General features: G+C 45.9%; 50 protein-coding genes (1 of these 50 only partly in view). 29 read left to right on the top strand and 21 right to left on the bottom strand.

The features are described from left to right. Positions 1 to 29 precede the first annotated feature (29 nt). Both mfd and B5D26_RS05290 read left to right on the top strand, forming a co-directional pair. Positions 30 to 3479, top strand: coding sequence for a transcription-repair coupling factor (gene mfd / locus B5D26_RS05295; protein WP_078744682.1), 3450 nt, complete (start codon positions 30 to 32; stop codon positions 3477 to 3479). A 29-nt stretch (positions 3480 to 3508) separates the two neighbouring features. Then, positions 3509 to 4402, top strand: a complete 894-nt coding sequence (locus B5D26_RS05290; RefSeq protein ID WP_078744681.1) for a CsiV family protein — start codon at positions 3509 to 3511, stop codon at positions 4400 to 4402. A 152-nt stretch (positions 4403 to 4554) separates the two neighbouring features. Here B5D26_RS05290 and B5D26_RS05285 read toward each other — a convergent pair whose 3' ends face one another. Further along, positions 4555 to 5931, bottom strand: a complete 1377-nt coding sequence (locus B5D26_RS05285; protein WP_078744680.1) for a xanthine/uracil/vitamin C permease — start codon at positions 5929 to 5931, stop codon at positions 4555 to 4557. Between the two features lie 424 nt (positions 5932 to 6355). Here B5D26_RS05285 and B5D26_RS05280 point away from each other — a divergent pair, with 424 nt between their 5' ends. The 4 genes from B5D26_RS05280 to B5D26_RS05265 all read left to right on the top strand — a co-directional run bounded on the left by B5D26_RS05280 (position 6356) and on the right by B5D26_RS05265 (position 11987). After that, positions 6356 to 6622 carry a YfcL family protein gene (locus B5D26_RS05280; RefSeq protein ID WP_078744679.1) on the top strand — a complete coding sequence of 89 codons (267 nt, stop codon included), beginning with the start codon at positions 6356 to 6358 and terminating at the stop codon, positions 6620 to 6622. A gap of 82 nt (positions 6623 to 6704) precedes the next feature. After that, on the top strand, positions 6705 to 8093 hold the full coding sequence (ppnN, locus tag B5D26_RS05275; RefSeq protein WP_078744678.1) for a nucleotide 5'-monophosphate nucleosidase PpnN: 1389 nt from the start codon (positions 6705 to 6707) through the stop codon (positions 8091 to 8093). A gap of 98 nt (positions 8094 to 8191) precedes the next feature. Beyond that, positions 8192 to 8476 (top strand): hypothetical protein, encoded by a 285-nt coding sequence (locus B5D26_RS05270; protein WP_078744677.1) that lies wholly within the window; start codon positions 8192 to 8194, stop codon positions 8474 to 8476. A 172-nt stretch (positions 8477 to 8648) separates the two neighbouring features. After that, the gene (locus tag B5D26_RS05265; protein WP_078744676.1) at positions 8649 to 11987 is read left to right on the top strand and encodes a response regulator; all 3339 of its coding nucleotides are present in this window, start codon (positions 8649 to 8651) and stop codon (positions 11985 to 11987) included. On the opposite strand, the gene cobD is transcribed toward B5D26_RS05265, so the two are convergent. Then, the gene (gene cobD / locus B5D26_RS05260) at positions 11984 to 13024 is read right to left on the bottom strand and encodes a threonine-phosphate decarboxylase CobD (protein WP_078744675.1); all 1041 of its coding nucleotides are present in this window, start codon (positions 13022 to 13024) and stop codon (positions 11984 to 11986) included. The two genes, B5D26_RS05265 and cobD, sit on opposite strands and share 4 nt — an antisense overlap. Further along, positions 13021 to 14034, bottom strand: a complete 1014-nt coding sequence (gene cbiB / locus B5D26_RS05255) for an adenosylcobinamide-phosphate synthase CbiB (RefSeq protein ID WP_078744674.1) — start codon at positions 14032 to 14034, stop codon at positions 13021 to 13023. Before cbiB ends, cobD begins: the two co-directional genes overlap by 4 nt. Before the next feature lie 451 nt (positions 14035 to 14485). On the opposite strand from cbiB, the gene B5D26_RS05250 reads away from it, so the two are divergent. Together B5D26_RS05250 and B5D26_RS05245 are read left to right on the top strand one after the other, a co-directional pair. After that, complete coding sequence (locus B5D26_RS05250; protein WP_268808390.1) at positions 14486 to 14773, top strand: YcgL domain-containing protein; 288 nt, start codon at positions 14486 to 14488, stop codon at positions 14771 to 14773. 1 nt (position 14774) lies between these two features. Next, positions 14775 to 15221: a YcgN family cysteine cluster protein gene (locus B5D26_RS05245; protein ID WP_078744673.1), complete on the top strand. Its 447-nt coding sequence runs from the start codon at positions 14775 to 14777 to the stop codon at positions 15219 to 15221. 8 nt (positions 15222 to 15229) lie between these two features. Here the strand turns inward: B5D26_RS05245 and chrA are convergent, their stop codons facing one another. From chrA to B5D26_RS05210, 7 genes are all read right to left on the bottom strand, one after another. Next, positions 15230 to 16414, bottom strand: a complete 1185-nt coding sequence (gene chrA / locus B5D26_RS05240) for a chromate efflux transporter (RefSeq protein WP_078744672.1) — start codon at positions 16412 to 16414, stop codon at positions 15230 to 15232. A gap of 88 nt (positions 16415 to 16502) precedes the next feature. Beyond that, positions 16503 to 17162: a hypothetical protein gene (locus B5D26_RS05235; RefSeq protein WP_078744671.1), complete on the bottom strand. Its 660-nt coding sequence runs from the start codon at positions 17160 to 17162 to the stop codon at positions 16503 to 16505. Positions 17163 to 17429: 267 nt separating this feature from the next. Continuing rightward, the gene (locus B5D26_RS05230) at positions 17430 to 18626 is read right to left on the bottom strand and encodes a hypothetical protein (protein ID WP_078744670.1); all 1197 of its coding nucleotides are present in this window, start codon (positions 18624 to 18626) and stop codon (positions 17430 to 17432) included. Between the two features lie 14 nt (positions 18627 to 18640). Beyond that, positions 18641 to 19435 (bottom strand): outer membrane lipoprotein-sorting protein, encoded by a 795-nt coding sequence (locus B5D26_RS05225; protein ID WP_078744669.1) that lies wholly within the window; start codon positions 19433 to 19435, stop codon positions 18641 to 18643. Beyond that, positions 19425 to 21755 carry an efflux RND transporter permease subunit gene (locus B5D26_RS05220; RefSeq protein WP_078744668.1) on the bottom strand — a complete coding sequence of 777 codons (2331 nt, stop codon included), beginning with the start codon at positions 21753 to 21755 and terminating at the stop codon, positions 19425 to 19427. The genes B5D26_RS05225 and B5D26_RS05220 overlap by 11 nt, the downstream gene beginning before the upstream one ends. 132 nt (positions 21756 to 21887) lie before the next feature. Next, complete coding sequence (locus B5D26_RS05215) at positions 21888 to 22640, bottom strand: TetR/AcrR family transcriptional regulator (RefSeq protein ID WP_078744667.1); 753 nt, start codon at positions 22638 to 22640, stop codon at positions 21888 to 21890. 115 nt (positions 22641 to 22755) lie between these two features. Next, on the bottom strand, positions 22756 to 23319 hold the full coding sequence (locus tag B5D26_RS05210; protein WP_078744666.1) for a PhnA domain-containing protein: 564 nt from the start codon (positions 23317 to 23319) through the stop codon (positions 22756 to 22758). 111 nt (positions 23320 to 23430) lie between these two features. Between B5D26_RS05210 and B5D26_RS05205 the strand changes: the two genes are divergently transcribed. Both B5D26_RS05205 and B5D26_RS05200 read left to right on the top strand, forming a co-directional pair. Continuing rightward, entirely contained in the window at positions 23431 to 24348 is a 918-nt protein-coding gene (locus B5D26_RS05205; RefSeq protein WP_234985193.1) for a DMT family transporter, read from the top strand. Positions 24349 to 24531: 183 nt separating this feature from the next. Next, positions 24532 to 26262 carry a sensor histidine kinase gene (locus tag B5D26_RS05200; protein ID WP_139776613.1) on the top strand — a complete coding sequence of 577 codons (1731 nt, stop codon included), beginning with the start codon at positions 24532 to 24534 and terminating at the stop codon, positions 26260 to 26262. Positions 26263 to 26333: 71 nt separating this feature from the next. On the opposite strand, the gene B5D26_RS05195 is transcribed toward B5D26_RS05200, so the two are convergent. Beyond that, positions 26334 to 26861 carry a DUF2062 domain-containing protein gene (locus B5D26_RS05195; protein WP_078744664.1) on the bottom strand — a complete coding sequence of 176 codons (528 nt, stop codon included), beginning with the start codon at positions 26859 to 26861 and terminating at the stop codon, positions 26334 to 26336. 98 nt (positions 26862 to 26959) lie between these two features. On the opposite strand from B5D26_RS05195, the gene B5D26_RS05190 reads away from it, so the two are divergent. From B5D26_RS05190 to kdsB, 7 genes are all read left to right on the top strand, one after another. Continuing rightward, on the top strand, positions 26960 to 29275 hold the full coding sequence (locus B5D26_RS05190) for a DNA internalization-related competence protein ComEC/Rec2 (RefSeq protein WP_078744663.1): 2316 nt from the start codon (positions 26960 to 26962) through the stop codon (positions 29273 to 29275). 151 nt (positions 29276 to 29426) lie between these two features. Beyond that, positions 29427 to 30005 (top strand): MotA/TolQ/ExbB proton channel family protein, encoded by a 579-nt coding sequence (locus B5D26_RS05185; protein ID WP_078744751.1) that lies wholly within the window; start codon positions 29427 to 29429, stop codon positions 30003 to 30005. A 15-nt stretch (positions 30006 to 30020) separates the two neighbouring features. Continuing rightward, on the top strand, positions 30021 to 30425 hold the full coding sequence (locus tag B5D26_RS05180) for an ExbD/TolR family protein (RefSeq protein WP_078744662.1): 405 nt from the start codon (positions 30021 to 30023) through the stop codon (positions 30423 to 30425). A gap of 26 nt (positions 30426 to 30451) precedes the next feature. Beyond that, positions 30452 to 32212, top strand: coding sequence for a lipid A export permease/ATP-binding protein MsbA (gene msbA / locus B5D26_RS05175; protein ID WP_078744750.1), 1761 nt, complete (start codon positions 30452 to 30454; stop codon positions 32210 to 32212). Continuing rightward, on the top strand, positions 32209 to 33216 hold the full coding sequence (gene lpxK, locus B5D26_RS05170; protein ID WP_078744661.1) for a tetraacyldisaccharide 4'-kinase: 1008 nt from the start codon (positions 32209 to 32211) through the stop codon (positions 33214 to 33216). Before msbA ends, lpxK begins: the two co-directional genes overlap by 4 nt. A gap of 46 nt (positions 33217 to 33262) precedes the next feature. Beyond that, the gene (locus tag B5D26_RS05165; RefSeq protein ID WP_078744749.1) at positions 33263 to 33448 is read left to right on the top strand and encodes a Trm112 family protein; all 186 of its coding nucleotides are present in this window, start codon (positions 33263 to 33265) and stop codon (positions 33446 to 33448) included. A gap of 47 nt (positions 33449 to 33495) precedes the next feature. Further along, on the top strand, positions 33496 to 34272 hold the full coding sequence (gene kdsB, locus B5D26_RS05160) for a 3-deoxy-manno-octulosonate cytidylyltransferase (RefSeq protein WP_078744660.1): 777 nt from the start codon (positions 33496 to 33498) through the stop codon (positions 34270 to 34272). Between the two features lie 2 nt (positions 34273 to 34274). On the opposite strand, the gene B5D26_RS05155 is transcribed toward kdsB, so the two are convergent. Further along, positions 34275 to 34691 carry a GNAT family N-acetyltransferase gene (locus tag B5D26_RS05155; RefSeq protein ID WP_078744659.1) on the bottom strand — a complete coding sequence of 139 codons (417 nt, stop codon included), beginning with the start codon at positions 34689 to 34691 and terminating at the stop codon, positions 34275 to 34277. A 234-nt stretch (positions 34692 to 34925) separates the two neighbouring features. Between B5D26_RS05155 and B5D26_RS05150 the strand changes: the two genes are divergently transcribed. Continuing rightward, positions 34926 to 35414: a tetratricopeptide repeat protein gene (locus tag B5D26_RS05150; RefSeq protein ID WP_200810619.1), complete on the top strand. Its 489-nt coding sequence runs from the start codon at positions 34926 to 34928 to the stop codon at positions 35412 to 35414. 416 nt (positions 35415 to 35830) lie between these two features. Further along, complete coding sequence (gene tenpIN / locus B5D26_RS05145; RefSeq protein WP_078744658.1) at positions 35831 to 36301, top strand: type III toxin-antitoxin system TenpIN family toxin; 471 nt, start codon at positions 35831 to 35833, stop codon at positions 36299 to 36301. A gap of 66 nt (positions 36302 to 36367) precedes the next feature. On the opposite strand, the gene B5D26_RS05140 is transcribed toward tenpIN, so the two are convergent. The 3 genes from B5D26_RS05140 to B5D26_RS05130 form a co-directional block, all read right to left on the bottom strand. Continuing rightward, entirely contained in the window at positions 36368 to 38566 is a 2199-nt protein-coding gene (locus B5D26_RS05140) for an OsmC domain/YcaO domain-containing protein (protein WP_078744657.1), read from the bottom strand. A 218-nt stretch (positions 38567 to 38784) separates the two neighbouring features. Beyond that, positions 38785 to 39333, bottom strand: a complete 549-nt coding sequence (locus tag B5D26_RS05135; RefSeq protein WP_078744656.1) for an adenine phosphoribosyltransferase — start codon at positions 39331 to 39333, stop codon at positions 38785 to 38787. Between the two features lie 12 nt (positions 39334 to 39345). Beyond that, on the bottom strand, positions 39346 to 40635 hold the full coding sequence (locus B5D26_RS05130) for an NCS2 family permease (RefSeq protein ID WP_078744655.1): 1290 nt from the start codon (positions 40633 to 40635) through the stop codon (positions 39346 to 39348). 359 nt (positions 40636 to 40994) lie between these two features. Between B5D26_RS05130 and B5D26_RS05125 the strand changes: the two genes are divergently transcribed. The 3 genes from B5D26_RS05125 to B5D26_RS05115 are packed head-to-tail and all read left to right on the top strand — an operon-like array spanning position 40995 to position 43140. Then, the gene (locus tag B5D26_RS05125) at positions 40995 to 41768 is read left to right on the top strand and encodes a response regulator (protein ID WP_078744654.1); all 774 of its coding nucleotides are present in this window, start codon (positions 40995 to 40997) and stop codon (positions 41766 to 41768) included. A 53-nt stretch (positions 41769 to 41821) separates the two neighbouring features. Then, entirely contained in the window at positions 41822 to 42553 is a 732-nt protein-coding gene (locus B5D26_RS05120; RefSeq protein ID WP_234985191.1) for a TIGR01621 family pseudouridine synthase, read from the top strand. An 11-nt stretch (positions 42554 to 42564) separates the two neighbouring features. After that, complete coding sequence (locus B5D26_RS05115; RefSeq protein WP_078744653.1) at positions 42565 to 43140, top strand: GNAT family N-acetyltransferase; 576 nt, start codon at positions 42565 to 42567, stop codon at positions 43138 to 43140. A 62-nt stretch (positions 43141 to 43202) separates the two neighbouring features. On the opposite strand, the gene B5D26_RS05110 is transcribed toward B5D26_RS05115, so the two are convergent. Beyond that, on the bottom strand, positions 43203 to 44894 hold the full coding sequence (locus B5D26_RS05110) for a methyl-accepting chemotaxis protein (protein ID WP_159445599.1): 1692 nt from the start codon (positions 44892 to 44894) through the stop codon (positions 43203 to 43205). Between the two features lie 390 nt (positions 44895 to 45284). On the opposite strand from B5D26_RS05110, the gene B5D26_RS05105 reads away from it, so the two are divergent. The 3 genes from B5D26_RS05105 to tcdA are packed head-to-tail and all read left to right on the top strand — an operon-like array spanning position 45285 to position 48502. Further along, positions 45285 to 46841, top strand: coding sequence for a SulP family inorganic anion transporter (locus B5D26_RS05105; RefSeq protein ID WP_078744651.1), 1557 nt, complete (start codon positions 45285 to 45287; stop codon positions 46839 to 46841). An 11-nt stretch (positions 46842 to 46852) separates the two neighbouring features. After that, on the top strand, positions 46853 to 47668 hold the full coding sequence (locus tag B5D26_RS05100; protein WP_139776612.1) for a tRNA pseudouridine(65) synthase TruC: 816 nt from the start codon (positions 46853 to 46855) through the stop codon (positions 47666 to 47668). 12 nt (positions 47669 to 47680) lie between these two features. Next, positions 47681 to 48502 carry a tRNA cyclic N6-threonylcarbamoyladenosine(37) synthase TcdA gene (gene tcdA / locus B5D26_RS05095; RefSeq protein ID WP_078744650.1) on the top strand — a complete coding sequence of 274 codons (822 nt, stop codon included), beginning with the start codon at positions 47681 to 47683 and terminating at the stop codon, positions 48500 to 48502. A 4-nt stretch (positions 48503 to 48506) separates the two neighbouring features. Here the strand turns inward: tcdA and B5D26_RS05090 are convergent, their stop codons facing one another. Continuing rightward, entirely contained in the window at positions 48507 to 50048 is a 1542-nt protein-coding gene (locus B5D26_RS05090; protein ID WP_078744649.1) for a DUF4139 domain-containing protein, read from the bottom strand. Between the two features lie 128 nt (positions 50049 to 50176). On the opposite strand from B5D26_RS05090, the gene B5D26_RS05085 reads away from it, so the two are divergent. Further along, positions 50177 to 51472, top strand: a complete 1296-nt coding sequence (locus B5D26_RS05085) for an AmpG family muropeptide MFS transporter (RefSeq protein WP_234985190.1) — start codon at positions 50177 to 50179, stop codon at positions 51470 to 51472. Between the two features lie 9 nt (positions 51473 to 51481). Beyond that, positions 51482 to 51976: a Fur family transcriptional regulator gene (locus B5D26_RS05080; protein WP_078744648.1), complete on the top strand. Its 495-nt coding sequence runs from the start codon at positions 51482 to 51484 to the stop codon at positions 51974 to 51976. 22 nt (positions 51977 to 51998) lie between these two features. On the opposite strand, the gene B5D26_RS05075 is transcribed toward B5D26_RS05080, so the two are convergent. Next, a complete protein-coding gene (locus B5D26_RS05075) occupies positions 51999 to 52481 on the bottom strand; it encodes a YajQ family cyclic di-GMP-binding protein (RefSeq protein WP_078744647.1) in 483 nt (160 codons plus the stop codon). Positions 52482 to 52557: 76 nt separating this feature from the next. On the opposite strand from B5D26_RS05075, the gene B5D26_RS05070 reads away from it, so the two are divergent. After that, positions 52558 to 53523, top strand: a complete 966-nt coding sequence (locus B5D26_RS05070; RefSeq protein ID WP_078744646.1) for a ketopantoate reductase family protein — start codon at positions 52558 to 52560, stop codon at positions 53521 to 53523. Positions 53524 to 53528: 5 nt separating this feature from the next. On the opposite strand, the gene B5D26_RS05065 is transcribed toward B5D26_RS05070, so the two are convergent. Both B5D26_RS05065 and ppc read right to left on the bottom strand, forming a co-directional pair. Then, positions 53529 to 54089, bottom strand: a complete 561-nt coding sequence (locus tag B5D26_RS05065; protein WP_078744645.1) for an HD domain-containing protein — start codon at positions 54087 to 54089, stop codon at positions 53529 to 53531. Between the two features lie 77 nt (positions 54090 to 54166). Beyond that, a complete protein-coding gene (gene ppc / locus B5D26_RS05060) occupies positions 54167 to 56806 on the bottom strand; it encodes a phosphoenolpyruvate carboxylase (RefSeq protein ID WP_078744644.1) in 2640 nt (879 codons plus the stop codon). A 324-nt stretch (positions 56807 to 57130) separates the two neighbouring features. On the opposite strand from ppc, the gene B5D26_RS05055 reads away from it, so the two are divergent. Continuing rightward, entirely contained in the window at positions 57131 to 57469 is a 339-nt protein-coding gene (locus tag B5D26_RS05055; protein ID WP_078744643.1) for a pilin assembly protein, read from the top strand. An 88-nt stretch (positions 57470 to 57557) separates the two neighbouring features. Here B5D26_RS05055 and mazG read toward each other — a convergent pair whose 3' ends face one another. Then, positions 57558 to 57671 carry the 3' portion of a nucleoside triphosphate pyrophosphohydrolase gene (mazG, locus tag B5D26_RS05050; RefSeq protein ID WP_078744642.1) on the bottom strand. It continues 729 nt past the right edge of the window, so 114 of the gene's 843 nt are visible here — the last part of the coding sequence; its start codon lies beyond the right edge, outside the window — the gene reads right to left on this strand; the stop codon is at positions 57558 to 57560.

Below are 57671 nucleotides of genomic sequence, written 5' to 3'. Positions count from 1 at the left end.
CTTTCCAAACAGGAATATGGAACAATATCATGTATTTGCAGCTTCAAAGCAGCAGCATCCCCAAAAAAGATGGCGATATTAAGCATTGGGGTAATCTTTCTGGCGACGCTTTAGCCCTTTCAATTGCAGCCTTAGCCCAACAACATAATGGGTTACTTTTTGTTGTTGCCGATAGCCAAAATGATGCCGAGCAACTAGTTGAGTTACTGACATTCTTCCTGCCCAAAACAATTCCGACTCTGCGCTTACCCGACTGGGAAACATTGCCATATGATGCGTTTTCCCCACATCAGGATATTATCTCTGAGCGCTTGAAAGTCTTATTCCAGTTACCACACCTAAACCAAGGTGTGCTGGTTGCTCCTGCGTCTACACTTATTCAACGCTTAGCACCTGCATCCTATGTTGCAGGCTCAACTTTTCTATTAAAAGCAGGGCAAGTATTTGACCCATTAAAAGTGCGCAACCAGCTTGAGCAAGCAGGCTATCACTGCGTTGATAATGTATATCATCATGGTGAGTTCGCTTTACGCGGCGCGCTCATGGATCTATTTCCGATGGGTGCAGACCAACCTATTCGCATAGATCTTTTCGACAACGAGATTGAAACATTACGCACCTTTGATCCTGAAACACAGCGCTCAGAAGATAAAATTAACGAAGTGCGTATTTTACCTGCACAGGAATACCCATTAGATAGCAATGGCATCAAACAGTTTAAGCAACAGTTTCAAGCGCAATTTGATATAGATTTCAAACAGTGCCCGATCTATCAAGATGTTAGCAAAGGCATTGCATCACCAGGCTTAGAGTATTACCTACCGCTATTTTTTACTGACACAGCGGATATTTTTACCTATCTTCCAGAGCAAACCCTTCTGGTCACCAGCGCAGGCCTAGAAGATGCAGCTAGAGCTTTTTGGCATGAAATCGAACGCCGTTACGAAGACCGTCGCTATGATATTCAGCGACCGATTTTGCCTCCGCAACAACTGTTTCTACCCATAGAAAAGCTTTTTTCACGTCTAAAAAGCTTTGCGCGCATTCAAACTTACGCAGCAAGCATTGAAGAAAAAGCAGGGCGCAGCAACCTTGCATTCCAGCCAGCGCCTGAGCTTAGTATTGAGGCCAAACAAGATGCGCCACTGCATAAATTACAACAGTATCTTAAACAGTTCAGTGGCAGGGTGCTGTTTTGTGCCGAATCGGCAGGCAGACGTGAAGCCCTGATAGAGTTACTGGCTCGCATCAATATCCGCCCGAAAACGTTTGACACATGGCAAAGCTATATCGCAGATCATGCTGTAACAGGCATCACCATTGCCCCCTTACAGACGGGGATTCACTGCACTGAGCCTGCGCTAACACTGATCAGCGAAAGCCAGCTATTTGGCCAACGTGTATTCCAAAGCCGTCGCCGCCAAAAAGCTACCGATATTGGTGAATACACCATTCGCAGCTTAACAGAGCTACAAGAGGGCGCGCCTGTTGTTCATATCGATCACGGTGTAGGGCGCTACCTTGGTTTGCAGGTGCTCGAAATAGACAAACAGAAGGCAGAGTTCTTAACCCTTGAATATGCCGACGGCGCAAAGCTTTACGTGCCTGTCAGCGCTTTACACCTGATTTCACGCTACTCGGGTGCAGGTGACAACAATGCACCGCTACATCGTTTAGGCTCAGAACAGTGGGAAAAAGCCAAACGCAAAACAGCAGAAAAAATTCGCGATACTGCTGCTGAACTGCTCGATATTTATGCTCGTCGGGCTGCTAAAAAAGGTTTCGCCCATACAGAACCAGACCTCTCTTACGAGGCGTTCTCTGCAGGTTTCCCTTTCGAAGAGACACCCGACCAGATGGCCGCTATTCAAGCTGTTGTGCAGGACATGATCGCAAAACAGCCAATGGATCGTGTGATCTGTGGCGATGTGGGCTTTGGTAAAACAGAAGTAGCGATGCGTGCCACATTTATTGCCGTACAAAGCAGCAAACAAGTGGCCATTTTAGTGCCGACGACGCTGCTAGCTCAGCAACATTATGAAAACTTCCGTGATCGTTTTGCAGACTGGCCTGTACAGGTTGAAGTGTTATCGCGCTTTAAATCAGCCAAAGAACAGAAAGTAGTTTTAGAAAACATTGAAAACGGCCGAGCGGATATCATCATTGGCACGCATAAATTGCTGCAAAAAGAACTCAACTTCAAAGACATTGGCTTACTCATCATAGATGAGGAGCACCGCTTTGGTGTACAGCAAAAAGAAAAGCTCAAATCTCTGCGCTCTGAAATTGATATCTTAACCATGACCGCAACGCCTATTCCGCGTACCTTAAATATGGCGATGTCAGGTATTCGGGATTTCTCAATTATCGCAACGCCACCCGCTAAGCGCTTATCGGTTAAAACCTTTGTTCGCCAACATAACAGCGCTGTAATAAAAGAAGCCGTATTGCGTGAAATTATGCGCGGCGGACAAGTCTACTTTCTTCACAATGAAGTTAAGACAATCGAGAATACAGCCGAAGATTTAAGGGTATTAATTCCAGAAGCGCGCATTGGTGTAGCACATGGTCAGATGCCAGAACGCCAGCTGGAACAGCTGATGTCAGACTTTTATCATAAACGTTTTAATGTACTGGTTTGCTCCACTATTATTGAAACGGGCATCGATATTCCTAGCGCCAACACCATTATTATAGAACGCGCAGATAAATTCGGCTTAGCACAACTACACCAACTGCGCGGCCGCGTTGGTCGATCACACCACCAAGCTTATGCCTACCTCATGACCCCTGAAGGCAAAAAGCTCACACCTGATGCCGAAAAACGCCTTGAAGCCATTTCAATGGCCGAAGACCTAGGTGCTGGCTTCACACTGGCAACCCATGACATGGAGATTCGCGGTGCAGGTGAGTTATTAGGCGAAGGCCAAAGTGGCCAGATGGAGCAAGTGGGTTATAGCTTGTATATGGAGATGCTCGACAAAGCCGTACAAGCCATCAAACAAGGCAAAACACCAGATTTGGATAAACCATTACAACGAGGCATAGAAGTCAATCTGCGTATCCCTGCACTTATTCCCGAAGACTATCTACCTGAAGTCCATAGCCGTTTAGTGATGTACAAACGTATTGCCAATGCGAAAGATGATCGGGACCTAAAAGAGTTACAGGTAGAAATGATAGATCGCTTTGGTTTATTGCCAGAACCGACTAAAAACCTGTTCAATCAAACAGCCCTTAAGCTTCGCGCTGAGTCGCTGGGGATTACCAGAATTGATTGCGGTTCAGATATGGGCTCTCTAGAATTTGCGCCAGATACAAAAGTAGAGCCACTGGCTATTGTTAAGATGATACAGTCAGCGCCTAGCCGTTATCGCTTGGAAGGTGCAAACAAACTGCGATTTACCGACTTAATGAACCAAGCCGAGCGACGATTCAGTGTTATCGAAGCGCTACTGGATAAGCTGAGCACTCACTAACAACCTGATACAGGTTAAGTTTAGATTTGATGAAACCCATGATAAAACTGATTCAAACAACCTTGCTGACTACTGCTATCGTTAGCGTTATTAGCCCTTTGGCTCAAGCTGACAATCAAGGTCGTCGCTACAGCGTAGAAATGATTGTTTTCAGCTATGAAAAAACAGATACCGAGCAATCAGAAAAATGGCCTGAAGAAACACAAGTTGAGCTACCGGATAAATATCTAGTGCTTTACCCTGATTCTGCTGTAAACAGCATGGCAGCCCGTTTAAGAAATGCTAATAAAATTCGTTTGGCGGCCCCGTCTAATAACGCTGAAAGTCCGACATTAGATGTTAAAGGCACACCTATAGCGGATGAAAACAACCTTGATTTAGCGCAGCTTAACGATTTGCAACAAGGTTTATGGCCCGATCGCTTTTTATATAATCCCGGACGTTTTCAACTGACATCACAACAAAGAAAACTGTCACGCAGAAATGACTTTAGAATACTCTACCATCAAGCATGGCATATGCCGATGAACGAGAAAACAGAGAGTCTGCCGATACGAATTCAAGGCGGAGAACAGTATGACGGCTTTTACGAATTAGACGGTACTATTCAACTCTCTGTCGCACGCTACTTGCACATTGAAACACAGCTGTATTTATCCGAGTTTGAGCCCATACAAACAGAGCGACAAACCTCACTCCCTGCCTACACAGAATCAGCTTCAAGCTTGAACTTATCTAACGGTAACATTGCACCTAGCATAGCGCTTTCATCACTAGGCGTGCGTCAGTTCCAAACAAAACAGGTTATTGCACTAAAGCAGTCTCGCAAGATGCGTAGCGGAGAACTTCACTACATTGACAACCCTCGTTATGGCATTTTAATCCAGATGACACCTTACAAAATCACAGAAAAACTGAATTAAAGATGCGCTCTTCACGCCGCGACTGCACCAGCTGCAATTGCGGCATTTTTACATATCTTAGAGATTGGAAGCTCTAAGCCTACTCCTAGAAAACAAAAGGCCCCCTTGCTTTCACAAGAGGGCCATAAATATATCAAACATTTTTCGCAGTATTAATCTACTGCTTTAGCGTCTTCTTTCACATGAATTGGCTCGTCTGCTTTTGCCTTTTTCTTGCCGCGGTACTCAATCAAGAAGTACAACACTAGACCTGTACCCAGACCCCAAGCAGCGCCATGCACAGCCAGCACAACACCCATTAAACCAGCAACACCCATAGAGGTCGCATTGTCGATCTGCTCAACTGCAACTGCAATACACAGATAACCAGTAATCAGCAGCGTAATCGACAACGCAATCGGCAATACAGGCTTAAACAGTGTAATCAACGGCAGTACAAACAGTGCGATAAAGCCAACAATCCAGAATACACCTGCACCAGAGTAGATAGTGTCCATCGCACTGCGACCGTAGCGATAACGCTCAGCAATTGTCGCCATTGCACCTGTAAACAAAGGACCCGCCAAACCTGGGTAAGGTGCAAAGAATGAGTGCATCAGGTTACGGATACCTGTTACAAGGTGCACACGATCAACGTCAACCTCAATTTTCTCATCAGGACGCAGATGGTCAACACGACTCATCAAACTCTGACCGACAATAATGTCACCAAACGCAATGATGTACGCGATAATAGCCGTTGGAATTGCCGCGATCATCAGATCAATACCCGGCATCCCCAAAGTAAAGGGTAGGTAGTCCCAGATAGCTGCAAAGTTTGGAGAAGAGATACCAAACTGCACGTCTGGAAGTTTGTATTCGCCGACACCCCAGCCGATCGCCATCGCAATCAGCATACCTGGCACCATGCCATAACCTGCAGTGATCTTCGCCCAGCGGTGTTTTTCCACCCAATCACGGAATGACAGAGAGAACAAAACATAAGCAGTGATCAGACCACCAATACCCAGAGAGATCGGTGTATTAAAAGCACGACCACCTGAACTTACTTCACCCGTAATCGCAGCAATACCTGCACCCAGCAGAATACCAGCCTTGATCGAATCAGGAATGCTGTTCACCAGCTTAGAACCTAAGCGAGTCACACCCATGAACAGGAATACCGCAGTCACCATCAACTGTAATGCCACCAATGCACGAATCGCATCAGGACCTGGTTCAAACTGCCCAACAAACAGAAGTACTACAGGAATTGCAGGTGTAATCCATCCCGGAACAAAAGGCACACCCAACAGGTTAGGCAGCATAAAGCCAATACCACAAATAACAACATAAGCTAGCGCCACGTCGTAAGGTAAACCGAGATATTTTTGCAATAGCGGGATCATGGCCATACTGACCACGAACATCACCATACCTTGGATCGTTTCTGCCATTTCCCAGCGATAGTGAATAAATGGTAAACGGATTTTAAATGGCCCCGCAGGCCAATACGGATGTTCATCACCGTGGTTGCGTTTTATTAGCACAGTAGCACCTGTCAATTCAGTTTATTTTTTTGGTCCATCTGCTCATCTATGCTGTCGATTTATGGTTATCTTTTTTTCGACTATAAATGAGCCCTAGCGTTTTAACTTTTTTTCGCACATGCAGCATATTAGACCTTAGCAAGGTAGCCGAGTGACTGAAAAGTCACTATCAGCACTTAAAAATCAATGACTTACAAGTCATTAATCTATCTACCGACTGGAAGGCTAGGCGTATTAAGGGGTTAGCTAAAAAGGGCCTTTTTGATCATCTTGATAAGCAATGTTAAAAGCGCTCCAAACACATTAGACCAATGGACTATCCCGACAAAAATACTCTACTTTATTGCATTTTCACTTGCGCATTACGCGCAGCTGATGTCATATAAGAAATCAGTAAATATGTTTTGAAACAGTAGGTTATCAAATGGACTCTTTTATCGAGCGCGCAGACAAACTCAGCCATATACTAAGAGAGATGGAAAAATCAGCAGCGGAGGATGAGCTATTTGCCTTAGGCTACCTTATTCCTCAACTGACACTAGTAGCAGAGTATGTCGAGCCACAGCCACATTTCGATCAATGCTTCACAGACTGGCTAGAACAAGTATTTGCTGATGACAAGTTAAGCATTAATGACCAAAAGCAAATAATGACACTTTGGCAGAGCGCAATCGAAAAAGCGGGCCAGTAGACATCAACTCAACCCCGCTTTTGTCTCTTGTTTATCGTTATCTATTGCTCTGCTTTGTAACAATGCATAAAGGGGAAAGATTATGACTCAAACTAGCACAGGTACAGGCATCGACATTATTGTATCGCCTGAAGGTAGCTTAGAGGTTTTATCTCAAGATGAGGTCAATCGCCTAAAATGTACGGCAGAGAATGGCCAGTATGACTTATTACGCGGTTGTGCCTTAGCCGTTCTTAATTGCGGTAGCCACACAGATGACAGTAAAGCGGTATTAGAACAGCACAAACTGTTTGATATTGAGGTATTACAGCAAGATAGAGGTGTAAAGCTCAAGCTTACACAGGCACCTGAAACAGCATTTGTGGAAGGAGAGATGATACGGGGTATCCGTGAGCACCTTTCTGCGGTGCTGCGAGATATAGTGTACGTCAGCAACGAGATTCAACACAGTAAGCGTTTTAATCTTCATGACACGGATGGCATTACCAATGCTATCTTCCACATTTTGCGTAATGCCCGAGCACTTAAGCCTAATCGCAAACCCAACCTTGTTGTATGCTGGGGTGGCCATTCGATCAGCCGAGAAGAGTATCGCTATACCAAAGAGGTGGGGCATGAGCTTGGCCTAAGAGCCATGAATATCTGCACGGGCTGTGGGCCAGGTGCCATGAAAGGCCCAATGAAAGGCGCAAACTTGGCCCACGCTAAGCAGCGCATTAGCAATGGCCGTTACTTAGGCATATCTGAGCCCGGTATTATTGCCGCAGAATCACCCAATCCTATAGTCAACGAGTTGGTGATATTGCCTGATATCGAAAAACGCTTAGAAGCCTTTGTACGAATTGGTCACGGTATTATTGTATTTCCCGGCGGGGCAGGTACAGCAGAAGAGATCTTATATCTATTGGGCATACTGCTAAACCCTGAAAATGACACGCTGCCATTCCCTGTTATCTTCACAGGGCCTTCCAACAGCAAAGCGTACTGGCAAAAAATTGATCAATTTATCGGTTTAACACTGGGTGAAAAAGCACAGAAGCGCTATCAAATTATTGTAGATGATCCCGCAGCAGTTGCTAAGGCGATGCAAACAGGCATTATTGAGGTTGAAAATTTCCGCCGTGCTCAAAATGATGCCTTTTACTTTAACTGGCGCCTAAAAATTAGCGAAGCGTTTCAAATGCCATTTGAACCAAGCCACGAGAACATGGCTGGGCTTAACATTCACCTAGAGCAACCACCTCATGAGTTAGCTGCTAATTTAAGGCGTGTATTCTCTGGTATTGTTGCAGGAAATGTAAAAGCACCGGGGATTATTGCCATTGAGAAATATGGCCCATTTCAGATCAATGGCAGTCCCGAAATTATGGCGCCATTAGACGAGTTATTAAAATCTTTTGTACAACAGCAGCGCATGAAACTGCCGGGCACGGTATATAACCCGTGTTATGAGATCGTAAAAGGTTGTTAAAAACCTGAAAATACCAAATAATTCAGCTTATTTAGTATATTAGATCACTCGACAAGCGGCTGGCGTGTAAACAGCAGCTTTAGGTACTGGGGTTTTGAATGGCCAACATGCAAAAGCTTAAGGAAGATGCCCTTAGGCGAAAACATGAGCATGAAGAAAAGCAGCGCAAGGAAGAACTGCGAAAAATGAAATCTGGACGCCCTCGCCCCAGTAAAGAGCGAGAGCGCCCAAGTGCTCGTAATCAACGTGGAAAGACAGACACACCAGCACCAGTGTCTGCCCGTCGTAAACCTAAAAAAACGCCTGCTCGCTGGGTGGTTGATATTCTATTAGTACTAGGTGCATTGATGTTACTGGTTATGATGTTTAACCCTTATGGCTAAACATTTCTTTGTAAAAAGTGAGCCAAGGCTGGCTCATTTTTGTACGCTGCTTGGGGACTCAAAAATATAGAGACACTGAGCAAGCTCCGTAATTTAAACCTATACTCGCTACTGTCTCTGTAGTGAATATTTTGTTTGAATAACAACCTGAATAGAGAACAGGAGTTGTCTTGTGTTGTTAGCACTGTCGTTGTTTGATTGCGCCATTTTATTAGCAGGCACTGTTCTAGCTACTGTATTTGTTATCAAAAATCGCCATCCCCACTCTTCCTCCTCATCTGAACCTGACGCAAACTCTGCCGGAGAAAATCGACTAAAAGCCATCTTAGAGATGACCGTTGACGGCATGATATCTATTGATACCAAAGGGTTGGTTATTGATTTCAATCCAGCTGCCGAGCGTATCTTTGGTTATAGTAAATCAGAAGTGATTGGGCAGAATATCAGTATACTGATGCCTGAGGCTGATCGTAGCAAGCATGATAGCTACCTGAGCAAACATCTTAAAAAGCGCAACACTGCCGACCAACCTGTAGCACAAAGTACACAAAGCATAGTAGGTACAGGGCGTGAAGTAGTTGGTCTTAGAAAGACAGGCGAGACACTTCCACTTTACCTTGCCGTTAGCGAAGTTGTCGTGCATGACGAAGTGTTCTATACAGGAATTGTCCGAGATATCAGCGTACAAAAAACCAATGAAAAAGCGCTACAAACTACAACTAATTACTTCAATGCAGTAATGAACAACTCCTCTGAAATGATGGCGCTATTAAACCCAAAAGGTGAAATATTGCTGATTAATCAGGCTGCTAAAAACCTTATCGCATTTGAGCATACAGTTACAAATAGCTTGCTCTTTTGGGAGGGGAGCTGGTGGTCACACGATAAACAACAGCAAGAAAAAATCAAACAAGCCATCATCAGTGCAGGGCAGGGCCTTGGCTCCCACTTTGAAATAACGCATCAAACCTTAGAAGGGACATTGATCTATATTGACTTCACTTTAACCCCTATTTTTGACAATGAAGGCAATGTCGCCTTATTGCTACCAGAGGGAAGAGATATCACAGCCCTAAAGGTAGCTGAAAACAAGTTAAGCGAAACATTAAACGAACAGGATCTGATTTTAGAAAACCAACCAAACGGTGTATTAAAGCTTAACAAAGACTTTATCGTTGAGTTCGCCAACACACCTTATCGCAAGCTGATGAACCTCCCCGCGACACTATGTCAAAAAGGCCGATCACTAGAAGATATCTTCCGCTACATGATTGAGCGAGGTGATTTAGGTGAGGGGGATAAAACAGTCTTGCTAAGAGAAGCTATCAATAATCTAAAAGGTTATATCAATAGTGATTACCAACGCCAATTATCCAGTGGTAAGAGCTTAGATGTACACTGCACCCCATTGTCCGATGGCGGCATTATATTAACTATCACTGATTCAACGCTAAGAAAAGAGGTGGAGCGAGAATTAAAAGCGGCCAAAGTTGAAGCTGATAAAGCCAACCAGATGAAAAGTGACTTTCTTGCCAATATGAGCCATGAGATTCGTACACCAATGAATGCGATTATAGGGTTAAGCCAGTTGGCGTTTGAGCACGACCCACAATCACTTCAGGCCAGTTACTTAGAAACCATTCACGAATCCGCTAACGGTTTGCTAGGTATTATCAACGATATTCTAGATTTCTCTAAAATTGAAGCGGGTAAGCTGAGCTTAGAGTCAGAGCCATTTGATCTAGATAAAGTGATTGACCACTTAGGCAAAATGCTTTGCATTAAGGCCGAGGAAAAAGGGCTTGAGCTTCTCTTCTCTTTTCCAACCAGTATCCCACGTTTACTAATTGGCGATGCGCTACGTTTAAGCCAAGTTTTGCTGAATTTATGTACCAATGCCGTCAAGTTCACTCATTATGGCGAAGTATTGGTTGAAGCAGAGGCCATAAACAACACTGATACAACCGTTACGCTAAAGTTCACCATCAGTGATACAGGCATCGGCATGAGCCAAGAACAAATGGGCAATTTATTCCGCCCATTCTCACAAGCAGATGGTTCAACCACCCGTCGATTTGGCGGTACAGGCCTAGGTTTGGCTATTTGCAAACACTTGACCACAATGATGGGTGGTCATATTGAAGTGAACAGCACCGAAGGCAAGGGCAGTGTTTTTACCTTTACTATCAGCTGTGGCGTTCAAACAGATGTTGCCCAAAAACCTATTAACCTTGATAGCTTGCCAGAACTAAAAGTACTGGTTGTAGATGACAATGCACACGCTCGCAGCATCATGGAGAAAATGATCCTCAGCTTTGGCTATCAAGTTGATTTAGCTGCATCAGCGCCTGAAGCCTTAGAGAAACTCAAAACAGCACTTGAACAAGGGCAGCCTTACGACTTGAGTTGTATCGACTGGCAGATGCCTGACATAGACGGCACTACACTTATTGCACAATATGCAGCAATTCCTAACGCTCAGCACACAAAAAACCTACTGATCACAGCACACGGACGGCAAAGTATTGACTGGTTAAAACAGCAACAAGGTATCTCAGGCCTACTACTAAAGCCAGTCAATCCATCTGTGTTATTAGACAGCATTGCTGATTTATTCGGTGTTGCCCAGATTACCAAACTAGACAAAAGTCATGCTCAGCAAGATATTGCACTGCAACTGTCACGAATTGCAGGAGCTCATGTGCTACTGGCAGAGGACAACTTAATTAACCAACAAGTTGCCTGTGAACTTTTGCAACGCCTCGGCTTAGAAGTAACCGTCGCCAACAATGGCTGGGAGGCACTTGAGTATCTTAAAAGCCAACACTTTGACCTTCTACTCTGTGATATTCAAATGCCTGTTCTTGACGGCTATCAAACAGCAAAAGCAATTCGAGAGGAGTTGCAGTTATTAGACTTCCCCATTGTTGCAATAACCGCAAACGCGATGTCTGGAGATAAAGAACTCAGCTTAGAGTCCGGCATGAACGACCATATTAGTAAGCCTGTAGACCCTGAGCATTTAAATAGAGTCTTATTGCACTGGATAAAGCCTAGATCAACTTCGGCTTGCTCAGACAACCCATTAGAACCAATGGCAAATACAACTGCACTTGCAGAATCTGAAACAGCTGAGACCACAACACAATACCATTGGCTAAAGGCTATACCGGACTGCGATTTAGAAGAAGGACTTAGAAAAATGGGCGGTGATGAAGAGCTCTTTGCCGACCTACTACAAGATTTTCAGCTCAGCTATTTTGATCTTCTACCCACACTAGAAGCACAGCTCAATCAGGTAGAACAATTTGAGCAAGCTGCACGGCTTTTGCATACCATTAAAGGGCTATTAGGCACATTTGCCTTCTTTAATGCAGAGCAAGCGGCCATAGACTTAGAGCAAGCCTTTAAAGCAAAAGATACCGCAGAGATTGCAATAAAGTTCAGCGCCTTAAAAAGCGCGTTAGAGCCGATACAGCTCTATTTAAGCGAAGTGCTCATCCATCGTTAATTGCCCAGCTTAATATTCTCTATCTTCTGCAAAGCCTGCTGTAAACGCAGGCTTTGCTCGGTATTTGCAGGCAATCCGAAACGTAGCCAATTCAAGTCTTCAAATAAACGTACCCAAATCCCTTGTTCAGCAAGTGCTGCATGCACTTGTTTGGCATTTAAATGAAGCACTGTAACAAACAGCGGTGTTTGCCCCACTATCACAAAACCCTGCTGCGCCAGCTTTTGTGACAGTGCATAAGACAGCAAAGCCAACTGCTCTCTACAGCATTGATGCCAAGGCAAGTCCTCTAATAACCGCTCAGTTAAATAGGCGGATATGCCATTTAGGTGCCAAGGCCCTAAATACTGTTTAACTTGAGAGAGCAAGCCCTCTTCTGCTAGAACAAAACCACTGCGAATACCTGCCAAACCAAAAAACTTACCAATAGACTTTAAAACAATCAGCCCAGGCTGATTGACATAACTTGCCATAGACAGTTGTTGCTGCTCTAAAGGAAAGCTATCAATAAAAGCTTCATCAACCACTAACCAGCCACCTTTAGCTTGTAGCTGCTGGTGCCAAGACCGCAACTGGCTAAGGCTAATCAATTCTCCCGTTGGATTATTTGGATTAATCACCACCAGCACATCACACTGACTCAGCAACAGCTCTACTTGGTCAGTACTATAACGCAACACCTTATGACCTGCTTTTTGCCAACACCACTCATGCTCGGCATAACCAACCTCCGGCACAGCAACCACAGAGCGTGCTCGTAGTCTTGGCAAACACTCAATCAACTGTTGAGTACCACTAACAGGCCATAAACAGGGCTGATGGTAATAATTCGCAGCAGCCTGCCTTAGGCTTAAATAGTCAATATCAGGTAAATTTTGATAGTAATGAGGGGGAATATTGGGAATAGGCCAAGGGATTGGGTTAAGTGCAGCAGACAAATCAAGCCAAGGCTCTGGTGCGCTAGGCCACTTCGCTTTAGCGTAAGCTAAGTTCCCCCCATGTACAGGGGGCTGCACGGTCTCTTCAACTCTACTCATAAAAACCCTTTCAACCCAAAACTCACACTGCCTTGGACAGCTATAAGGGCCAATAATCCCCCCGAGACTAACAACAACCAAATACCCAGCGCCTTTTTAAGCAGTTGTATTGTGCGCTGTAAGTCTGCTGTATTGGGTTTGTGACCACAACCTAAGGGCGGACGGGCTTTCCAATGGCCATGATAGTAATCACCGCCACCTAATAAAACCTGCAAAGCGCCAGCACCTGCCGCCATAACAGGCCCCGCATTTGGACTTTCCCAAGTTGAACCTTGCTTATACCAACAATGCAAAGCACCGCTAAACACCCCAGAAAGAGCATAGATAAAGGCGCAGAAACGAGCTGGCAGCCAGTTTAACAGATCATCAATACGTGCAGCCGCCCAGCCAAAGGATAGATAACGCTCTGTTTTATACCCCCACATCGCATCCAGAGTATTGGCAAAACGATAGAGCAAAACCAGCGGAGCACCTCCAATCAAAAACCAAAACAGTGGCGCATAAATCGCATCACTGCCATTCTCTAAACCAGACTCAATTGCCGCACGGGTTACTCGGTGCTCATCCATATCACGGGTATCTCGACTAACAATCCAACTTACCTTTGTTCGCGCCTCGTCCAAGTCACCTTTTTCCAAAGGTCGTTTAATCTGTTCTAAATGCTGTATCAAACTTTTTGCACCAACAGCAAACCAAAGCAGCAAGCCATTGATCAACAGCCAGATACCCCACAACAGTACATCATCACCCTGAGCACTAGTCCAATATCCCCCAACCAAAAGCACAAGAGGTATAGGTAAAACTAGAGTGCCCCATGCGAAGCATCCCTTTACTCTTAGAATAATGGTTGAAGATGGAGATGAAGGCGAGTTCAAGCGCAGCTCTAATTGACTTGCCAAAAAACCAAAGCCCACCAGCGGGTTCCATCGCCTAGGCTCACCTAAAAAATAATCTAAAGCTAAGCCTAACCAAAGGCTAAGCAATAATAATTCAGGGCTGAAAAACAGCATGATATTCCTTAAAAAGGCCGAAAGCGTTACACCACGATGGCATGCTCAGAGTGATAAGCATAAAAAGTGCGTTATTATTGACTAAGCCATCTTATAGATTAATAGTATTTATTCAGGATACACCGAAAAACTCTCATCCTATTGTTTTTACTGGCAATATCACTTTTATCGCAAAGACTTTGCACACCCTCCACAAGTAAGCCCTCCCGCACATAATAGAGCACATTCTAACCATCTGACTCAAAAACAAGCCTAACCAACAACACACCACTTGAAACGACAAGATTTTTAAACACCATGAGAATTCTGGCTTACCTACGGGTCGTAGGGCATAATTCAGCCCTTGCCGTGATTAAATCAAAAACGCCCCCTGTTCTACTAAATTGCTTGATCGCCTTATGTTGGTTTTTCGACTAATGGCGAGGTTTTCCAACCGCTTTGAGGTTATACCGTGAAATTGATCTGCGAAATTTTCAAAAGTCCCCGCAAAGATGAAATGTATCTATACGTTGATAAGAAAGAGGGTTTGACCCGTGTACCAGAGGCTTTGCTGGAGATGTTTGGCACTCCTAAACCTGCGATGGTATTGCTGCTGACGGAAGAGAAAAAGTTAGCGCGGGCGGAAGTCGGTGACGTACTAAGAGAAATTCGTGAGAAAGGCTTTTACTTGCAAATGCCACCCAAGAAAGATGACAGCTTACTGAATGCTTACAGCGCACCAACCGAGGGCAAGTACTAAGATGAGCCAAACAGCGCGCTTTTGGGAAACCAAAACCCTACAGCAACTGAGTACAGAGGAGTGGGAGTCTCTGTGCGATGGCTGCGCCAAATGCTGCCTACATAAGCTGGAAGATGATGAAGATGGCACGGTGTATTACACCGATGTCGCCTGTGAGTTGTTGGATATTATGCAGTGTCGTTGCAATGATTATCCTAATCGTCAAACACGTATTCCAAGCTGTATCAAACTGACACCCGAGCATGAAGAGGCGTTCAGCTGGTTGCCTTCAACCTGTGCTTATCGCTTGGTGAAAGATGGGCAACCCTTGCCTGAGTGGCATCATTTGGTCAGTGGCAAAGCAGACAGTATCCATAAAGCACGCCAAAGCATCCGCCGCCGAGCAATTAGCGCCCAAGTGGTGCCCGAAGAAGAGATGGAGCTGCATATTATCGGCTGGGTGGAGTAATTCACCCTTCAGGCCAGTAAACCTACCGCCCCAGCACCCAGTACAACAAGCCAAGGAGGTAACCGCCAATAGTTTAACGCGGCAAAGGCCAACAAAGCCCAAGCAAAGTCTTGCGGAGATTGAATGGCACCAGTCCAGATTGGGTCATATAGTACCGCTAATAACAAGCCAACCACCGCAGCATTCAACCCCGTTAATGCTGATTGCAGCTTCAAATTAAGGCGTAATTTTTGCCAAAAAGGTAATACGCCCGCCACTAAGAAGAAGGCAGGTAAAAATATGGCGAGCAAGCCTATAGCCGCCATTCCAATGGCGGCTATACCAGTACCCATACTGGCACCTAAAAATGCTGCGAAGGTGAACAATGGCCCCGGTACTGCCTGGGTTGCACCGTAACCAGCCACAAACACCTCTTGATTGACCCAGCCCGTTGTAACCACCTCGGCTTGCAATAAAGGCAACACCACATGCCCACCGCCAAATACCAATGACCCCACACGATAAAAAGCACTGAACAATTCTAAGGCAGGCAAAGGCAACCATAAGGCTAATAGCGGCAAAAGCACCAGCAACAAGCCAAACAACAGCAACCAAAATACTCCAGCTTGAGTGCTCAACGGAACATCAAGCGCAACTTGATCTTTGGTTTGCACAGGCTTGAAACAATAAATGCCAACAATGGCTGCTAGCCCTAATACCAACAGTTGCACTGTTACGATGGGCCAAAGTAAACAGATACAAGTTGATAAGATCATTAACGTGATACGGGGTTTTTCAGGACATAAGCTTTTACCCATGCCCCAAACCGCTTGTACCACCACTGCAAGGGCGACAATTTTCAAGGCATGTAAAACCTGACTACTAAAAAGATCCGCCTGTATTTGAAGCCCTAACGCCAACAATGTCAGCATTAAGGCAGAAGGTAGCGTAAACCCTAGCCATGCGGCAAAAGCCCCAGAGTAGCCCCCTTGTGTTAGCCCTAAAGCCAAGCCTACTTGGCTACTGGCAGGCCCCGGTAAAAACTGACATAGCGCCACTAAATCGGCATAGTTCTGCTCAGAAAGCCATCGACGTTGCTCAACAAAGGTTTGGCGAAAATAAGCTAAATGCGCCACTGGGCCACCAAAAGCGGTTAACCCAAGGCGTAAAAAAATTAGAAAAATTAGAACAGGAGAGTTTTTTTGACTTGGCATAAACGGGCAAATAAACGGCTAACGTAAAATAGGACTAAATTCGTTACCCTGAGCCTAGCAAAAGAATATGACATATTGGAGAAGAGGGTTAACTGGCACGCACTTTATCCATAATCACAGTTCGTTTCAGCTTGTAATGCGACTCCTCCATAAACCCCATAATAGCAAAAATTGCACTTGATAATATAAAGGCCGGCCATAACACTTGCGATGATGCTGAAGAAAATGCATACCAATCAGGGAATAACTCTAAAGTTATTGAGCGCATGATAATAAGCACAGCCATCACTATATGAGTAATAGCGTAGTAAAAATCAGGTTTAGTGACAGTGCTTTTCACTATCACAAATAAATAAGCAATATTTAAGAAAGCGATAGGTACAAAAAAACTGCTTGTATGCAGAAGAGCAACAAGATTATTACCAACACTAAAGTATAAGTGAACTATGGCGTGTAAGAGAAACATGAACAGTAGCCTAGGCCAAGGCACAACAGCGTTACAGCGCTTATAACTGTACACCACTACTATCCAAACAAAAGCAACTGCCGCTAAATTAGAGAGAAAACCTAAGATAAAGCTATCTTCAAAAACGTAGAGAAACCAGCTAATGGCATATACCATGAAAGCTGCTTTTAGTAAGTAAATAGACTTAGGCTGACGGTCAGGGTCCCTGCCTACAAAGCAAGCAAAAACACAAACCAAATTAAGCATGGCCACTGCTAAAAAGTAAATTTGATCAGATGTCATTTTTAATTAATCTACAGATTGAATACAAAATGTTACAAGAATACACAATCATACTGGAAAATAGTTTTCTGTATACCTCTATATTATTTTTTTGTTAAGCCACTCATATTCTTACACCATTTTTTTCAGCCCTAAAACAAAGGTTTTTTTCTAGGTAGCAAAAACATCAGCACTCTTGATACAAATCATTTTTATATAAAAAATCCCTCGGAAATTATACGAGGGATTAGATAACTTGCTTATATCATTATTAATTAAAGATAAGCGCTAAAAATACCAGCTCAACGTGCCTTTTATATAGTCATCCTTTCGAAAGCTATACAAGGGGTCTGCACGGTTATTGGCCTCCACCATGCGCATCTCCCCGCTGATTTTCCAGTCATTGTTCAAACGCTGGCTGGCTTCCGCACTGAAACTGGTCGTATCAAAGTCAAGATCTCGACCAACTCCTGCCAGAATTTCCGTACCTGCTTCATCATTAAAAGCAAAACGTAAGCCACCAAACAGGTCATTTTGCATGATGCTGGTCGCTGACTTGCCACGCTCATCCCAGCCATACTCGCTGATTAAGCCCAGATCAATATCACTGTCAGCAATAGCATACAGGGTATATTCAAAGCCCGTCTGTATCGCACTATATTGCGTGCTGCTACTGTCACGATAGATTAGCTCAAGCTTAAGCAGCCAGTCACCCTCAATTACCTGTGCTGTACCACCAAATTGAGTCATCTGCTCATAATGAGGTACTAAAACAGCTTGCCCATTTTCAAGACTTGCTTTTAATACGGGCTCTCGGTTTGTGCCTTTAAAAGCTGACAAGCTAAGATCAAGCCAGTCAAAGTTTTGGCTCCAGCGAATCGCTGCATCTAAATGACGATCTTTGTCTGAACTTTCATAGGTGGCATTTTTACTGACATTTAAGCCATAAGAGGGTCGGCCTTCAATACTGGCAAAAGTACGTTCACGAAAGCTTGGTAATAGGTAAAAATCCCAGATCCCAGTTTCACGAATCAAAGATAGATTAACCATAGGTTGACCCAGCTTCTCTTCACCGCTGACATTTTCGACTTGATCCGTTTGGTTAATCACATCCACCAGATGCTGAAACTCGGTAACGCCCCAAAACTCTTTACGCAGACCCGTGCGTAACTCCCAGTCATTCTGAACATGAATCCAATACAACTCTCGAATGTCGCCATGACTGCGATTGCTGTCGTTCTGATCAACACGCAACATCGGGCTAAACTGCACCAAGTTGTTTTGGTCTTCATCCTGCCAAACCCACTGGGGCTGAATCAGAACAGACAGATTACTGTCTTTTTGCTGACTATGACTGGCGGTTTCACTGAACAAGCTGGCTTCTAAATCAACCTTGCCACTGAACTCAATATCTGCCCAAGCGGTATTGATGGCAGCACTGAACAGTGCTGCCGTCAAAAACCGAGCAGGTTGCTGAAAACTCATCCCCTGCTCCTTATTTATCGAGCACGTTTTAAGGCGTTTTTATTGAAATCGGCATCATCTAAACCTGATTTAAACTGATAACCGCTCCAGACTAGCTCTGTGCTTTTACCGTTCTGATGATTTTGCATTTTTAGTTTATCTGCCCGCCAGAATTGACCTGCATATTGCTGATAGCCTTCAAAAGATAAGGTTTTCAACAAGCTGTTTTTGCGGTCATAAAAGTCGAGCTTTTGCATACGGTATTCGCTGTTATCTACCCAGCTGATGCGACGGGTGTAACCTGATTTTTTGTCTTTTGGAAAGCTCTCTACAACCAAGCAAGTTAAATTACCGCAAGGCTCTTCTTTGATAAAGTTGTAGCTGTATTTATCAATTTCAAAAGACCCCATATCCTCATAAGAAAACTCTGACCCCATAAATGGGCCAGACTTATTACTGGATGAGATACGCTTTACACGACCCAGCGCAGGCAGATACAGCCATTGGTCATCATCTTTGTCGACATGAGAGAAGCTTAAAAATGCTGTACCTTTCACATCCTTAGGCTCATCAAAAATGGTCAGGCTTTTGTCGCCATCATTTTCTTGCTCAAGGGATTTCATGCGAATCTCTCGCACGCTCTCTTCACCTTGGGCATTGCGTAGAATCATCTGCATGCCCGCTTGCATGTCTTGCCAGCCCGTATCACGTTTATCCATTTCAATCATGATATTGCGGCCTTTCTCTTCAGCGGTTTCTGCCAAAGTAAAAGTGCTGGTGATACTCAGGCTTGTCAGCGTGATGGCCAGTAAAGGGTATTTAAGAGACATGAGCAGCTCCTTGTGCTGAATGATCAGTTGAAGTGATATTTTTCTCGTTATCTAGCTTCATCAATAAAGGTGGCAAGAATAAGAAGTCGACAATTAAAGCGATTAAAATGGTGATGGCGGTCATCAAGCCCATCTCCGCATTCACTTTGAATGTTGACTGCGCCAATACCATAAAGCCGCACACCAATACAAAGGTGGTCACCCATAATGCGCGCCCTACACTGCCAAAAGCATACTGTACAGCTTGCTCACTGGTGGCGTTACGATTACGACGGGCATAGAGGTATTTACTTAAGAAGTGAACGGTATCATCTACCACAATACCTAAGGTCATACTGGCAACAACCGACAGACCTAAGCCAATTTGGCCGACGCTTAAGCCCCAAATACCAAAGGCAACACCCGCAGGTAGCAGATTGGGTAACAAGCTGATTAAACCAAAACGTACCGAGCGCAGTGCAAAACCGAGCAGTAAAGAGATCAACAACAGCGCCACTAATGTACCGCTTACCATGCTGATAATATTACGCTGACCGATATGAGCAAACATCAACGTTGGGCTGGCCATCGTCAGTTGGTATTGTGGTGCGTGCTGTGCAAACCAAGCTGCAATGCGGTTTTCAACGTCAATCTGTTCATTGTTGGTTAGGTTTTTAAACGTACCAATGATACGGGTTGATGATTTATCAACATTCAGTTGGTTGTTCAGATCTAAGCCGTAAGGCAGCGACATCTCATATAACAGCAGATATTGCGCCGCAAGCTCTTGGCTGTCAGGCAACTTATAGTAAGACGGATCATCACCGTGCATGTTTTTGTTCAGACGCTTGATGATGTCGGTAATGGTATTCACATGCTCAGTTTCTGGCTGAGTACGTAACCAGTTGCTGAAATCTTCGACCGTTTGTAGAAACTCAGGGCTGTTGATACCACTACTCACGCCACTGTCTAAAGACAGCTCGATGGTGGCCATACCACTCAGGTTATCTTGCATAAAGTCGGTGGCTTGGCGGAACTCGACACGCTGATCAAAGTACTTAACCGAGTCATCATTCAACTCGTTACGGGGTACAAAAAGCGAGATCACAATCAATATGGCGGTCATCGCGGGCAGCAATATTCGACGATTGCGAATCACAAAGCCACTTAACGCTAACATCATGTCGGAGTCTTCTTCCTGCTTCTGTTTCACCTGTAACGGCAACAACATCAATAAGGCAGGGAATAAGGTGATGGATAATACAAAGGCGATCATCACACCCATCGCTACCATGTTACCTAGATCACGGAAGGGTGGAGAATCAGAGAAGTTCATCGCCAAGAAACCAATCGCAGTGGTCGCGCTGGTCAAAAACACGGGCTGTAGATTGATTTTCAAACTGTCTAACAAGGCTTTTCGCTTCTCTACACCATGACGCATCTCATAAAACAGCGTTGCAAGAATATGGATACAGTCGGCTACTGCCAAGGTTAAAATCACGGTAGGTGCTGCCGCAGAAGGCCCTGTAAGATAGAACCCCATCCAGCCTGCAAGCCCCATAGTAGCCGCAATGGTCGTGAGGATAATCACAACGCTTGAAATAGTACCCGTCACCGTGCGAAGCATTAAACCAATAGTAACCGCCACCACTAAGAACATCAGTGGCACTAGGGTACTACTGTCATTGATAGAAGCTTCAGCAAAGCTGGTGTTCATCATGACCACACCTGACAGCATGACATCAAGATCAGGGTGTTCCGCCACAATCTGGTCACGAATGGCGCGCACTTTACTGGCAACCGCAGGCACTTCCTCAACAGGGTTCACGCCCGGCAACTGTAAAGTCACGTTGACCACTGCAACATGAGCTGATGGCGAAATCAGGCGTTTTTGTAGCAGAGGATCTTCAACCGCAATTTTAAGGGCGGCTTGTAGTTCAGCTGCATCCATCGATTGAGGGTCAGACACCAAATCCTCTACCAATAAGTCATCTTCTTCAGCGTGGCTATATTGGTAGTTGGTAACAGAGTCGACACGGGTAGAATAGGGCACCTGCCATGATTCTGTGGTGATCTTTTGAATCGCCGCTAAATGATCAGGACTAAAAATTACCTGATCTTTAGGTGCAATCACAAAAGCTACGTTGTCACTTTTGGTATAAACCTTTTGCATCGCCTCAAAGGCTTGCAGCTGTGGGTTTTCAGGGCCAAAAAAGACACGGTAGTCACTTTTGAAGACCAGCTTTTGTGCGCCCATAGCCGCAAAGACAATCAAGGCTAACATGGCTAAAACTGTCAGTAACGGGCGGTGCAGCAGTGTTTTAAAAAATCGTTCAGACATGATCAAGATCCTCTTATTTGTCTGAGCTTCTAAATTAAGGGCATTGCATTTTTTGTTCAGTGCCCGTTAAGGTTTAATGACGAATCGTCACTAAAATAAGGTTAAAAAAGCAGCTTTAAGCTGCTTCTTAAATTAAATCATCAAGGTTCGGCCACGCTGCGCCAACAGCGCCACCTCTTCAGCAAACACCTCTTTTAAAAGACGCTCAATGCAGTGTTGAAAATCAAACACGGGACTTAAAGGTTGAAAACCGTAACCATCAAGTAGTGCATTGACGTTATTAAAATACTCTCGGTCGATTAATAAACCTTGCGAAACGGGGCAAGGGTCTAAATGAGAGTTCAATAATGCAATTGTGCCAAAGGCGATAGACCAGTTGCCAAAGGCCACTTGCTGTAAGTTCAAATGAGGAGGCAGGTGAACCTCTTGGTTTGCCTGTGCCTCGGCCATCACCTCAACCACCATACTCAGTAATTCACCATCAATACTTGTCAATCGAGCCATACGACATTCTGAAGCTTTGCACTCAATTTCAGGGGTCTTGGTATAGAGCACCGCCATCGCTTGCCCAGGAGATAACAAGGCGTATAAAAAGTAGGCCATGTGAAAAGCAACCAAGCGCTCACGGGTGCTACCATTAAAGGCTTTGGCACGAGCAAACATACCGCTAAGGGTGTTAAGTTTATAAATGCAAAGCGCGATTAGTAGGTCTTCTTTACTGCTGAAATGGTTGTAAACCGTACCTTTTGAATAAGGTACTACTGCGACCACTTTGTCGATCGTCAAACCATTGACGCCTTCTTTTTCAACTAATTGTGCAGCGGCTTGAATGATCTCAATTTCACGCGCTTCAATTTGATCGGGAGAGGCAACTCTAGGTGTCATAATGCAGCTTACTCAAAAAAGAGAAAGGATTGATGTTGAAAGGGAGTGTAGGACTATAATGACGAATCGTCAATAATAATTTTGACGATTCGTCATTATTAAATCAGCGAGCGGTTTAAGCCTTTTTCACGTACTTGGTCAAGATCACAATACGTACACCGTTAACACGACCTTCAATATGCTCAGGATTATCCGTTAAAGAGATACCACGTACTGATGTGCCACGTTTAGCCGTAAAAGTTGTACCCTTTACATCTAAGTCTTTGATCAGAGTCACCGTATCGCCTGCCGCCAATTGAGCGCCATTGCTGTCAAAAGTCGGAACACCAAAGTCTGCCGCCGCTGCGCCTGATTTGGCCCAAGCCAGCAACTCATCATCTAAGTACAGCATTTCTAGTAGATCTTGCGCCCAAGGCTCAGAGTCTAAACGGTTTAACATACGCCATGCCATCACCTGTACCACAGGTACCGCACTCCACATGCTATCAGACAGGCAACGCCAGTGGTTGTGGTCTAAATCTGCCCCTTCAATTTGCTCGCGGCAGGTTTGGCAAACTAAAACACATTTGTCAGAGTTAGAGTCAACGGGCGGTACTTCATAGACCGACAAATTCTGTTCTGCCGAACATAACTCACATTTACCACCACTACGTTCATTCAGCGCTTGTTCAATACTCATCTTTACATTCCAAATTCAAATGAGGTGCTATTATGCCTTTTTTCTAAAACAAAATGTGAATCTCTTTCCACACAAATTGTGTCTCTACTGCTACCTCCATAAGGAACTTCTATGAGGCCGTCTCAAACCACAATGTCACAATCAACCCAAGCAGATCTATTGTTAGTACTGACCACTCTGCTAGCGGGCGCGGGCTGGATATTTTCAAAAGAGGCGCTACAAGGACTCAGCCCCGTTTTGTTTTTGGGCATTCGTTTTAGCTTAGCGGCACTGGTGTTGGTTCTATTAGGGTATCAAAGCTTAAGGCGCTTAAATCAACTAGAGCTAAAACAAGCCGCCACTGTTGGCTCAGTGTTTGCCGTTGCAATGGTGTGCTGGATTCTAGGCTTACATTACGCGTCTCATGTTGGCGTAGGGGCATTTCTCACCAGTTTAGGCGTTGTGTTAGTCCCACTGGTCAGCTGGTTGTTTGGTGAGCGCCCAAGCATAACGTTATGGTTATCGCTACCTGTAGTGCTGGCGGGCTTAGCCTGTCTCTCTTTAGATAGCCATTTTAGCTTTGGTTGGGGAGAGGTTTTCTTTTTAATCGCAGCGGTGCTTTTTGCCCTGTTTTTTGTCTTAAACAGCCGCTATGCAGCCAAAATTCCAACACTACCCTTAACAGCCGTGCAGCTGGTTATTACAGGTTTGGTATCCTTTGTACTCTCATTCTTTTTAGAGGATTGGCAACTACAGCAGCCACCAATGATTTGGCTATGGGTAGTCGCCAGCGCCTTTATTGCCACCAGTATGCGTTTTTACCTGCAAACCCGTGCACAAGGTATGGCACCTGCCAGCCATACCGCCATTATCATGACTTTAGAGCCGATTTGGACGGCACTATTTGCTGCCCTATGGCTATCAGAAACCATGACACTCTTACAAATAGCAGGGTGTGCGTTAATTTTCACGGCGATGTTGGTCAACCGTTGGAAAGTGATCTGGTCTTTGCTTCACAAGCCCAAAATAGCCAAGCCTATTGGCCATTGATCGCATAGTACGCTATACACAGCTAACAACTACAGGGTATGGCACTAACGGTGACATTATGTAAGTAACTTGATCTAAGCAATGCCTTCCAGCAGATAGGGATGCAAGCGTAAAAAATAAATGCAAAATACCTCTTTCAACTAAGATTCTAAAGATACTCTTAACCTGAAAGGGGTTTTAATTTTGCACAAGCCATTGCCGAATAACCGCATGGACACCGCAACGGCAATGGACGCCCACCTAACTCCACCCAAAAGCCCACTTAAAACCATTCTGGCTCTAAGTCTTCTGCCTTGGCTGCTATTGGGGCTGTGTTGGTCTCACAGCGCTGACCCAATAATGTTAATCGTGCTTGGTGTCATGATTACTTTAATACTGCTTTATTTTCTTTGGCAACAGCAAAAATCGGTTCACCAGCGTTACTTGTTATTATTAGACAGTCATCGAGAGAAGCAGACTAATCTTAGCGCGCTGCAAGAGGCAAAAACCCGATTTAAGCGTTTATCTGAGCTGAGCCGAGAGGCTATTTTTGTGCACAGTCACGGTCAAATTATTGATGTTAATGCGGCCTGTTTCAGTTTGCTTAAAAAAACAGAAGCTGAATTATTACATAGCCCTATCCATTATTGGTTCTCAGAGCATCGACTATCAGAGTCATGTAATCACAGCTGTTTGCAAAGTATTGATATTGATGGTGGCGCATCAATTGTGGTGGAGATTCGGTCGGCAAAAACAGAATACAATGGTGTACCTGCAATGGTGACATCATTGCTAGATATTACAGAGCAAGTGCAGGCTGAAGCCGAACGCCGTAAGCTATCATTGGCAGTACATAACAGCCCCTCTGGTGTCATGATTACCAATAAAGAGGGCGTGATCGAATATGCGAACCCTAAGCTGTTGCAGATGACAGGTTATAATTTGAGCGAAGTGGTAGGGCAAAACCCACGATTGTTTAATGGTGGTGAGAAAACACAAGCTGATTACCAGAAGATGTGGAACACCTTACTCAGCGGTAATAGTTGGTATGATGAGTTCAAAAACAAGCGAAAAGACGGTAAACATTACTGGGTTATCGCCTCTATCGCCCCGATGTATGATGACCTAGGTGAGATTACCCACTTTGTATCGGTGCAAGAGGATATCACTTCAATCAAGCAAGCAAATAAAGTGATGACAGAGGCAAAAGAGCTGGCGGAAAAAGCGCTTAAAGCACGCTCAGACTTTTTGTCGAATATGAACCACGAATTGCGTACACCATTAAATGCCATTATCGGTTTCGCTCAATTATTGGAGTCTGATCATGAGGCGCCGCTCAACGAAGAGCAGCTAGAGTATACTAAGCAAATTTCAACCAGTGGTCGGCACCTGCTCAACCTGATCAATGAGGTATTAGACCTCGCGAAGATAGAGGCTAAACAATACCTACTTAATCCAACTCACTTTAATCTACTACCGTTGATAAAAGAGTCTATCAGCATGCTACAACCGATGGCGGCTGATCATACTGTTCAACTGCAACTGATACCACCTATTGGTAGCTTACCTTCCGTTTATGCTGATTTAGGCAAAGTTAAGCAAGTGTTGATTAATTTGCTCACCAACGCGATTAAATATAATCGTGCGGATGGAGAGGTTTTTGTTGAGCTATTTGCAATAGGCTCTAACCTTCTTCGGGTGCATGTAATAGATCATGGAATGGGTATTCCTGACGCACTTAAAGAAGAAGTTTTCCAGCCTTTCCATCGCCTTCATGCAGAAAATAGTGGTATAGAAGGCACGGGGATAGGCCTTGCGTTCTGCAAAAACGTAATTGAACTTATGGGTGGACAAATTGGTTTTGAAAGCCAAGAAGGCGAGGGCAGCCTATTTTGGTTTGAGCTGCCGTTGAATAGCGAAACAGAAAGTGAGTAATAGCCATGCACCTCTACAATTATTGTAGAGGTGTCGCTTACGATAAAAAATGCGCTGTACGAGCGCTAATGCTAAACCTTAGGTGGACGAGGGCGGTCGTGACGTGTTTTCCAGCTTTTATTGACATGCCAGCGCCAAAATAGGTGTACCCCGAAGTAACTGGCAACAGCCAGCACCAGACCTGTGACAACAGAACCGAAATACAGAGGCGCCCATGCATCTTGTATTAAATTACTGAGCCACTCCAGTGTTAGTTCATCGGGCATAGGCTGTGCTTCAACTCCCATCAATCCAGCCCCCACTAGATAAGTGCCATAAAATATAACGGGCATAGTAATAGGATTTGTCAGCCAAACCAGGCCGACAGAGATAGGTAGGTTGCAATGCAGTAGTACAGCACCTGCCGCAGCTAAGACCATTTGAAAAGGTACAGGTATAAACGCGAAAAAAATACCGACCATAAAAGCCCTTGCTACAGAGCGACGTGTCAGATGTAGCAAACCCGGATCTTCAAGCAACTTGCCCAAAAAGCGTAGCGACTTTTGCTCTTGCAGTTTTTTCGGATCAGGCATGTATTTCTTGATGATTCGTTTTGGCATGTTTATGGTCACTCTAAAGTAAGCGGAACATTATCCACATATCTGGTCAGCACTCTACTGCGCTTGATCAAAACATCATCCAGACAGGAGGTCAGGACATGTGGTTTATTATTGTTATTGCGATCATTTCAGGTGTCAGTGCAGGGCTTTTTGATGATGGCTGGCCGCCTGCTGAAGCATTTCTACTTCTTGTCTTGCTCTTCTACCAATTATGGCGGCAAGGGCATACTGTTGTCGCTTGGATAATTTTATCCTATCTGATCAGCAGCTTGCACCTTGCTTATCGTTTTGATCAGAGCTTACCACTTTATCTGAGTGGTCAAAGTTTAAAGCTCACTGGCGAAGTGATAGAGCTCTTGCCTAGCACGTCTAAAGTGCAGCGTTTCAGCTTACAGGTTCATAGCTGCGAGTTCACGGCCAATGCCCAACTTTGTGGCTTTAATGGTTTGGTCAGGCTTAGTTGGTATCCCTCTGCGAGTGACAGCTCAGGCTTAAGCCCTATGTCTACTGTCGGGCTTCAACAGGGGCAGTATTGGCAATTACATACAAAACTGTTCCCTATTCATGGCTTTTTAAATCAGGGGCAACAGCGTTATCGTTTATTACAGTTTGCTAAAGGCTTTTCTGCTACAGGCTATGTACGCAAAGGTGATCACCTTTTATTGGCACCGCCTTCTACCATTCAGCAATGGTTAAGCCACTGGCATAATAGCGTTAACTCTCGTTTACAACAGCTGTCATCGCATCCAGACACTGCAAGTTTATTACAGGCTTTAATTTTAGGGCGCAGCCAGCACCTTCAAACTGAACATTGGCAGCTCTTACAACGCACAGGTACGGTGCATCTAGTTGTAATTTCAGGTTTACATCTGGCATTGCTGTTGTGGATGGGCTGGCAGTTAACCGCATTAGTAGGCCGTGTTTTACCTTTAGATCATTGGCGCTGGTACAGTCTATTCAATTTGCTGCCCTTATTGTTACTGCTGCCGCTACTGATACTTTGGCCATTTGGCGTGGCAGTACAAAGAGCTTTATTTATGCTGCTGCTAATAATAACGGCGCGAATGTTGGCTTTTTATCCCTCGCCTTGGCGTGTGTTAGCCTGTGCCGCTGCAAGTTTACTACTGTTAAACCCATTTCTTTTGCTACAAGCAGGCTTTTATTACAGTTTCTTGGCGGTGTTAATCTTATTGCTACAGATTGGGCGCTCTGGTAGTTGGTTGAGATTACTACCTCTACAAATGACTCTGTTTTTAGGACTTATTGGCATACAGTCTTTTTGGCAAAACGCGCCTGATTTCAGTTCAATTTTGGCTAATGTAATCGCCATCCCACTGATCACGCTGTTCTTCTTACCTTGTACTTTGGCTGCGCTAATCTTGCCTTTTTCTTGGAGTGATGCATTCTTTAGTACTGTTCTTGACCAATTAGTGCAGCTTTTTTGGCAGTGGCTACAGTTATGTCAAAGCCTAAATTGGCCCATTTTGCAGTTAGACATGGTTTCTGGTGTTGCGCTGTTATTGGCTGCATTGGTGTTTGCTGTCCCCAAACTACCTTACCGAACCCCTTGGGTCGTAATGGTGATATTGATTGTACTGATACCTAGAGCTCAATCAACAGCGTTACAGAAAGGTCAATTCAAAGCGGAGGTTTTAGATGTAGGGCAGGGGCTTGCGGTATTCATCTCAACCCAACGGCATTTAATCCTTTATGATACTGGGCCTAGGTTTCCCTCTGGTTTTGCCCCAATAACCTTGGCATTGCAACCTCGACTGCAACAGCAGCAATTGCAACTTGATCAACTGATTATTAGCCATAGTGACAATGACCATGCAGGCGCAGCAGCACAGCTAAAAGACTACTATAAAGGCTCAATTTTGACAGGGCAGACAGAGTATTTTTCCAATTCAAAGCCCTGTGAAGAAGGGCAGAAATGGCAGTGGGATCAAGTGCAGTTTGAGCTGTTGCACCCGCCTGCTAACCTGAGTGATCTTAAGTTGAAAGATGATAATCAACACTCCTGTGTTCTAAAGGTAAGCTCTTTGCTATATCCAAAGCAAAGCTTGTTGTTGACAGGCGATATTGATCAACAGATCGAGCAACGACTGATTAGGCTTCACCCTGAAAAGCTTCAAGCGGACTGGTTGGTTGCAAGTCATCATGGTAGCGCCACAGGCAATCATCTGCTGTTTTTAAAGCAGGTGCAGCCACAGGGTATTTTATACTCGGCGGGGTATCGCAATCGCTTTGGGCACCCAAGTACAAAGGTGCAACTGACTAGTCGTTATTTAAATATTGATCAATATTTAACAGCTGATATGGGGGCTTTAACTTTAATGCCAACGGCAGAAGGAGGTTTACAGCTACAGACAGAGCTAAGTCGATTGCCTTTACGTTGGTTATGGCAGCATTAGATAAAATTTATCTCAGAATCAAACCCTTGCCTTCAATCATAGCTTTGCATTTAGCCCTGTAAAACTATGGTGTACACTAGCGAGCTAAAATCTTCAGTTGTGACAAGGGATTTAATCCGTGGCGTTATTTTTTTCTGCTGGTGGCTGGTTAATGCTGCCGATTGCACTGTGCTCAGTAGTGGCAGTTGCTATTATTCTAGAGCGCTTTTGGTCATTACGTAAAAGTCGAATTGCGCCTCAAGGTCTTCGAGAGCAGATCATCCAGCAAGCCCTATCCTCACCACTATCCTCCTCCCAGCTATTCGAGCTTGAACAAAACTCGCCACTAGGGCGCTTATTTGCAGCAGGTTTGCGTAACGCAAGTTACAGCCGCGAAGTGATGAAAGAGTCAATTGAAGAGGCTGCTACCGCTGTTATTCACCAGCTTGAGCACTTTCTAAGCTTGCTTGGCACTATTGCGGCTATTACGCCCTTGCTCGGTTTGTTAGGCACAGTTTTAGGTATGATTGACGTATTTGCCGTGATTATGGAGCAAGGCTCAGGACAGGCCAATCTATTGGCGGGCGGCATATCAAAAGCTTTAATGACCACTGCGGCGGGTTTGTCTATTGCCATTCCTGCACTACTGTTTCATCGTTTTTTTGAGCGTCGAGTTTCAGAGCTAGTGGTTGAGCTCGAACAAGAGTCGATTAAGCTCGTTGAACAGCTGCATGGACAACGGGCACGATAAGGCGGAGTTTAAAGTATGAAATTTCGCCGTAGCCAAGCTGAGCCTGTAAGCCTTAACCTGACCCCATTGATTGATGTGGTCTTTTTACTGTTGATATTCTTTATGGTATCAACCACCTTTGAGCGCACCTCTGAGCTACAGATTCAGCTGCCAGATGCACAGAATGGGGTTGCATCAGAGGCCAAAAATATCTTGCAGATCGAAATAACAGAGCAAGGCCAGATCTATCTAAATAGTGTGCAAATTAGCACTGACCTACCAAATGCCTTGCAACGCTATTTAACTGAGCATAATAAACCTGAGGCGGTCAGCGTCATCGCGGATGGTCGGGCACTTCATCTTGATGTTAGCAAAGTGCTAGACGCACTGGCTGGTACAGAGCTGAACAATATCAGCTTTCAAACCCGTGTTAAAAACTAATAACTAAGGATTCACCATTGTCTGAGTTGCCAGAAGCCAAAGCAGGTCAATCACCCACGGCTGTTTATCGTCGGCTGTTAACCTATGTGCGAACCTATATTTGGGCTTTCGCAATCAGTATATTGGGTTACATCATCTATGCAGCCTCTAGCACAGCCTTTGCGGAGCTGATGAAGTACTTGGTGGACTCGATTCAAAAGCAAGATGATAACTTGCGCATACTCTTTCCCAGCCTAATGGTTGCGGCTTTTGCTGCTAGGGGCTTTGGTAGTTTTTTAGGCATCTATTTTATGGAGATTGTCGCCCGAGGCGTGGTGCACAATCTACGCTGCAAGCTGTTTGATAAATACTTAGCCCTGCCTGTACAGTACTTTGACAGTCAGTCTTCTGGACATCTATTGTCACGCTTAACTTTTACGATTGACCAAGTGACAAATGCAGCGTCTGAAGCGATTACCGTTGTGATTCGTGAAGGTATTTTTGTATTTGGCCTACTGATATACCTCTTTTATAACAATTGGCGTTTAACTCTTATCTTTATTGCGCTGACTCCCTTGATTGGCATTGTGGTGAGTTTCGCCAGTAAACGCTTCCGTAAAATCAGCAAGCGCATTCAGCACTCTATGGGGGACGTCACCCACGTTGCATCTGAGGCGATCAGTGGCTATCGAGTGGTGCGCAGCTTTGGTGGCTCAGAGTATGAACGCAGCCGCTTTGTCGCGGCCAGCGAATACAACCGTCAGCAGTTCTTAAAAATGGCCGCAACTCGTGCTATGAGTACACCAATGGTGCAGTTTATTGTCGCCATAGCAATGGGATTGTTGGTTTGGTTGGCACTGTCGCCTGAAATTATGCAGGGTATGACCCCCGGTGAGTTTATTGCCTTTATTACAGCAGCCTCATTAATGGCGAAACCGATTCGTCAGCTAACCGAAGTTAACAACGTGATTCAACGGGGTGTAACCGCTGCGTCGGATCTATTTGAACAGTTCGATAAAGAAGATGAAGTTGACGGTGGTACTCAGCGCCTAAGTCGTGCTCAAGGCAATGTTGAGTTTAAAAATGTCTCTTTTACTTATCCAAACTCTGAAAAGCAGATTCTGAAATCGCTCTCCTTTAACGTAAAGGCTGGACAAGTTGTAGCCCTAGTCGGGCGCTCTGGTAGCGGTAAATCGACACTGATTAACCTAATTCCACGTTTTTACAGCCCTTCGGAGGGGGAGGTCAGTTTGGATGGACATAAACTTACCGATCTCACATTAGACAGCCTACGAGAGCAGATTGCCTTAGTCACACAGCAAGTCACGCTGTTTAACGATACGGTTGCTAACAATATTGCTTATGGTCAACCGAATGCTACCCGAGAACAGATCGAAGCCGCTGCACGCTCTGCTTATGCCCTTTCATTTATAGAGGAGCTACCAGAAGGTTTAGATACACTGGTGGGCGATAATGGCGTACTACTGTCTGGTGGTCAGCGCCAGCGTTTGGCAATTGCACGAGCGATCTTAAAAGATGCCCCTCTGTTGATTCTTGATGAGGCCACCTCCGCACTGGATACCGAGTCTGAGCGCTTTATTCAAAACGCCCTTGATGCGGTGATGAAAAACCGCACCACTTTTGTCATCGCACACCGTCTGTCCACTATTGAAAAAGCCGATGTCATCATGGTGATGGACAAAGGTGAGATCATCGAGGCTGGTTCTCATGCGGAGTTACTGGCTAAACAGGGGGCTTATGCGCAACTACACGCGATGCAGTTTTCTGAGGCTGAACCATCAGCATGATCAAGCGCTTAGAACAGGCTTGGTATAACCATGCTCGCTGGCCGTTGCTTTTACAGCCGTTGGAACAGTTGTATCTGAAGCTATCTGCACAAGATCAGCGCAAAAAGCAGGCGCAACAGTGGCAAGCACCTGTTCCAGTGTTAATCGTGGGTAATATCACCGTTGGTGGGACAGGCAAGTCGCCCTTGGTCGCCACCTTGGTCGACTATTTAAGATCAAAGGGTTGGAAACCGGGTATTGTCAGCCGTGGCTATGGCGGTAAAAGCTCAGAATATCCCCTTTCTGTTACCACAGCGAGCGACCCAAAAATTGCAGGGGATGAGCCTGTAATGCTGGCGCAACTGGGCTGCCCCGTAGTGGTTGACCCTAAGCGCAGTACTGCGGCTCAGTCTCTATTGGCAGAACATGATTGCGATTTGATTATCAGCGATGACGGCCTACAGCACTTGGCACTGGGGCGTGATATCGAGCTGGTAGTGATTGATGCCGCTCGTGGTTTGGGCAATGGTCACTGTTTGCCCGTAGGACCTTTAAGAGAGCCTAAAAGCCGTTTGCAACAAGTTGACTATATTTTTGCCAATGGCGCAGAACACACAAGCCAACTCGAAGGGCAAACCCTACACCCTATGCAATTAAAACCCACCCAGTGGCGACAACCTGCAAGCCAAGCGACCTATCCCATTCAACCATTGCCGTTTAATGAATCGGTGCAAGCTTTGGCGGGTATCGGCAACCCAGAGCGTTTTTTCAACACCCTGCGCCAACTGGGCTTAACTGTGACAGGCCGTCCCTACCCTGATCATTATCAATTTCAAGCACAGGACTTGGTCAGTACAGAGCCTTTGTTAATGACCGCAAAAGATGCGGTGAAATGCCAAGCTTGGCTTGGCGCACAACACTGGGTATTAGACGTTCGTGCACATATTGCCACGGAAATATTAGAGCAAATACATCTGGATTTGCTTGCGGCTCAAGCGCGAAAACAAACATCGCAGGGGTTATAATCCTGCAAATTGACTTTTTAAGAATGACGAGACCAATATCATGACACTGGATAAACAACTGCTTGCACTACTGGTTTGCCCAATCTGCCAAGGCAAATTGATCTATAAAAAAGAACAAAATGAGCTGATCTGCCGTCCAGATGGTTTGGCCTATCCTATTCGTGATGGCATTCCAGTGATGCTAGAGAATGAAGCCCGTACTTTAACCGCAGATGAACGTCTGGAAAAATAAGACCTCATCATCACCAGATTGAGCAGCGCACTGAGGAGTTTTATCTTATGGCCTTTACTGTTGTCATCCCCGCCCGCTACGCCTCATCTCGCCTGCCGGGTAAACCGCTGCTCGATATTGCGGGTAAGCCTATGCTGCAGCGTGTTTATGAACAAGCCCAGCTCAGCGAAGCCAACCGCATTATTATTGCGACCGATGACCAACGTATTGCCGATGTGGCACAGGGGTTTGGCGCGGAAGTTTGTCTAACATCCCCTGACCATCCATCTGGCACAGATCGGTTGCAAGAGGTAGCCACGCAGCTTGGCTTTTATGCCGATGACATCATTGTCAACGTGCAAGGCGACGAGCCACTGATTCCACCACGCTTAATCAACCAAGTGGCTCATAACTTGGCAGCTGATCCCGCCGCAGGCATCTCCACCTTATGCGAGCAGATCAGCGACCTACAGGCTGTACACAACCCCAATGTAGTCAAGGTGGTGACCGATGCAAAGGGCTATGCCCTGTACTTTTCCCGCGCCACCATTTCATGGGCGCGTGATAGCTTTGCAGACAATCTCAACCAACTACCGCCTTTTCCGCTATACCGCCACATTGGTTTGTATGGCTATCGTGTCAAAATGCTCAATGACTTTGTACGCTGGGCACCTGCGCCTATCGAGCAAGCTGAGCAACTCGAACAGCTACGCGCCCTGTGGAATGGAGTCAAAATTCACGTTGCAGAGGCAGATTTGGAGCACCCTGCTGGCGTGGATACTCAAGCGGACTTAGACCGAGTGCGCCGCATTGTAGAGGCGGAACAGCTGGACCAACGTGCATAAGGCTACAAGGTTTTAACCATATAGTAGCGCGCACCAGTTTTGGGGTAGTGGTCTTGTGACCACTGCACCTGATACCCCTGTTTCTCATAAAAAGGCTTCGCCTGAAAATTTAGAGTGTCCAACAGGCACCACTTACAGCCCCGTTTACGCGCCGCCTCTTCAACCGCCGTCAGCAGTTGGCTACCGATGTTTTGCCCCCGTAATGCTTCAGACACCCACAGTGTATTCAGCATTAACCAATTACCAAAAGTTCGGCCTGCGGCTCCAGCAATAATATGACCCGCTTCATCTTTAAGCTGCGCGGCAATCGGTAAGCGCTCGCTCACTTCCCAATTGGCCCAATTGAATTCCGCTATTTTCTCATCTAAAAAAGCGGTTAATTGAGGTGCTGCTTGCTCTAGTATTTCTATTTTATTCATGGTATACGCTCTAAAATGCAGGGTAAAGCGAGTATATCCGCCGGAAATCTCTTGGGCACCCAGAGATGCAAATCGAATTGATGTAACACAGATATCCCATTTTTTAACCTCTTATCTTTACACCTTTTGACGGTGTAGGCTCCTCCCAAAGCGCTGTTTCAAGCTCAAAGCACGATATCTATGATATGAGGTATTAATCATAGATAAAGAAACCAACCCAAGGAGGGAACTCTCATGCGAATGAAAACAACGTTTTTAGCGATGCTGTGTGTAACCGTGCTGCCGCTTTCTAGCCCCATACAGGCGGAGAGCACCAGTGAGCTGAGTTATGAAAACTATATTCACTCTGATAAACGAATTAAGTGTTTATACGGTTACGCTGCGGATAAAACAGGCGATCATGCTGCGGCCATTGCCATTTTTGAAGACTGCATTAAACGCTGGGAAGATGTGTATTCTATGATTTGGCTGGCACAGATTTACGAGTCTGGCGTCGGCGTTGAAAAAAATCTGGCTTACTCGACTGCGCTCATGAAGCGAGGCGCGTACACTCAGGATGCTGCAGGCTACGCCTCTATTGCACGCTATCATTACGGGGTTGCGCTTTATGAAGGTATTGGCACCACACAAGATCGTACCGAAGCGGTAAAATGGCTACGCCAAGCTGCATCAGAGCAAGTGATCGAGGCCGAGCAGTACTTAAAAAGTAAGGGGATTGACTAGACGTCGATCACTCAAGCCTAAGTATGAAGCTCTACAGTTCAGTTCTCAGGCTATAGTGTGCAGATAAGATAATGCCTTGATATTAATACCGTGACTATAATAGCCTTTGTACTATGGCAGCTTAGCACCTTGATTCTTAAGATATAAATTAATGAGGCCCCTGTTCTTTGTTAGGGTAATAGTCCCCTTACGTATTAGCCTTGAGGTTGCAATCTCAAGATGAGTTGCGCATACTAGAAATGTAGCCAGTGGCGGTAGGAGCACCCCACGTAAAAAACTGAAGCATCCAAACAGAATTGGCTTTTAGCCAGTGGCGGTAGGAGCACCCCACGTAAAAAACTGAAGCATCCAAACAGAATTGGCTACCGAAAAGCCCACGCCAAGCGTGGGCTTTTTCGTTTTGTTTAGGAGACGCAATGGATCTGAGAAAGCTAGACAAATCATTCTATCCTGCTAACACTCATTTAAAGCAGGCTCTCGACTTAATAGATGGTCAGTGGATACCGAATAAGACCAGAGGACACGGTATTGTCGTTATATCCATAAGAAACTTAACTTTTGGCATCCCTTTAAGATCAAATATACAACATAAATCATCATACCCAACACAGGGACGACATGGGCTTCCGCACAAAGGTTTGGATTACTCAAAAGCTTTGTTGGTATTAGATTCAAGCTATATCTCAAATGAAATCTTTCGCATACCTAATAGCGAAAGGTCAAAACTCAAAGACAAACAACATTATATCACTCAGAAGTTTTCGCAATACGTTGAAAGATACGTGGATGCTGTTAATAAAGAGGATAAAAACATATTAAATTCAGAGGGCTATAGATTCTCTACGCTTCAAAACTATCATAAGGAGCTTGGTATAAACTTAAAATAGCAAGTTAGGTGGCTGAAGTGGCCCCCAATAGTTGGACTATTCAACCTTGGGGGCCATTTTTACTGCCTATTGGCTTTGTTTAAGCGCCCAAGCCTTAGCCCGCGCTTGATGCAGTTTTTGATAGCTGCCAATCAGTCTTAGGTGTTTATCAAGCCCTTCTAACTTAGCGTTAGTTGGTGTTAGGCCATAGAATTTAACACTACGGTTTACCGAACCCAGTACGTTTTGCATGGTGTGCTCGCCAAACATTCTGGTGAGGTTGACGATAAAGTCGTCTATTGCCATCTCGTCATCTAGGGTAATTTCAAGTACCGCATGTAAAGCTTGGTAGAACAAACCGCGTTCAACGGTATTGGTGTTGTATTGCAGATATTGTTCGACTAAGCCTATCGACTCTTCATGCTCGCCTAGAGCTAGGCAGATTAGTAGTTTCAGTTCGAGAATATTCAGCTGTCCCCAAGGGGTGTTTTCGTCAAACTCTACGCCAATTAAGGTGCGAATATCCATATAGTCATCAAGCTGGCTTTCTTCTAGGCGTTCGTACAGCTGCATCAGGGCATTGTTGCTGAGGCTGTGCAGGTTGAGAATATCGGTACGGTAATCTAAGGCTTTGTTGGTGTTATCCCAGATCAGGTCTTCAGCCAGATAAACCTCTGAATAATCAGGGACTAAAATTCGGCAAGCGGTTGCGCCAAGGTCATCAAAGATAGCAACGTAGGACTCTTTACCTAGGTCTTCTAAAATGCCAAACAGGCTGGCACACTCTTCCTCGTTGGTGCCTGAAAAATCCCACTGGCAAAACTCATAATCATGTTTGGCACTGAAAAAGCGCCAAGAGATCACCCCTGTTGAGTCGATAAAGTGCTCAACGTAGTTTTCAGGCTCGGTCAGGGCGAGGCTGTTGAAGGTGGGTTTGGGTAGGTCATTTAAACCTTCAAAACTACGGCCTTGTAGTAGTTCGGTTACGCAGCGCTCCAGCGCCACTTCAAAGCTAGGGTGTGCGCCAAATGAAGCCAGTACGCCACCTGTTTTAGGATTCATCAGGGCGACACATGCCACAGGGAACTGTCCACCTAGTGAGGCATCTTTCACCACAACAGGGTAGCCTTGTTCTTCTAGGGCTTTAATGCTTTCAACCAATTGCGGGTATTGTTGTAGTACAGCCTCTGGTACATCGGGCAGAGCAATTTCTTCTTCGATGATCTGCTTTTTAACAGCTCGTTCAAAAATTTCTGACAAACACTGCACTTGGGCTTCGTGAATATTATTCCCCGCACTCATGCCGTTGCTTAAAAATAGGTTCTCAATCAGGTTGGACGGAAAATACACCGTTTCCCCATCTGACTGGCGCACGTAAGGAATAGCACAAATACCGCGTTCGGTGTTACCTGAGTTAGTGTCAATTAGGTGGGAGGCGCGCAGATCACCCTCAGCATTGTAAATGCTCAAACAGTAGTCATCTAAAAGTCCTTCTGGCAGTGCATTTCTTGGCCCTGCCTTAAACCATTTTTCAAAGGGATAATGCACAAACTCACTGTTGGCAATCTCCTCCCCAAAGTATTGGTCGTTATAGAAGAAGTTGCAGTTTAAGCGCTCAATAAACTCACCTAATGCCGAACAAAGCGCGCTTTCTTTTGTGGCACCTTTACCGTTGGTAAAGCACATTGGAGAGGCAGCATCACGAATATGTAACGACCAAGTGTTAGGGACAATACTGCGCCATGAAGCGATCTCAATCTTCATGCCCAGATCTGCTAACAGCCCCGTCATGTTTTGAATGGTTTGCTCAAGAGGCAGGTCTTTACCCAAGATATAAGTACTATGTTGAGCGTCGCCAGTGGTCATCAACATCGCTTGTGCATCTTCGTCGAGATTTTCAACGGTTTCGATCACAAACTCTGGCCCCGTTTGCACCACTTTTTTCACGGTGCAACGTTCGATAGAGCGCAGAATACCTTGGCGGTCTTTCTCTGAAAGGCTTTCAGGTAGCTCCACCTGAATTTTAAAGATTTGGTTGTAGCGATCTTCTGGATCAACAATGTTGTTTTGCGACAGACGAATATTGTCGGTTGGAATGTCGCGGGATACGCAATACACCTTCACAAAATAGGCTGCACAGAGCGCAGACGAGGCTAAAAAGTAATCAAACGGACTAGGTGCGGAGCCGTCCCCTTTGTAGCGAATAGGTTGATCAGTGACCACCGTAAAATCATCAAACTTGGCTTCAAGTCTTAGGTTGTCAAGAAAGTTAACTTTAATTTCCATTAAATTGTTCCGAATATAAGTCAGAGATAGGGTAAGTCGCAGCGTGATGGCTTTAAATAAATGATAAAGGCTGCATGGTTAGGCAAACGGATAAGTGGAAGTTTACCAATCTTCGTACTCGCTTAACGAGATAAACTTGCGTCAATGAATTAGGCTCTAATTTTCTACAAACAAAAAAGGCTACCTGTTCGGCAGCCTTCTAAGTACGTTATTTAAGCTTAGGCACCATCAAACTGGCAGATCGAGTAAACCTCAATGCCTTGTGCTTTCAGCTTGGCAGAACCCCCTAGATCGGGTAAGTCGATAATCGCTGCGGCTTCAACCACATCAGCCCCTAGGCGCTGAATCAGTTTCGCAGCTGCCAGCATCGTGCCACCTGTGGCGATCAAGTCATCAATCAACAGCACCCTTTGGCCTTTGCTTAGGGCGTCAGTGTGTAGCTCAACGGTTGCCGATCCATACTCCAGCTCATAGCTTTCTTCAACCGTATCAAAAGGCAGCTTGCCCTTTTTACGCACAGGAATAAAGCTGGTGTTCAGCTCATAAGCGATGGGCGCGCCCAAGATAAAGCCACGCGCATCTACGCCTGCCACTGCATCAATACCATGATCATAATAGCGCTGCACAAAGGCATCGATCAGATAACGAAAGGCTTTTTTGTCTTTAAACAAAGTGGTGACATCACGGAACATCACCCCTTGCTCAGGCCAATCGGGTACGGTGCGAATAACGGAACGAATGTACTCGCTGTAATAACGATCTGGCATACCTAATCAACCTTACAAAAAGACAAATTTTACAACGAATAAACCAGCTAACAGCAATACGCTTGGAGACGCATCTTTAGCACGGCCTGATAGCAGCTTAATGGCCGCATAAGTGATAAAACCAAAACCAATACCGTTGGCAATGGAGAAGGTCATCGGCATCGCAATTGCGGCAACAAACACAGGTGCAGCTTCAGTTAGATCACTCCAATCAACCTGAGCCAAGCCGCTGGTCATTAACACGGCAACGTAGAACAGCGCACCTGCTGTTGCATAAGCCGGAATAGAAGCCGCCAGAGGCGAGAAAAACAGTGCCAAAAGGAAAAGCACGCCCGCAACAACCGCAGTTAAACCTGTGCGACCACCTGCCGAGATACCCGCTGTACTTTCGATATAACTGGTCGTGGTTGAAGTACCTAATGCTGCACCTGCCATAGTCGCGGAACTATCCGCCAGCAGCGCACGGCCTAAACGTGGTAAACGGTTGTCTTTGTCGAGCAGTTTACCTTGCTGAGCAACCGCCACTAAAGTACCGGAGGTGTCAAACAGATCAACAAATAGGAAAGCAAAAATGATGCTCAGCATGCCCACTTCAAGTGCGCCGGCAAGATCCATCTGCATAAAAGTAGGCGCAAGACTTGGAGGCGCTGAAACCACGCCCTGAAGCTCATTAATCCCCAGAATCAGTGACAAAGCGGTCACAACTAAAATACCGATCATCACTGAGCCTAACACTTGGCGATAAGACAGCGACACAATAATAAAGAAGCCTAAAATCGCCAGTAGAGCAGAAGGGCTAGACAGATCCCCTAAAGTAACCAGTGTTGCAGGGCTATCCACCACAATACCTGCACTCTTTAACGCAATCAGCGCTAAAAATAGGCCGATACCTGCGGCGATCCCAAGACGTAACGACAGTGGAATGCTGTTGATAATCCACTCTCGAATACTGAACAGACTTAATGCAGTAAAGATAAGGCCAGAGAAGAACACAGCACCCAAGGCCGATTGCCAGCTATACCCCAGCTCCAGAACCACCGTAAAAGTGAAAAAGGCGTTTAAGCCCATGCCCGGTGCTAGCGCGATTGGGTAGTTCGCCCATAACCCCATTACCAAACAGCCTATTGCCGCAGCCAAACAGGTGGCTACAAACACTGCGCCATAATCCATGCCCGCCATCTTCAAAATTGAGGGGTTGACGAAGATAATATAAGCCATGGTTAAGAAGGTTGTGACACCCGCCACAATCTCCGTTTTTACGTTGGTATTATGCTCTTTGAGCTTGAACAGTTTTTCCAGCATGGGATTACCCTAGCAGAGTCCAAAAACGACAAAACCTAGAAATCGAATATTTCTAGGTTTTACGGAACAGATACAGTGAGTGCTGTATTTGGCTGGCAATATTAGCCAAAAGTTGCAGAAAAATCGAGTCGCGGTGAGCAAGTACTCTAATTTTTTATTGCGATGCATCAATAGAAAAAAACAATAATGCCAGTGTGTAGGCTTAGGTTGATTACCAATATATGACTATTTATAGCGACTGCTCTTTGTGAACCATGATAAAACAACGGTTGAAATCAAAGCGCTTGTTACCAGTGTCTGATTTCAGCTGGTCAGAGTGAAACTATCAAAATAACAACAGATAAGGCAGCTTAAGCATTATGGCTGATCACAGAATATATCGAATAGTGATTGCGGAGGACGATCATCGTATTGCTGAGATTCAACAGCGTTTTATTGAAAAGATTCCTGGCTTTCAAGTGGAGGCTATTGCGCTAACGCTTGCTGATGCCAAAGAGCTGGTGAATATTCTACAGCCAGATTTGTTACTGTTGGATATTCACTTTCCTGAGGGCACTGGCCTTGAATTATTGGCAGAGTTACGTGGTCAACATCAAGACACTGATGTTATTTTAATTACCGCAGCCAAAGAGGCCAGCACCTTACAGGCCGCGTTGCGTGGTGGTGTTTTTGACTACATATTAAAGCCCTTGATCTTTGATCGCTTACAGGCCGCGTTACAAAATTATAGCCGCCATCGTGAGCAGCTTAATCAGCTGCTACAGCAAGCCAATACGCTGGCACAACAAGATGTTGATCAGCTATTGCCACGTAATGAAGGTAGTGAGCGTGGGCAAGTGCTCGATGGAAAATCGGTTGTTGCGACAGAGAAAGAAACAGAAACTGAGCAGAGTAATCCTAAAAAGCTTTTACCTAAGGGGATTGATGCTCTGACTTTGGATAAAATCCGTCAGGTCTTCAACGGTGCTCAGACTAAGACCTTAAGTGCTGAAGAGGTTGGTGAAGTTGTCGGTGCCAGCCGCACAACAGCACGACGCTATTTAGAGTATCTGGTTTCTGAGGGAGAGTTAGTTGCTGATGTCAGCTATGGCTCTGTAGGGCGGCCTGAGCGTCGTTATAGTGCTATCCCTTAACTACTAATGACAATCCATACTATTGCGTCTAGTCCTGACATAGAGGTCCTGTTTTGAATTTTGTACAAACCTCCGTTGTTGCTTCACAGCAGCTTGATCAAGGTTTTAGCTTAGTGGCTGAAACTGAAGATTTTGTTTTAATCAATAAAGCCCCCAATATTGACGTGCATCGTGATGGCGATATTCCCGGTATTTGTGAACGTGTTTGCTCAGCCCTGAAGTTACCTGAGCTGTTTTTGGTACATCGCTTAGATAAAGTGACCTCAGGATTGTTGCTGCTGGCAAAAAATACAGAAGCTAATCAACAGCTATCAGCGCTGTTCCGTGACAAACAGATTCAGAAGTATTATCTGGCCTTATCTGATAAAAAGCCGAAAAAGAAACAGGGCTGGATTAAAGGTGATATGGAGCGCTCGCGTAGAGGCAGCTGGAAGCTTCTCAATAGTCAGCAGAACCCCGCAATAACGCAGTTTTTTACCGCATCGGTGGGTAATGGCTTACGTTTGTTTTTACTTAAACCTCGCACGGGAAAAACCCATCAACTACGCGTTGCGATGAAAAGCTTAGGCGCACCAATCTGTGGTGATGAGTTGTATGACGAGGCCAGCCGTGCAAGTCAGCATGAGCGTACTTATCTGCACGCTTTTGCGCTGAGTTTTGAGTTAAAAAAACAGCATTACCAATATTGCTGTCCGCCTACTTTAGGTGCACTATTTTTAGCCGAAGCTACTCGGCAACAGTGGCTGCTGTGGCAACAACCTGAGTTATTGGCTTGGCCCAATTAAAAGGACTTGATATGGGCGTACTATTTTCCTCTGAATCTTCTGAACCCACCGATTCCCTACAAAAAGTGATCGTTAGAGAGCTAACACCCAGAGATGCCGACGGCTTTAGAATGTTACGCTTAAATTGTATTAAGCATGACCCCTACAGTTTCAGCGTTTGTTTGGAAGAGGAGCGTTGCATCACACATGGGCAAATTTATTCGATGCTTGTGCGCTTTTGTCATTGCTCAGCCTCTAAGATTTGGGGCGCATTTATAGGTGAGCAACTTATCGGGATGATTGGCTTAGAAACCCTGCTGGGGAATGTGCGGCAACATCGCGGTATTGTCACCAGCTTATGTGTCTTACCAGAGTATAGAGGTAGTGGTATAGGCAGGGTTTTAGTTGAGGTTTTAATAGAGCATGTCCGCAACAATACATCGTTACGCACGCTAGTTTTAGAGGTGAGTGCGACGTCTACAGCAGCGATTCGTCTTTATGAAGAGCAGGGCTTTATGCATAACGGCATTGAGTATGATGCACTTTGTTATGATGGGGTTTATGTGAATTTATATCGTATGAATTTGGATCTGACTAGAGATGCTTAGGGATATAGATTAAGCCGAAGGTTAGAGGCCGCTGCCCCTAACCTTCAACACCTTGTTTTTTTCTAATATTTAAACTTAGCCACTAACGCGCGTAACTCGTGAGCCAGTTGAGTAAGCTGCTCACTGTTGTGCGCCATCTGCTCAGAGGCATGGGCCGATTCATCTGACATCTCATTGATCGCCATAATGTTCTGTTCAATCTCATGCGCCACTGCACTTTGCTCCTCACTAGCACTAGCAATTTGATCATTCATCGCTGTGATTTGACCAATCGCACTGGCAATCGCATTCAGCGCATCATTGGCCGACTCTGCTTGTACAACGGTTTTTTCTGCATGGGTACAGCTTTGGCTCATCAACTTAACAGAATCCAAAGTACCAGCTTGTAGCTCACTAATAACTTTCTGAATCTCTTGTGTCGCCTCTTGGGTGCGGCTGGCAAGATTGCGTACCTCATCGGCGACCACTGCAAAGCCTCTACCCTGTTCACCTGCCCGCGCCGCTTCAATGGCAGCATTCAGTGCGAGTAAGTTGGTCTGCTCGGCAATAGAACCAATCACGTTGACCATACCCGTGATGTTTTCTGACTCTTCCTCTAGGCGACGTATTGATCCCATCGCGCTGTTGATATTATCAGACAGTACTTCAATATCCTGACGAGTCGTGTCCACCACCTTGTGACCATCACGGGCAACACCGTTTGCCGTTTGCGCCGCCGCAGCCGCCTCAACAGCATTTCTTGCAACATCAGAAACGGTCGCTGCCATCTCATTAATGGCGGTGGCCGCTTGATTGGTTTCTGCGGCTTGGCGCTCTAAACGATCATTATTGCTGATTGCAATGGCGGTCATCGCTTCAGAGGTTTGATTTAACGCCTGACTGGTACGCGCCATCTGCTGCACCATCTCACGAATATGGCCAGTGAAGCGATTGAAAGAGCGAGATAACTGCGTAATCTCATCATTGCCAGATTCGTCAAGACGAGCCGTTAAGTCGCCATCACCGTGAGCAATTTCATTCATGGCGCGGTTGAGTTTATCCATGCGACGCTGAATAACACGGGTGTAAATCACCCATAAACCAATCAGCATGAACAATAACATCACGATGACTAAGCCCGTAATCTTCATGCTAGTCGCACGACCTGCGGCCAGTTGATCGGTAATATCTGTTGATACTTCCAACACACCGCGCACATCGCCCATTTTCCAATCATTTTTAGGGGTTTGCGGATGTTTGTTGTGACAACTCACGCAGGCTTCAGCCACCATTTTGTCGGCTATTGCCACACGCACAATGGTTCGACCATTGCTTTCAAACTGCTCCGATATGGTTTGATCTGGACTACGCACGAGCTGATCCCAAGCATTTTGCTCAAATGAATCTAACTTGCGGGAAGCACGATTAGGGAATGGATAGGCGCTATACAACTTAATGGACAAGCCTTGGCTTTCCATTAAAGCACTCAAGTCATGAATCATGGTAGCGGGCAGAGGTACTTTGTTAGGGTTGTCTTTGTGGTTGCTGTCTGGGCGTAAGTTTTCCGTGCCCAGCACCTTTTTAATGACATTTTCAGTGTAATACTTACGCAAAGTTTTAAATTCAGAGACAGTTCCCTGAGAGTTCTCAATCACCGCATCGACAACGGTTTTATGCAACTGTGATGGAATAAATAGTGCAAGAACCAAACTGATCAATGCAATCAGAGCCACTATAGGCACTGCCATTTTTCCAAATAGACCTAGATTATTCATAGCAAGCAGGTTCCTTATTACGCCAGTCATTCAAACTTTAGAGTAGTTGATCTGTAACCACTCAGGCGGAAAGTTTTAATTGAAAGATTAAACTATGATGTTATTAAGATGAATTTTACAGTCTGCTTTAAGTCAGAGCCATTTAAATCACAATAAAAACAAGTATGTTACCTTGGTTATTGGTCGTATACGGTCATCAATTGGTGTCGTTTTAGCCCAGATAGCCGTAGCTGTCTTTTTGCACTGCTCTAATGCTTGCTGTAGAATCTTCCCCCCTTCGGTTTAACCCCGCCAAAGCTGTTGTTACAAGCTAGAACCTTTTCAGAAGGTAAAGGTGTGGCAGGCTTATAACGGCTCAAACTCTCCTGTTGTCAGCTATTGAGGATGCTAATGGATTCCAAGCGCTATTTAACGCCCGCACAAATTAAAAACGATATGCTCTCTGGTTTAACTGTAGCTTTGGCACTAGTTCCAGAGGCGGTGGCCTTTGCCTTTGTTGCGGGTGTTGAGCCGTTAGTGGGTTTGTACGCAGCCTTTATGGTGGGCTTGGTTACGGCCTGTATTGGTGGCCGCCCAGGCATGATTTCGGGTGCGACAGGTGCTTTAGCCGTGGTGATGGTGTCGTTGGTGGCACAGCACGGCGTTGAGTATTTATTTGCCGCAGTGGTGCTGATGGGGGTTATTCAGATCAGTGCCGGAGTCTTTAAGCTGGGTAAGTTTATTCGCATGGTGCCGCATCCTGTGATGCTGGGCTTTGTGAACGGCTTGGCCATTGTGATCTTTTTGGCGCAGTTGGGGCAGTTCAAAGAGAAAAACGAGGCCGGTGTTATGGAGTGGATGTCGGGTGAGCCGTTGATGGTGATGGCCGGACTGATCGCTTTAACGATGTCGATTATCTATTTCCTGCCTAAATTAACCAAGGCAATTCCCTCCTCTCTGGCGGCGATTTTGACGGTATCACTGCTGGTGATCGGTTTAGATTTAGATGCCCGCACCGTACAAAATGTATTGCAGGATATGACGGGGGATCCGTTGGCCTCTATTGCGGGCGGCTTCCCTGAGTTCCATATTCCAACGGTGCCGTTTACCTTGGAAACCCTTTGGATCATCCTGCCTTATTCTATTATTTTGGCCGCAGTGGGTTTGATTGAATCCTTGCTGACCCTGAGTTTAATCGACGAAATGACCGAAACTCGCGGACGTGGCAATAAAGAGTGCGTCGGCCAAGGTACTGCCAATATTCTCACAGGCTTGTTCGGCGGCATGGGCGGTTGCGCCATGATTGGTCAGAGTATGATCAACATCAACTCAGGTGGTCGTGGGCGGCTGTCTGGTATTACCGCAGCGGTCTTTTTGCTGCTGTTTATTTTGTTTGCCTCCTCTTTGATTGAGCAGATTCCCGTTGCGGCCTTGGTGGGCGTGATGTTTATGGTGGTGATTGGCACCTTTGAATGGGCCAGTATCCGCATGATGGGTAAAATTCCAAAAACCGATGCTTTTATCATTGTGCTGGTTTCAGGGGTAACGGTTGTCACCGACCTTGCGATTGCGGTGATTGTGGGGGTTATCGTGTCAGCCTTAGTGTTTGCATGGCAACACGCCAAACATATTCAGGTGAGCATTCTAGAAGAGGATGACCAACACCGCGTTTATGGTTTAACTGGCCCACTGTTTTTTGCATCAATTAAGAATTTTTCAGAGCAATTTGACCCTAAAAACGACCCTGATGATGTGGTGTTAGATTTCCGTAACTCCCGTGTCAGTGATCATTCGGCACTTGAAGCCATCGACAGTTTGGCGGAACGTTATATCGCCGCAGGTAAAACCCTGCATCTGCGCCATTTAAGCGCAGAGTGCCGTGGTTTGCTGAAAAAAGCAGGAGATCTGGTTGAGGTGAATGTGATCGAAGACCCTAAATACCATGTCGCGTCTGATCAACTGGGTTAATTTGAGCCTGCATGACAACGCCTATAGCTGAAAGCCACTCAGTCGTGCGCAGTGAAACAGAATCGCCAGCGGAGCAGTTGCCGATTCTGTATCAAGACGCCGACTTAGTGGTTGTGAATAAACCGTCTGGGCTACTGGTACACCGTAGCCCTATTGATCGGCACGAAACCCGATTTGCCCTACAGTTGGTGCGAGACCAGATCGGACAGCGGGTTTATCCGGTACACCGTTTAGACAAACCCACCTCTGGCGTACTGATTTTTGCCCTAAGCCCTGCGATTGCACGGGCGCTGACGGAACAGTTCACCGCCCATCAGATCGAAAAAACCTACCTTGCGGTGGTGCGCGGTTTTGCCCCTGAATCAGGTATCATTGACCACCCATTGGTAGAAGAGCCTGATAAGATGATGCCGGGGCGTAAAGCGCCAACTGAGGCACAATCGGCACTCAGCCATTACCGCTGTTTGGCTCAAGCTGAACTGGCTGTTTGTATCGAAAAATACCCCGTCAGCCGCTTCTCACTGGTCGAGGTGCAGCCGAAAACGGGGCGCCGACACCAGATTCGACGCCACTTAAAACACATTAACCACCCGATTATTGGCGACGCTAAACATGGCCGAGGCCGATATAACCGCTATTTTAAAGAGCAGTTAGCCACCGATCGGTTATTGTTGGCTGCCACAAGGGTGTGCTTTCAGCATCCCGTTACGGGGCAGGCCTTGTCGATTCAGGCACCGCTTGATTGTTGTATGACACAACTGCTGCAACGCTTAGGTTGGCAGGCTTGGGCCGACCACTTTAATCAAATTTCCTCTCCCCCTTTTTAGGAGCCTCTGCTGATGAGTAGCGAAGACTATAATTTTCGTTTTGGTGGGATCAGCCGCTTATATGGCGTGATTGCAGCACAAGCCTTTGAGCAGGCTCATGTGGCCGTGGTGGGTATTGGTGGCGTGGGATCTTGGGGCGCAGAAGCCTTAGCCCGTAGCGGCATCGGCAAAATTACCCTGATCGACTTGGATGACATCTGCACCTCTAATATCAATCGCCAAATTCATGCCTTGGACGGTCAAATTGGCCGCTCAAAAGTCGAGGCGATGGCCGAGCGTATTCTGGCGATCAATCCAGAGTGCCAAGTGCAGGCGGTTTCAGCGTTTGTCACCGAAAAAAATGTGGCCGAGCTGATGAGCAAAGAGTTTGATTACGTGCTGGATGCCATTGATTCTGTAAAGCACAAATGCGCCATGATCGCCTATTGCCGCCGCAATAAAATCCCATTGATTACCATTGGGGGGGCCGGTGGGCAAACCGACCCGTTACAGATCACCATTGCCGATTTAAGCAAAACGGAACAAGACCCTTTGTTGGCCAAAACCCGCAATCAACTGCGTCGAAACTATAATTTTCCGGTGAATTTGAAGCGCCGTTTTGATGTAGAAGCGGTTTATTCAACGGAGCAGCTCCGTTATCCCGCAGAGGATGGTTCTGTTTGCCATCAAAAGCCGAATAATGGCGAGTCGGTACGCTTAGATTGCCGTAGCGGTTTTGGTGCGGTAACGGTTGTGACGGGCACTTTTGCCTTTATGGCGGTGTCGCGTATTCTGAAAAAAATTGCCGCCAAAGCAGAGCGCAATGCTTTAGCGGCCACAGACTCAAAAGCCTAACCGATCACTTTTTACTGTTGATCGCAGGCGCACGATACTCGTAGCGGAACAGCGCTCGGGTATCGGCCTCTAGGCGTACCGACACGCGACATAAGCCATTCCCCTCTTCGGTCACATCCAGCACCTTAGGCGCACCCGTTACCGGACGTAGGCTTAACTTCAACTTGCTGTCATTTTTATTGGCAGGGGTTTCACAGAGTGAAGTGGTACGGAACTGATCCTTATCACCATAGCTAATCGGCTGTAGTAACAGCTCTGCCGTCACCGCTTTCTTCTGACTGTTAATCAGCTCAAGTTCACCTTGTAGCCAGCCCGCGCTATCCCAACGCAGGGTTTTGTTGTTACTGCTGATACCAAAGGCACTGCCGATATTGGCCGAGTACTCTTCTCGATTATCCAAATCTGGCACGCGCACCTCACCGATAAACTGGCGTAATCCTGCATGATCTGTTTGATAGAAGCGCATAATCCCCGCAGGCATCGCCATACCGAGCCCCGCTTCTTGGGTGTTATTCAGCTTTAAACTGATCTCTGCTTTACGGCGTTTAAAGCTATAGGTGAGATCCACTGGCAAGCTGTAGTGCTTTTCAACCCGCACTCGTTCGGCGTTAAACAGCGACACTTGTTTCTTTTGTTTGGCTGCTAAATCAACGGGTTGTGGCAGAGTGAACAGCTTGTAATCCCCAAGGTTTTCTTGCTCGGCAACTCCTGCGGCCATCACATCAGACATACGCATCGCTTGTGGCTGATGCTTGTAAACCGGCGTAACCCTATTCACTTGCCCTGCCAGCAGTTGCATACGGGCTTGGTTCAGCGGGGTTGTGGTGTTGTTATCTAAACTCACCCACGCGGCTAGGTTGATGCTGTTGTCAGAGGTGATATCGGCAACATAGCTGGCCTGCCAATCAAACCCTGTACTCAAATAGGTCAGCGTCGTGGGAACATTGGCGGCATGGCTGGTTTGTACATCCATTGAAAGGGTTGGCGACTCGCTGAGATTCTCTGGCATCTCATCAAAGCTGATCAGGTCAGCATACTCATTCAGCGGCAGCGCGATAATTTTGCTCTGAGCCTCACCCGGTATCTGCGCTTTTAAAATCATCCGTTGGCCTTGTACCGCCAGAAGCTGAGCACTGACAAAATAAGGCCCCGCCTGATTGCCAAAGTAGCGGCCATTGAGCTGTAGCGTTAAGTTTTTTCCGATGGAGGCTTTGAGTAGGGCATCAAGGGAGATCAAATCAAAGCTGTAGTTACGCTCTAACACTTTCAGATCATTGCCAACCAATAGTGCGCTATCTGCGATGATCTCTGGCGTAACCCCTTGAAAGCGAATGGTTTGAATACCTGCCTCTAAGGCTAATGTTCGACTGTCTTGAATCAGCGCCATACCATTTTGATACAGCGTGACATTCAGTTGGCTGCGCTGCTCGGGGGTTGATATATCAGCAAGCGCAGCGTTACCAAAGGGCATGAGCAGTGCGAATACTAAGCCTGCGTTATTTTTCAGCCCTGCTTTTGGCTTAAACCCTGCTTTTAGCTTAAACATAGTCTTGTCCTATCATTGGATACCCTGCGGAGTATAACGGGGTTTCACCTGATGAATGAATCCTCATCTTTTTAAAGCTTCGTAACTTGCGTACAATTGAGACTTTATAACATCACTGGATTATCATTTTGACCCGCCAAAACTCGCTTCTTAACGGGCTTAAACTCTGCTTTAACCTGCGTATGCTGATCACGTTTGTGATGGGGTTCTCCAGTGGTTTACCGCTGCTATTAACGATTTCTGTTTTACAAATCTGGATGCGCCAAGAGGGCGTAGACCTGTCCACTATAGGCTTGATGGCGCTGGTGGGTTTGCCTTATACCTTGAAATTTGTTTGGGCACCGGTTTTAGACCGCTATGTACTGCCTTTTTTAGGGCGTCGTCGTGGCTGGCTAGCATTGATCCAAGTGCTGTTAGGCTGTGCGATTGCCAGTATTGGTTTGTCTGATCCTATTAGTTCTCCCGTCACTATTGCACTGCTAGCTGTATTGGTGACATTTTTCAGTGCCAGTCAAGATATTGTGATTGATGCTTATCGTCGAGAGCATTTGGCTGAAAATGAGTTGGGTATGGGTTCTAGCCTATATGTTTATGGTTATCGCACAGGGATGTTACTGGCCTCTGGTGGTGGTTTGATTCTGGCCGACAGTTTGGGTTTTCCCGCGGTATTTATGTTAATGGGGCTGTGCATGGGCATAGGCTTGTTAACAACCTTTCTGGCCCCTGAACCTGACACCCCAGAGAACTTACCAACTACCCTTAAAGCAGCGGTGATTGAACCTTTTAAAGAATACTTTACCCGTGATTCAGCTTGGACAATCCTGCTGTTTATTCTGCTCTATAAGCTCGGTGATACCCTTGCCAGTGCGATGACCAGCCCTTTCTATGTTGATATGGGCTTTAGCAGTACGGAAATCGGTGTGACGGTTAAACTCTTTGGCTTTTGGGCTACCTTGATCGGTGCTTTTTTAGGAGGGGCGCTGATCTTAAAGCTGGGTATCTACCGTGCGTTGTGGTTCTTTGGTTTATTGCAAATGCTCAGTACAGCAGGTTTTGCCGTACTGGCAGAGGTGGGCTACCACCTGAATATGCTTGCTTTGGTGATTGGCTTTGAAAACCTCACCTCAGGCATGGGAACCGCCGCCTATATGGCATTTATGGCGGCACTGACAGACAAGCGTTTTACGGCCACTCAATATGCCTTGTTAACCAGTTTAATGGGTATTCCTCGCACGCTTATATCAGCCCCTAGTGGTTATTTAGCTGAGTATTTAGGCTGGACTGAGTTTTTTATTCTCTGCACCTTAATTGCGTTACCCGGATTATGGTTGTTACGCAATTTTGCCCAATGGGGCACCAAAAAGCACACCGCACTTGAGGATAGCAACACTACGCTTACTCAATCGACTGAGCCAAAAGCATAGGAACTGAATATGTCTAATCTGGTTGATAGCCCCACCGCTCACTCGGCACAAATAGCAGAGACATTAGCTTATGCCAAAACACGCTGCCAAACCTTAGGGGTTAAGCTGACGGCTAAGCGTCAGAAAGTGCTACAGGTGCTCTTAGAAGCCAATCGCCCACTTTCGGCTTATGAATTGGTCGATCGTTTTCAAGCAACTTTTGGCACGCCTTTACCCGCCATGAGCGCATATCGCATGTTAACCTTGCTATTGGATAACGGCTTTGTACACAAGCTGGAAACCACCAACCAGTTTTTACCTTGTCGGCATATCTGCTGTGAACATCAACATGAGCCACCCCAGTTTTTGATCTGCGATAGCTGCCATCAGGTAAAAGAGCTAAGTATTGGTCAACAAACTTTAACTGAACTGAATAATAGCATTGAGAAGTCAGGCTTTATTTTGGTGCGTAAACAGCTAGAGCTGCACGGCCTCTGTCAACAGTGCCAAGATGCAGCCCTATAAGCTTAAATCTTGAGGAAGCGGATTAATCGCGAAAGTTTTGGTATTGCAGCGGTATTTCTAACTCTTTTTGGCGTAGAAATGCGATCACCTGCTGCAAATCATCACGTTTTTTGCCTGTCACGCGTACCTGATCACCTTGAATAGCCGCTTGTACTTTTAGCTTTTCATCTTTAATCATTTTAACGATTTTGCGGGCGTTATCGGTATCAATACCCTCTTGTAGCTTAACGGTGCAACGGGCTGTTTTGGCCGTTTCTACAATATCGTCAACTTCCATACATTTAACATCGACTTCTCGGCGAATCAGTTCAGCACGCAAAATGTCGACCATTTGATTAATTTGAAACTCAGATTGTGCCGATAACTCAATTATGTTTTCTTTACGCAAGAAACGGGCGTCGACTCCTTTAAAGTCAAAGCGATTGCCAACCACACGGTTAGATTGATCAACGGCATTGTTGACCTGATGATTATCCAACTCAGAAACTACGTCAAACGATGGCATTGTTCTCTCCTTTTATGAATCGATAGCGGGGCATTATACTGATCAGCTTGTGTATGCCCAATAGGATAAATCTGTTATGACAGCGCCGCATCAGACTCTGCCGCTAAACCCTTCTACAACTCAGGACAGCATACCCTGTTGGTCTATTTTGGGCGCGGGGTCATTGGGTAGTTTATGGGCGGGGTATTTAAGTCTTTCAGGCTATGCTGTGCAACTGTTGGTGCGTCGCTTGGCACTATCAGATCAAACTCGATCTATCACACCTTATCAAGGCGAGCGGCTCAGTTACCCCGCTCAAGTAAGTGACATTCAATCTTGTGCAGATCGCAGCATTCAACAACTTATAGTGGCGACTAAAGCGCCTGATGCGCTACCCGCCTTGAACGCGATTAGACCAAAGCTAGCAGATCAGGCAACGATTGTTTTATTACAAAATGGCATGGGGGCACAACAAACAATAGCGGCTCAGTTTGAGCAATATGCGGTCTTGGCGGCTTGTATTACTGATGGTGCGTATTTAGAAAACTCTCAGCATGTGATTCACGCCGGAAAAGGGCTAACGCGCATCGGTGGTTTAAACCAAAAGGGACAAGCTGTTGAACAACAAATTGCAGAACAACTGCAAAAAACTGCCTTACAAGTCGAACTCAGCCAACCCATTGAGCAGGTCTTGTGGAATAAACTGGCGATTAATATTGCCATTAATGGCTTAACCGCCGTGCATCAATGTTTAAACGGCGCACTGGCAGAGCCCGATAAAAATCAGCAAGTATTGCAGTTGTGCTTAGAAACGGAAAAGGTGATGCGTGCCTTAGGTTTAACCGTGCCAGAGCAAGGCCTATTTGCCCTTGCCAATCAAGTCATTGCGGGCACAGCCGCGAATCGCTCCTCCATGCTGCAAGATACGCAAAAAGGCCAACCCACCGAAATTGAGTTTATCAATGGCTATCTGTTACGTCAGGCACAGCACTTAGGTATCGACGTGCCTTATAACGCCGCCTTAACCGCAGAGGTTTTGCAGCGTTTTCACCAAGCGAGATAATAGGGTTAGTCTATTTCATCTAAATCCAACAGTGCCAAGCCATCATTGATAATCTGTTCGGCAAGGGCGTAAAGCTGTGCATCACCTTCGGTGAGTACTTCTAACATTGATTTTTTTTCAGGCAGGTAAAGTGCTGCAAACTCGGGATCACGTTCGGCAATGGTATGAGTGTTGTCGATAATGTCGGCTAACTTAATAGTCTTGGCTTCAGTTTCAGCTTGTTTTAAGCGTTTCCTATCAAGATGTTTACGTTCATCTCGACTCAGGTGAGGCGGGTGTTGGGCTACTGTGAGCTGCCCAACCAATAATGCAACCTCAGCGCCAAATAAGGCTTCTATTTCGGCCAGCTCTATATCAGTGTCCTCCACTACATCGTGCAGCCAAGCCGCGGCTAGGACAACAGGATCGGCTAGAACCATTGCCACCCTTTCAGCCACGGCTTGCGGATGCACTATATAAGGTTGGTTGGTGTAGCGACGCACTTGCTCTAAACGGCCATGAGCGTCAGCAGCAAACTCGCGTGCTTGCTGCACCAAGGGGTGTTGCATCAAGTCGGCTTCTGACATTGCGCGTCTCCATTTATGGGTAAGTACCCGCCTATCCTTTTACTGAGACGACGGGTATCTGTTGGTTTAATTAAAGTTTAACCCGTATTTCTTAAACCTGCTGCAATCCCTGCCATAGTGACCATTAAGGCTTGCTCAATTTGAGATGAGCCTGATTGACTGCGATCCCTTTGCAGTAACTCAGCCTGCAACACATGCAGTGGGTCAAGGTAGGGGTTACGTACCCGAATCGCTTCTGCAATCATGGGCATGCTTTCTTGTAACGTTTGTTGGTTACGAATATCTAGGACAGTGGCTTTCAAATTCCCTAGTCGATCACGTAGCTGCCGACCAACAGGCCGCAGATGTTCTGGCACTAAACGCTCTTCGTAATAGCGGGCAACCTCTGCATCAGATTTGGTGAGTACCATCTCTAGCATATCCATATAGGTACGGAAGAAAGGCCAGTCGGTCATCATCTCTCTTAACAGAGGCAGTTGATTTTGCTGCTGGGCTTGCGCCAGTGCGGTATCACTGCCTAACCATGCGGGTAGCATTAAGCGAATTTGTGTCCATGCAAAAATCCACGGAATCGCCCTTAAACTTTCTACGCCGCCATTCGCCTTACGCTTTGCAGGTCGACTGCCTAGTGGTAGTTTAGCCAACTCTTGCTCAGGGGTTGCTGCACGGAAATAAGGCACAAAATCAGGGTGTTCACGAATTTGCTGGCGATAGCTGGTCAGCGCATCCTGTGCCAACTGATTCATTTGATGACGCCACTGCGGTTTTGCACTGGGAGGTGGCTGCAAGCTGGCCTCTAAAACGGCTGAAACATAGATTTCCATGCTCCGCTGTGCGATCTCCGGTAAGCCAAATTTAAAGCGGATCATCTCACCTTGTTCTGTGACGCGTATGCTGCCATTCACTGAGCCTGGCGGTTGTGCCAGAATGGCTGAACGAGCAGGGCCGCCGCCACGACCTACGGTGCCGCCGCGACCGTGGAATAGGGTGAGGTGCACGCCATGACGACGACAGACCTGTACCAGCTCTTCTTGAGCGCGGTATTGCCCCCAAGCCGCGGCAAGTTGTCCAGCATCTTTGGAGGAGTCAGAGTAACCAATCATCACCTCCTGCTCGCCTTGGATACGGTCAACATACCATTCGATACGCAGTAAACGCCCAAGTACATCTGCTGAACGATCAAGATCATCAAGGGTTTCAAACAGCGGTACTACTTTCATTGGAAAGCTACAGCCGCACTCTTTTAATAACAGCTGCACCGCTAAAATATCAGAAGCCTGGTGAGCCATTGAAATAACGTAGCTACCTAGCGCTTCAGGGGATTGTTGTGCGATAACTCTACAGGTATCGATCACCTCTTGCACCTCTGGCGAAGGTTGCCAGTTATGCGGGATTAAAGGCCGCGGACTACGCAGCTCTGACAGTAAAAAGTGCTGCCGCTCATGCTCATCCCACTGGCTGTAATCACCAAGATCTAAAGCTTTGCACAGCTCAGTGAAAACCGCTTCATGACGCCCAGACTCTTGGCGAATGTCCAGTTTTAGCAGGTTTAAACTAAAGCAGCTGGCACGGCGTAAAGTGTCTAAAAGTGGGCCTCGTGCGATACCTTCCATGCCACAAGCTTTGAGTGAGCGATAACAGATTTTAAGCGGTTCGGTCAGCTCTGCGGTATGGGTTAATACCCCTTCTGGTGCCGGTTCGTGGGTATTATTCTGCTCTAAACGACCTTCAATCCAGTTCAACGTTAACTGTAACCGATGGCGCAGTTTACGCAGCAAGGCTCGATAAGGCTCAGCAGTTTCGCCAACCTCAGCTCTTAGCTCGTCGCTACACTGCCACATGGATAGCTCGTGTAGCAGTTGCTCTATATCTCGTAAGTACAGGTCTGCCGCCATCCAGCGCGCTAACAGCAGCACTTCTTCGGTAACTTTGGCGGTCACGTTAGGGTTACCATCACGATCACCGCCCATCCAAGAAGCAAAGCGAATAGGAGAGCAATCAAGAGGCAATGAACGACCTGTGATATTGCGCAAGGCTTGGTCTAAGTGGCGATAGAACTCAGGCACCGCTTGCCAGAGCGAGTTTTCGATCACCACAAAGCCCCATTTGGCTTCGTCTACAGGGGTTGGGCGTTGATGACGAATCTCATCTGTATGCCAAGCTTGCTCAATCAATTGGCGAATGCGGCTGAGCACTTTTTCACGCTGATCTAGGTATAGATCAGTGTTGTCCAAGCGATTGAGGCTATCTGCGATGGCATCATATTTTTGAATCAGGGTTCGACGGTTTACTTCGGTTGGGTGTGCGGTCATCACCAAATCAATACGCATATCAGTGATGGTTTGCCAAATGTCTTCCGGCTGTACGTTTTTGCTCAGCAGTTCACTGAATAAGGTGTCCAGTGATTGCTGGTCGATAGATTGGTAATCTTCTGTTTTGCGATAGCGCGCGCGATAGTGTTGCTCTGCAATATTCGCCAAATTTAAAAACTGGTTAAAAGCACGGGCAACAGGTAGCAGCTCGTCATCAGACAGTTGACGCAAATACTCTTGTAGATTGTTATCGCTGTTATCACCTACTCGATCTGCTTTGGCTAAATGGCGAATGGTGTCGATTTTATCAACAAACTCAGCCCCTAACTGATGACTGATGGTTTCACCTAGATAGCCCCCAAGTACGCGCACATTTTCTCTTAAAGATTCATGTAATCTGTTCACTTGTCACCTCTGCTCACTCAGCATCATGGATGCAGGTTTGCTGGAATGGGTTTAGCTCAAGTGTCGGGTATCGCAGCTTTTTGTTACAAACTGAACCAGAGTGCTACAAATACCGTCCCTTCCTTTGGCTTACTCACTTTTTACTACGATTGGTTATGAAATAACACCATAAGCAGACGCTATTTTGATCAGATTTACATCACAACTGAAAAAATGTTGCTACATTGATAAGTATAGGTTTTCTTTAAAAATAGTGTTTAGGGGATTGTGTAGCGATCAAGTCACTCTGATCAAACCTAAGCACTCTGAGCTGGAGTAGACATCATGCGTTTCAATCAGCTGGTTCAAAACTGGAAAAAAAATGACACGGGCGACCTCACCCAATCCTTATATAACATTCAACTGCCTATAGAAGATGCGGCACGCTTACAAGCTTTGGCTGAACTCTTCCCGCGTCGACCTGTTGAGTTGCTACTGACTGACTTGATTAAAGCGGCTTTAGATGAGGTCGAAGGCAGCTTTCCTTACGTGAAAGGCACTAAAGTGTCGGCACTAGACGAAGAGGGCGATCCTATTTATGAAGATGTTGGGCTAACTCCTCGCTTTTTAGAGTTAAGCCGTAAACATTTACATGAAGGCGTTGGTTTGAAAAAAGTCAGTTAGCTGTGAAAGTGTTTTAGCTGTTAAGTCCTTGTTATAACATCTTGCCATTTTGGCCGCGCTTCATCTGTAAGCGCGGCTTTTTTTAATCTTAGTATTCAAGCTTTTTGGCTTCATCCCACCAATGATCCATTTGGGCTAAATCAACCTGATCAAAGCTTAAGCCTGCTTGATGCAACTGCTGTTCAATATAAGCAAAACGGCG

The organism is Oceanospirillum multiglobuliferum (assembly GCF_900167095.1).
GTDB classification, from domain to species: domain Bacteria; phylum Pseudomonadota; class Gammaproteobacteria; order Pseudomonadales; family Halomonadaceae; genus Oceanospirillum; species Oceanospirillum multiglobuliferum.
Note: the sequence above shows the minus strand (reverse complement) of the source record. Positions and strands in the feature narration are given on the sequence as shown.

What these genes read in the sequence shown, in the direction of transcription:
- mfd (WP_078744682.1), top strand. Translation starts at nt 30, where the DNA reads ATGTATTTGCAGCTTCAAAGCAGCAGCATCCCCAAAAAAGATGGCGAT.
- B5D26_RS05290 (WP_078744681.1), top strand. Translation starts at nt 3,509, where the DNA reads ATGAAACCCATGATAAAACTGATTCAAACAACCTTGCTGACTACTGCT.
- B5D26_RS05280 (WP_078744679.1), top strand. Translation starts at nt 6,356, where the DNA reads ATGGACTCTTTTATCGAGCGCGCAGACAAACTCAGCCATATACTAAGA.
- ppnN (WP_078744678.1), top strand. Translation starts at nt 6,705, where the DNA reads ATGACTCAAACTAGCACAGGTACAGGCATCGACATTATTGTATCGCCT.
- B5D26_RS05270 (WP_078744677.1), top strand. Translation starts at nt 8,192, where the DNA reads ATGGCCAACATGCAAAAGCTTAAGGAAGATGCCCTTAGGCGAAAACAT.
- cobD (WP_078744675.1), bottom strand. Translation starts at nt 13,024, where the DNA reads ATGAGTAGAGTTGAAGAGACCGTGCAGCCCCCTGTACATGGGGGGAAC.
- cbiB (WP_078744674.1), bottom strand. Translation starts at nt 14,034, where the DNA reads ATGCTGTTTTTCAGCCCTGAATTATTATTGCTTAGCCTTTGGTTAGGC.
- B5D26_RS05245 (WP_078744673.1), top strand. Translation starts at nt 14,775, where the DNA reads ATGAGCCAAACAGCGCGCTTTTGGGAAACCAAAACCCTACAGCAACTG.
- chrA (WP_078744672.1), bottom strand. Translation starts at nt 16,414, where the DNA reads ATGCCAAGTCAAAAAAACTCTCCTGTTCTAATTTTTCTAATTTTTTTA.
- B5D26_RS05235 (WP_078744671.1), bottom strand. Translation starts at nt 17,162, where the DNA reads ATGACATCTGATCAAATTTACTTTTTAGCAGTGGCCATGCTTAATTTG.
- B5D26_RS05230 (WP_078744670.1), bottom strand. Translation starts at nt 18,626, where the DNA reads ATGAGTTTTCAGCAACCTGCTCGGTTTTTGACGGCAGCACTGTTCAGT.
- B5D26_RS05225 (WP_078744669.1), bottom strand. Translation starts at nt 19,435, where the DNA reads ATGTCTCTTAAATACCCTTTACTGGCCATCACGCTGACAAGCCTGAGT.
- B5D26_RS05220 (WP_078744668.1), bottom strand. Translation starts at nt 21,755, where the DNA reads ATGTCTGAACGATTTTTTAAAACACTGCTGCACCGCCCGTTACTGACA.
- B5D26_RS05215 (WP_078744667.1), bottom strand. Translation starts at nt 22,640, where the DNA reads ATGACACCTAGAGTTGCCTCTCCCGATCAAATTGAAGCGCGTGAAATT.
- B5D26_RS05210 (WP_078744666.1), bottom strand. Translation starts at nt 23,319, where the DNA reads ATGAGTATTGAACAAGCGCTGAATGAACGTAGTGGTGGTAAATGTGAG.
- B5D26_RS05205 (WP_234985193.1), top strand. Translation starts at nt 23,431, where the DNA reads ATGAGGCCGTCTCAAACCACAATGTCACAATCAACCCAAGCAGATCTA.
- B5D26_RS05195 (WP_078744664.1), bottom strand. Translation starts at nt 26,861, where the DNA reads ATGCCAAAACGAATCATCAAGAAATACATGCCTGATCCGAAAAAACTG.
- B5D26_RS05190 (WP_078744663.1), top strand. Translation starts at nt 26,960, where the DNA reads ATGTGGTTTATTATTGTTATTGCGATCATTTCAGGTGTCAGTGCAGGG.
- B5D26_RS05185 (WP_078744751.1), top strand. Translation starts at nt 29,427, where the DNA reads ATGCTGCCGATTGCACTGTGCTCAGTAGTGGCAGTTGCTATTATTCTA.
- B5D26_RS05180 (WP_078744662.1), top strand. Translation starts at nt 30,021, where the DNA reads ATGAAATTTCGCCGTAGCCAAGCTGAGCCTGTAAGCCTTAACCTGACC.
- lpxK (WP_078744661.1), top strand. Translation starts at nt 32,209, where the DNA reads ATGATCAAGCGCTTAGAACAGGCTTGGTATAACCATGCTCGCTGGCCG.
- kdsB (WP_078744660.1), top strand. Translation starts at nt 33,496, where the DNA reads ATGGCCTTTACTGTTGTCATCCCCGCCCGCTACGCCTCATCTCGCCTG.
- B5D26_RS05155 (WP_078744659.1), bottom strand. Translation starts at nt 34,691, where the DNA reads ATGAATAAAATAGAAATACTAGAGCAAGCAGCACCTCAATTAACCGCT.
- B5D26_RS05150 (WP_200810619.1), top strand. Translation starts at nt 34,926, where the DNA reads ATGCGAATGAAAACAACGTTTTTAGCGATGCTGTGTGTAACCGTGCTG.
- tenpIN (WP_078744658.1), top strand. Translation starts at nt 35,831, where the DNA reads ATGGATCTGAGAAAGCTAGACAAATCATTCTATCCTGCTAACACTCAT.
- B5D26_RS05140 (WP_078744657.1), bottom strand. Translation starts at nt 38,566, where the DNA reads ATGGAAATTAAAGTTAACTTTCTTGACAACCTAAGACTTGAAGCCAAG.
- B5D26_RS05135 (WP_078744656.1), bottom strand. Translation starts at nt 39,333, where the DNA reads ATGCCAGATCGTTATTACAGCGAGTACATTCGTTCCGTTATTCGCACC.
- B5D26_RS05130 (WP_078744655.1), bottom strand. Translation starts at nt 40,635, where the DNA reads ATGCTGGAAAAACTGTTCAAGCTCAAAGAGCATAATACCAACGTAAAA.
- B5D26_RS05125 (WP_078744654.1), top strand. Translation starts at nt 40,995, where the DNA reads ATGGCTGATCACAGAATATATCGAATAGTGATTGCGGAGGACGATCAT.
- B5D26_RS05115 (WP_078744653.1), top strand. Translation starts at nt 42,565, where the DNA reads ATGGGCGTACTATTTTCCTCTGAATCTTCTGAACCCACCGATTCCCTA.
- B5D26_RS05110 (WP_159445599.1), bottom strand. Translation starts at nt 44,894, where the DNA reads ATGAATAATCTAGGTCTATTTGGAAAAATGGCAGTGCCTATAGTGGCT.
- B5D26_RS05105 (WP_078744651.1), top strand. Translation starts at nt 45,285, where the DNA reads ATGGATTCCAAGCGCTATTTAACGCCCGCACAAATTAAAAACGATATG.
- B5D26_RS05100 (WP_139776612.1), top strand. Translation starts at nt 46,853, where the DNA reads ATGACAACGCCTATAGCTGAAAGCCACTCAGTCGTGCGCAGTGAAACA.
- tcdA (WP_078744650.1), top strand. Translation starts at nt 47,681, where the DNA reads ATGAGTAGCGAAGACTATAATTTTCGTTTTGGTGGGATCAGCCGCTTA.
- B5D26_RS05090 (WP_078744649.1), bottom strand. Translation starts at nt 50,048, where the DNA reads ATGTTTAAGCTAAAAGCAGGGTTTAAGCCAAAAGCAGGGCTGAAAAAT.
- B5D26_RS05080 (WP_078744648.1), top strand. Translation starts at nt 51,482, where the DNA reads ATGTCTAATCTGGTTGATAGCCCCACCGCTCACTCGGCACAAATAGCA.
- B5D26_RS05075 (WP_078744647.1), bottom strand. Translation starts at nt 52,481, where the DNA reads ATGCCATCGTTTGACGTAGTTTCTGAGTTGGATAATCATCAGGTCAAC.
- B5D26_RS05070 (WP_078744646.1), top strand. Translation starts at nt 52,558, where the DNA reads ATGACAGCGCCGCATCAGACTCTGCCGCTAAACCCTTCTACAACTCAG.
- B5D26_RS05065 (WP_078744645.1), bottom strand. Translation starts at nt 54,089, where the DNA reads ATGTCAGAAGCCGACTTGATGCAACACCCCTTGGTGCAGCAAGCACGC.
- B5D26_RS05055 (WP_078744643.1), top strand. Translation starts at nt 57,131, where the DNA reads ATGCGTTTCAATCAGCTGGTTCAAAACTGGAAAAAAAATGACACGGGC.